Origin of the sequence: Kineosporia sp. A_224, assembly GCF_002198655.1 — a bacterium.
GTDB lineage: Bacteria > Actinomycetota > Actinomycetes > Actinomycetales > Kineosporiaceae > R-H-3.
Map to the genome: position 1 here is coordinate 1 of NZ_MWLN01000220.1, position 46,297 is coordinate 46,297.

39 protein-coding genes and 1 tRNA gene are annotated in these 46,297 nt (G+C 73.9%); 28 read left to right on the top strand and 12 right to left on the bottom strand.

The annotated features are described in order from the left end of the window. Positions 1 to 35: 35 nt before the first annotated feature. Positions 36 to 458: a VOC family protein gene (locus EDJALFJO_RS28780; RefSeq protein ID WP_088289767.1), complete on the bottom strand. Its 423-nt coding sequence runs from the start codon at positions 456 to 458 to the stop codon at positions 36 to 38. Positions 459 to 568: 110 nt separating this feature from the next. Here EDJALFJO_RS28780 and EDJALFJO_RS28785 point away from each other — a divergent pair, with 110 nt between their 5' ends. Both EDJALFJO_RS28785 and EDJALFJO_RS35210 read left to right on the top strand, forming a co-directional pair. Next, the gene (locus EDJALFJO_RS28785) at positions 569 to 1,555 is read left to right on the top strand and encodes a YafY family protein (RefSeq protein ID WP_088289797.1); all 987 of its coding nucleotides are present in this window, start codon (positions 569 to 571) and stop codon (positions 1,553 to 1,555) included. A 121-nt stretch (positions 1,556 to 1,676) separates the two neighbouring features. Further along, complete coding sequence (locus EDJALFJO_RS35210) at positions 1,677 to 2,372, top strand: hypothetical protein (RefSeq protein WP_198950738.1); 696 nt, start codon at positions 1,677 to 1,679, stop codon at positions 2,370 to 2,372. A gap of 91 nt (positions 2,373 to 2,463) precedes the next feature. On the opposite strand, the gene EDJALFJO_RS28795 is transcribed toward EDJALFJO_RS35210, so the two are convergent. Further along, positions 2,464 to 3,162 carry a TetR/AcrR family transcriptional regulator gene (locus EDJALFJO_RS28795; protein ID WP_198950739.1) on the bottom strand — a complete coding sequence of 233 codons (699 nt, stop codon included), beginning with the start codon at positions 3,160 to 3,162 and terminating at the stop codon, positions 2,464 to 2,466. 125 nt (positions 3,163 to 3,287) lie between these two features. On the opposite strand from EDJALFJO_RS28795, the gene EDJALFJO_RS28800 reads away from it, so the two are divergent. The 3 genes from EDJALFJO_RS28800 (at position 3,288) to EDJALFJO_RS28810 (ending at position 5,620) form a co-directional block, all read left to right on the top strand. After that, entirely contained in the window at positions 3,288 to 3,989 is a 702-nt protein-coding gene (locus EDJALFJO_RS28800; protein WP_158220603.1) for a DUF4386 domain-containing protein, read from the top strand. Positions 3,990 to 4,019: 30 nt separating this feature from the next. After that, a complete protein-coding gene (locus EDJALFJO_RS28805; protein ID WP_088289769.1) occupies positions 4,020 to 4,826 on the top strand; it encodes a GNAT family N-acetyltransferase in 807 nt (268 codons plus the stop codon). Between the two features lie 101 nt (positions 4,827 to 4,927). Further along, on the top strand, positions 4,928 to 5,620 hold the full coding sequence (locus tag EDJALFJO_RS28810) for a hypothetical protein (RefSeq protein ID WP_088289770.1): 693 nt from the start codon (positions 4,928 to 4,930) through the stop codon (positions 5,618 to 5,620). 63 nt (positions 5,621 to 5,683) lie between these two features. On the opposite strand, the gene EDJALFJO_RS28815 is transcribed toward EDJALFJO_RS28810, so the two are convergent. Next, a tRNA-Leu gene (locus EDJALFJO_RS28815) sits at positions 5,684 to 5,767 on the bottom strand. A gap of 221 nt (positions 5,768 to 5,988) precedes the next feature. Between EDJALFJO_RS28815 and EDJALFJO_RS28820 the strand changes: the two genes are divergently transcribed. Beyond that, on the top strand, positions 5,989 to 7,326 hold the full coding sequence (locus EDJALFJO_RS28820; protein WP_088289771.1) for a M20/M25/M40 family metallo-hydrolase: 1,338 nt from the start codon (positions 5,989 to 5,991) through the stop codon (positions 7,324 to 7,326). Between the two features lie 30 nt (positions 7,327 to 7,356). Here EDJALFJO_RS28820 and EDJALFJO_RS28825 read toward each other — a convergent pair whose 3' ends face one another. Then, positions 7,357 to 8,658 (bottom strand): aspartate aminotransferase family protein, encoded by a 1,302-nt coding sequence (locus EDJALFJO_RS28825; protein ID WP_088289772.1) that lies wholly within the window; start codon positions 8,656 to 8,658, stop codon positions 7,357 to 7,359. 101 nt (positions 8,659 to 8,759) lie between these two features. Here EDJALFJO_RS28825 and EDJALFJO_RS28830 point away from each other — a divergent pair, with 101 nt between their 5' ends. Then, the gene (locus tag EDJALFJO_RS28830; RefSeq protein ID WP_088289773.1) at positions 8,760 to 9,146 is read left to right on the top strand and encodes a nuclear transport factor 2 family protein; all 387 of its coding nucleotides are present in this window, start codon (positions 8,760 to 8,762) and stop codon (positions 9,144 to 9,146) included. Here EDJALFJO_RS28830 and EDJALFJO_RS28835 read toward each other — a convergent pair. From EDJALFJO_RS28835 to EDJALFJO_RS28845, 3 genes are all read right to left on the bottom strand, one after another. Next, positions 9,140 to 10,618: an amino acid permease gene (locus EDJALFJO_RS28835; RefSeq protein ID WP_088289774.1), complete on the bottom strand. Its 1,479-nt coding sequence runs from the start codon at positions 10,616 to 10,618 to the stop codon at positions 9,140 to 9,142. The two genes, EDJALFJO_RS28830 and EDJALFJO_RS28835, sit on opposite strands and share 7 nt — an antisense overlap. Positions 10,619 to 10,697: 79 nt before the next feature. Next, on the bottom strand, positions 10,698 to 11,453 hold the full coding sequence (locus EDJALFJO_RS28840; protein ID WP_233150102.1) for an AAA family ATPase: 756 nt from the start codon (positions 11,451 to 11,453) through the stop codon (positions 10,698 to 10,700). A 5-nt stretch (positions 11,454 to 11,458) separates the two neighbouring features. Then, complete coding sequence (locus EDJALFJO_RS28845; protein WP_088289799.1) at positions 11,459 to 11,701, bottom strand: DUF5703 family protein; 243 nt, start codon at positions 11,699 to 11,701, stop codon at positions 11,459 to 11,461. 36 nt (positions 11,702 to 11,737) lie between these two features. On the opposite strand from EDJALFJO_RS28845, the gene EDJALFJO_RS28850 reads away from it, so the two are divergent. Together EDJALFJO_RS28850 and EDJALFJO_RS33805 are read left to right on the top strand one after the other, a co-directional pair. Then, positions 11,738 to 11,983 (top strand): primosomal protein (locus EDJALFJO_RS28850; protein WP_233150103.1); only part of this gene is annotated, 246 nt, incomplete at its 3' end. Between the two features lie 441 nt (positions 11,984 to 12,424). Continuing rightward, on the top strand, positions 12,425 to 12,895 hold the full coding sequence (locus EDJALFJO_RS33805) for a hypothetical protein (RefSeq protein WP_143448849.1): 471 nt from the start codon (positions 12,425 to 12,427) through the stop codon (positions 12,893 to 12,895). A 21-nt stretch (positions 12,896 to 12,916) separates the two neighbouring features. Here the strand turns inward: EDJALFJO_RS33805 and EDJALFJO_RS28860 are convergent, their stop codons facing one another. Further along, positions 12,917 to 13,900: an aldo/keto reductase gene (locus EDJALFJO_RS28860; protein WP_088289776.1), complete on the bottom strand. Its 984-nt coding sequence runs from the start codon at positions 13,898 to 13,900 to the stop codon at positions 12,917 to 12,919. Between the two features lie 120 nt (positions 13,901 to 14,020). Between EDJALFJO_RS28860 and EDJALFJO_RS28865 the strand changes: the two genes are divergently transcribed. From EDJALFJO_RS28865 to EDJALFJO_RS28905, 9 genes are all read left to right on the top strand, one after another. Continuing rightward, positions 14,021 to 15,085, top strand: a complete 1,065-nt coding sequence (locus EDJALFJO_RS28865; protein WP_088289777.1) for an LLM class F420-dependent oxidoreductase — start codon at positions 14,021 to 14,023, stop codon at positions 15,083 to 15,085. Positions 15,086 to 15,090: 5 nt separating this feature from the next. Beyond that, positions 15,091 to 15,918: an undecaprenyl-diphosphate phosphatase gene (locus EDJALFJO_RS28870; protein WP_088289800.1), complete on the top strand. Its 828-nt coding sequence runs from the start codon at positions 15,091 to 15,093 to the stop codon at positions 15,916 to 15,918. Positions 15,919 to 15,973: 55 nt separating this feature from the next. Beyond that, positions 15,974 to 16,747: a histidine phosphatase family protein gene (locus EDJALFJO_RS28875; RefSeq protein WP_088289778.1), complete on the top strand. Its 774-nt coding sequence runs from the start codon at positions 15,974 to 15,976 to the stop codon at positions 16,745 to 16,747. 11 nt (positions 16,748 to 16,758) lie between these two features. Further along, the gene (locus tag EDJALFJO_RS28880) at positions 16,759 to 17,355 is read left to right on the top strand and encodes a DUF3090 domain-containing protein (RefSeq protein ID WP_088289779.1); all 597 of its coding nucleotides are present in this window, start codon (positions 16,759 to 16,761) and stop codon (positions 17,353 to 17,355) included. Between the two features lie 2 nt (positions 17,356 to 17,357). Next, positions 17,358 to 18,236 carry an SCO1664 family protein gene (locus EDJALFJO_RS28885; protein ID WP_198950741.1) on the top strand — a complete coding sequence of 293 codons (879 nt, stop codon included), beginning with the start codon at positions 17,358 to 17,360 and terminating at the stop codon, positions 18,234 to 18,236. Between the two features lie 52 nt (positions 18,237 to 18,288). Then, a complete protein-coding gene (gene mshC, locus EDJALFJO_RS28890; protein ID WP_088289780.1) occupies positions 18,289 to 19,572 on the top strand; it encodes a cysteine--1-D-myo-inosityl 2-amino-2-deoxy-alpha-D-glucopyranoside ligase in 1,284 nt (427 codons plus the stop codon). A 121-nt stretch (positions 19,573 to 19,693) separates the two neighbouring features. Beyond that, entirely contained in the window at positions 19,694 to 21,388 is a 1,695-nt protein-coding gene (locus EDJALFJO_RS28895; RefSeq protein ID WP_158220604.1) for a BTAD domain-containing putative transcriptional regulator, read from the top strand. A gap of 46 nt (positions 21,389 to 21,434) precedes the next feature. Beyond that, a complete protein-coding gene (locus tag EDJALFJO_RS28900; protein ID WP_158220605.1) occupies positions 21,435 to 23,135 on the top strand; it encodes a BTAD domain-containing putative transcriptional regulator in 1,701 nt (566 codons plus the stop codon). A gap of 20 nt (positions 23,136 to 23,155) precedes the next feature. Beyond that, positions 23,156 to 25,690: a BTAD domain-containing putative transcriptional regulator gene (locus EDJALFJO_RS28905; RefSeq protein ID WP_143448851.1), complete on the top strand. Its 2,535-nt coding sequence runs from the start codon at positions 23,156 to 23,158 to the stop codon at positions 25,688 to 25,690. 26 nt (positions 25,691 to 25,716) lie between these two features. Here EDJALFJO_RS28905 and EDJALFJO_RS28910 read toward each other — a convergent pair whose 3' ends face one another. Beyond that, positions 25,717 to 26,583, bottom strand: coding sequence for a PAC2 family protein (locus EDJALFJO_RS28910; protein WP_088289784.1), 867 nt, complete (start codon positions 26,581 to 26,583; stop codon positions 25,717 to 25,719). A 179-nt stretch (positions 26,584 to 26,762) separates the two neighbouring features. Between EDJALFJO_RS28910 and metH the strand changes: the two genes are divergently transcribed. The 7 genes from metH to EDJALFJO_RS28945 all read left to right on the top strand — a co-directional run bounded on the left by metH (position 26,763) and on the right by EDJALFJO_RS28945 (position 37,152). Further along, the gene (gene metH, locus EDJALFJO_RS28915) at positions 26,763 to 30,305 is read left to right on the top strand and encodes a methionine synthase (protein ID WP_088289785.1); all 3,543 of its coding nucleotides are present in this window, start codon (positions 26,763 to 26,765) and stop codon (positions 30,303 to 30,305) included. 72 nt (positions 30,306 to 30,377) lie between these two features. Beyond that, the gene (locus EDJALFJO_RS28920) at positions 30,378 to 31,064 is read left to right on the top strand and encodes an HAD family phosphatase (RefSeq protein WP_088289786.1); all 687 of its coding nucleotides are present in this window, start codon (positions 30,378 to 30,380) and stop codon (positions 31,062 to 31,064) included. A gap of 181 nt (positions 31,065 to 31,245) precedes the next feature. Further along, a complete protein-coding gene (locus tag EDJALFJO_RS28925; RefSeq protein WP_088289802.1) occupies positions 31,246 to 32,946 on the top strand; it encodes an ABC transporter substrate-binding protein in 1,701 nt (566 codons plus the stop codon). Between the two features lie 96 nt (positions 32,947 to 33,042). Beyond that, complete coding sequence (locus tag EDJALFJO_RS28930) at positions 33,043 to 34,053, top strand: ABC transporter permease (protein WP_088289787.1); 1,011 nt, start codon at positions 33,043 to 33,045, stop codon at positions 34,051 to 34,053. Further along, the gene (locus tag EDJALFJO_RS28935; protein ID WP_088289788.1) at positions 34,050 to 34,982 is read left to right on the top strand and encodes an ABC transporter permease; all 933 of its coding nucleotides are present in this window, start codon (positions 34,050 to 34,052) and stop codon (positions 34,980 to 34,982) included. Before EDJALFJO_RS28930 ends, EDJALFJO_RS28935 begins: the two co-directional genes overlap by 4 nt. A 5-nt stretch (positions 34,983 to 34,987) precedes the next feature. Then, a complete protein-coding gene (locus EDJALFJO_RS28940) occupies positions 34,988 to 36,064 on the top strand; it encodes an ABC transporter ATP-binding protein (protein WP_088289789.1) in 1,077 nt (358 codons plus the stop codon). Continuing rightward, positions 36,061 to 37,152: an ABC transporter ATP-binding protein gene (locus EDJALFJO_RS28945; RefSeq protein WP_088289790.1), complete on the top strand. Its 1,092-nt coding sequence runs from the start codon at positions 36,061 to 36,063 to the stop codon at positions 37,150 to 37,152. Before EDJALFJO_RS28940 ends, EDJALFJO_RS28945 begins: the two co-directional genes overlap by 4 nt. A 96-nt stretch (positions 37,153 to 37,248) precedes the next feature. Here EDJALFJO_RS28945 and EDJALFJO_RS28950 read toward each other — a convergent pair whose 3' ends face one another. The 3 genes from EDJALFJO_RS28950 to EDJALFJO_RS28960 all read right to left on the bottom strand — a co-directional run bounded on the left by EDJALFJO_RS28950 (position 37,249) and on the right by EDJALFJO_RS28960 (position 41,660). Then, entirely contained in the window at positions 37,249 to 39,783 is a 2,535-nt protein-coding gene (locus EDJALFJO_RS28950) for an ABC transporter permease (RefSeq protein ID WP_088289791.1), read from the bottom strand. Between the two features lie 2 nt (positions 39,784 to 39,785). Continuing rightward, positions 39,786 to 40,607 (bottom strand): ABC transporter ATP-binding protein, encoded by an 822-nt coding sequence (locus EDJALFJO_RS28955; RefSeq protein ID WP_088289792.1) that lies wholly within the window; start codon positions 40,605 to 40,607, stop codon positions 39,786 to 39,788. Between the two features lie 201 nt (positions 40,608 to 40,808). Further along, positions 40,809 to 41,660 (bottom strand): PD-(D/E)XK nuclease family protein, encoded by an 852-nt coding sequence (locus tag EDJALFJO_RS28960; RefSeq protein WP_088289793.1) that lies wholly within the window; start codon positions 41,658 to 41,660, stop codon positions 40,809 to 40,811. Between the two features lie 70 nt (positions 41,661 to 41,730). Between EDJALFJO_RS28960 and EDJALFJO_RS28965 the strand changes: the two genes are divergently transcribed. From EDJALFJO_RS28965 to arc, 3 genes are all read left to right on the top strand, one after another. Further along, complete coding sequence (locus EDJALFJO_RS28965) at positions 41,731 to 42,897, top strand: site-2 protease family protein (protein WP_088289794.1); 1,167 nt, start codon at positions 41,731 to 41,733, stop codon at positions 42,895 to 42,897. A gap of 29 nt (positions 42,898 to 42,926) precedes the next feature. Then, positions 42,927 to 43,982 (top strand): tRNA (adenine-N1)-methyltransferase, encoded by a 1,056-nt coding sequence (locus EDJALFJO_RS28970; protein ID WP_088289795.1) that lies wholly within the window; start codon positions 42,927 to 42,929, stop codon positions 43,980 to 43,982. Between the two features lie 285 nt (positions 43,983 to 44,267). Then, positions 44,268 to 45,980 (top strand): proteasome ATPase, encoded by a 1,713-nt coding sequence (gene arc / locus EDJALFJO_RS28975; protein WP_088289796.1) that lies wholly within the window; start codon positions 44,268 to 44,270, stop codon positions 45,978 to 45,980. Positions 45,981 to 46,297 lie beyond the last annotated feature (317 nt).

Below are 46,297 nucleotides of genomic sequence, written 5' to 3' on the forward strand. Positions count from 1 at the left end.
CGGGTCATACGCGCTAGTAACTCCGGGGTGGTGGGTCAGGTGGGGTTGGGGGCGGGGACGTCGAGCACCCAGGTGACGCCGAAGCGGTCGGTGAGCATCCCGTAGAGCAGCGCCCAGCCGGCCGGCGCCAGCGGCGCCTTCACCGTCGCGCCCTCGCAGAGGCCGTCCCAGTAGCGGCGGATCTCGTCCTCGTCCTGACCGCGGACGGAGACGAACACCGGGTCGACGCCGGCGTCGTGGTCCCGTGAGGCGGGCACGTCGTACGCCATGACGAGGAAACCGTCGTCGGAGCGGACCTCGCCCCACATGACCTGGTCGGCCTCGTCGGGGCGCTGGACGGCGTGCCCGTCGGCGTAGGTGACGGCGAGCAGGTGGCCGCCGAAGACCGACCGGTAGAACTCCAGCGCGTCCCGGGCCCGGCCGCGGAAGTTCAGGTGGACGGCGGTGGTGACACTCATGATCGGTCCCTCGTCTCGTGGTGCGTCGACCGCCCGGACGAGCGGTTCCGCAGGACCATCCCAGGGGAAGCGGTCAGGTTCTGGCCTCTTCCCGCGGCATGATGAACGGCATGAGCGGGACGTCGCAGCGGCTGCTGGCACTGCTGTCGCTGCTGCAGACGCGCCGCGACTGGCCCGGGCAGGTCCTCGCCGAGCGTCTCGAGGTCAGCCCCAGGACGGTGCGGCGCGACGTCGACCGGCTGCGCGACCTCGGGTACCCGATCACCGCGACCAAGGGCCCGGACGGCGGCTACCGGCTGGACGCCGGTGCCCACCTGCCCCCGCTGCTCTTCGACGACGAGCAGGCGGTCGCGCTGGCCATCGCCCTGCGGACGGCGGCGGGCGCGGGGGCAGGTGTCGGCGAGGCGGCGGCCCGGGCCCTGGTCACCGTGCGCCAGGTGATGCCCGCCCGGCTCCGGCTGCGCATCGACGCGCTGGAGGTCACCGCCGTCGGCACCGGCGACGGCCGGACGGCGGACGCCGACCCGGCCGTCCTCGTGGCCCTGACCGACGCCGTCCGGGCCCGGCGGGTCCTGCGTCTGGACCACGCCCGCGCAGGCGCCCCGCCCGCCGCCGACGGTGCGCCCCCGATACCGCCGCGCACGGTCGAGCCGCACCACGTCGTGAGCCGCCACGGCCGCTGGTACCTGCTCGCCTGGGACCTCGACCGGGCCGACTGGCGCACCTTCAGGGCCGACCGGGTCACGCCGCGGACCCCGGCCGGCGCCCGCTTCGAGCCCCGGCCGGTCCCGGGCGGCGACGTCGCAGCCTTCGTGACGGCGCTGTTCAAGGGGTCCCGCACGGGCGAGGACGCGTGGCCGTGCCGCGGGCGGGTCGTCCTGGACGCTCCGCCGTCCGCCGTCGCGCCGTACGTCGGCGACGCGACGGTGGAAGCGCTCGGCCCCGACCGCACCCTGCTCACGGCCGGGTCGTGGTCCTGGGCGGGCCTCGCCGCGTCGGTGGCCCGCTTCGACGTGGACTTCGAGGTCCTCGACCCGCCGGAGCTCCGGGACGCCGTGGCCGTCCTGGCCCGCCGGTTCGCGGCCGCCGCGGGCTGACCGCAGCCGCATCCGGCACCTACGTCCCGCACAGCCCGGCCACAGGCTCACCGTCGACGGTGAGGTCACGAACCTGAGCCGGTGCACCGAGGCACCGGCCGTCGAACGGAGGACCACAGTCGTGACTCTCACCAAGGTCGGCCGGGCCGCGGCGATCACCGCCACGGCGGGCGCCCTCGTCATCGGCGGCGCCGCCCTGGCCGCCAACGCAGCGACCGGGACCCCGTCGCCCGGCACCAGCACCGCAGCCCCCGGCGCCGAGGGCGGCAAGGGCGGCCCGATGGGCGGCCACAACCACACCGCGGTGACCGGCGACGAGCTGACCAAGGTCACCGCGGCCGTCAAGGCCAAGGACTCCGCCGTCACCGTGACGTCGGTCCAGAAGGACGAGGACGGCTCCTACGACGTCTTCGGCACCAAGGCCGGCAACCGGATCGCCTTCGAGGTGAGCAAGGACCTCAAGACCGTCACCGAGCGCCAAGGCGGCCCCGGCGGACGCGGCGGCAAGGGCGGCCCGATGGGCGGCCACAACCACACCCCGGTCACGGGCGACGAGCTCACCAAGGTCACCGCGGCCGTCAAGGCCAAGGACTCCGCCGTCACCGTGACGTCCGTCCTGAAGGACGAGGACGGCTCGTACGACGCCTTCGGCACCAAGGCCGGCAACCGGATCGGCCTCGAGGTGAGCAAGGACCTCAAGACCGTCACCGAGCGGACCCGTCCGGAGGGCGGCCGCGGCCCGGGTGCCCCGGACGGCCAGGCACCGGCCGGCGGCACGCAGGGCTCGACCGCCGCGCCGAGCAGCGCCGGCGCCTGACGCAGCACCCCGCTGGCGCGCAGGACGGGCCGGACCCGAAAGGTCCGGCCCGTCCTGCTGCCGGCCGGCGGCCGGAACCACGGGTACCCGGTCAGCCGGCGGCGTCCTCGGCACGCCGGCGCCGTTCGAGCCCGTCGAGCAGCAGGTCCAGGGCGAAGCCGAACTCCTCGTCGTCGTCGCAGCCGCCGAGCCCACCCTCGTGCGAGACGACGGCCGCGAGCTCGACGACATAGGGGTACGCCGTCGCCCAGCCGGCGTACCGGGCGGCCAGGGCCGCCGGGTCGCCCGGGACGGCGGGGGAGTCGTCGAAGAGGTCCTGGCTGAACCCGAGCACCCGGCTGCCGAGCACGTGAAGCGCGTGGTGGGCGAGCCGGACCGAGCAGCCGCCGCGGCGCAGTGCTCCGAGCACGCGGTCGATGTGTCGCAGGACGGCGGGTGAGGGGGTCTCCTGCTGACGGAGCACGTCGACCGCCCACGGGTGACCGAGCACGGTGCGGCGGGCGGCGAGCACGAGGGCGCGCAGCTCCTCCGTCCACGGGACGTCGCCCACCGGCGCGGTCGCGATCCCGGCCACCACCGACTCGACCATGCCGCCGAGCAGCGCGTCCTTGTCCTCCACGTGGTGGTAGACGGACATCGGGTTGACGCCGAGCTCCTCTCCGAGCCGGCGCATGCTCAGCCCCTCGAGACCGTCACGGTCGGCCAGGGCGATCGCCGCGGCGAGGATGGCGTCGCGGTTCAGCCGCGCCGTCGACCGGACGGCACGGTCGCTGTTCGGACGCCGAGGCACGGGCCGATCGTACGGGTCGGCGCATCTCGGGGGTACCCAGACATACGCTGTATGCGTACAGTGTATGTCTGGCGTCCGGGTCTCCGGTGCGCCCCGCCCCGCCCCGCCAGGAAGGAAGGATCCCCGTGGACCGCACCCGGAAGACCTCCGTCACGACAGGTGTGCTGCTCGTCGTCGCCACCGCTGCGGCCCTCGCGGCCGCGCAGGTGGTTCCCGGCCTCACCGGGACCGGCGAGGTCGCCGCGCTCGCCGACCACCCGCACCGGCTCGCCGCCGCGGCGACGCTCTACCTCGTGGCCGCCGGCACGAGCGCCGGCATCGCCGTCGCGCTCTACCCGGTGCTGCGGGGCGCCGGGCCGGCCGCCGCGCTCGGGGCGGTCGTCTTCAGGACCGTCGAGGCGGTCCTCTACACGGTCGCCGTCGTGGCCCTCATGGCACTGCTGCCGCTGGCCCGTCGGGTCGCCACCGCCCCCGAGGCCACGAGCGCGGCGCTGAGCGGCCTCGCCGACGTGCTCGTGGACGTCCGGGACCTCGCCACGCTCGCGGGCGTCTTCGCGTTCGGCACGGGCGCGCTGCTCTACTACGCCCTGCTCCACCGGGCGCGGCTGCTGCCCCGCTGGCTGTCGGGGTGGGGCCTGGCCGGCGCCGCGCTGATCCTCGTCGCCTGCCTGCTCTCGCTGTTCAGCGGGCGCCCCGTCACGGGCTACACGCTGCTCGTCCTGCCGGTCGCCGCGCAGGAGATGGTCCTCGCCGTCCGGCTGCTCGTCACGGGTTTCGACCGACCGGCCGAGGTCGCGGCCGGGGCCACGCCGGCCGCCCGGGGCTGAAGCGAGGTGCGGACCTCTACAGTTCCCCGCGTGAGCGGCGCAGCGACCGACCCTGACGAGACCCGCGACTGCTGGCACGCCCTGGCAGCCACGTCGGCGGTCTACTACGGCGACGTCGGCGACGCGGTTTCCGGTCGCGGGGAGCGCTGGTTCGCGGCCGTCTCCGGTCTGGCCCACTGCGAGCTCAACGTCTGCGGGCTGCTCCCCGGTGCGGACGCGGACGACGTGCACGCGGTTCTGCGCCACCTGCCGGGCGACCTGCCGTGCATCGTGTTCGTGTCCGAGCACGCGGCGCCCGCGGCCCGGACGCTGCTCGTGCAGCACGGCTTCGACCTCGGGGCCGAGGTCGAGCCGCTCATGGCCCTGCCCCGGCCGCCGCAGCCGCGCCCCGGACCGTTCACCGTCGATCCCCTCGACGAGGCCGAGGTGATCGCGCACGCGGTGCCGCTCATGGCCGAGGCGCACCACGTGCCCGTCGACCTCGTCGACCGCAACGTCCGCGCCGCGCTCGCGTCGGGCGCCGCGCAGGCGTGGATGGCCCGCGACGACGACGAGCCGCTGAGCGTCGTGTGGATCGTCAGGGCCGGTGACGCCCTGGCGGTCAAGGAGATGATGACGCCCCCGCGCCACCAGCGCCGCGGGGCCGGCGCCGCCGTCCTCACGACCGCGCTGGCGCGCTCCTGGGACGACGGCGTCCGGCGGGCCGTGCTGCTCTCCAGCGTCAACGGCACCCGGCTCTACGGTGCGACCGGCTTCGCCGTGGTCGACCGCTCGACGACCACCTTCCGCGGCGCGGAGCCCGGTCTGCTCGAGGCGCTCGGCCAGTCGGCGACCTGACCCGGGCGCGCGGCGGGGGCAGCCCTGCCCCTGGCCAGGTGGAACGCGGACACGGTGTTCCGCGTGCTAGGGGCGACCACCCCGACCGCTTGGAGAAGGCCATGACCTCGTCACCGACGACCCGACGGCTCACCGTCGCCGCGTGCGCCCTCGTGGCGGCCGCCGCCCTCACCGCGTGCGGCGGCGGCAGCGGCGCGCTGCCGGCCACCACGAGCGCACCCGCTGCTACGACCGCACCGGCAGCCGCAAAGCCGGCGGCCGACGCCGGCGCTCCGTCCCCGACCGACGCGACGGCCGCACCGGGCCGCAGCAAGCGCGCCTCCGTCGCGGCCGACCCGCAGTTGGTCAAGGTGCGTCGCGAGGCCGCGAAGATCGACCTCGACGCGCCGGGCACCCGCATCGAGCGCGTCGACTCCACGGACGCCGGGCCGCCCGGCTTCCTCGTCACGACGTGGATGGGCTCTGCCGCGGTGACCATCGAACTGTTCCGCGCCACGGAGGACATGCCCACCGCGTGCGCCGAGGGCGACCCGGGCTGCGTCGTCGAGGCGCAGGCGACCTCACCCAACTCGCTCTACTACAAGGCACGGCCGCACAGGAGGGGCGACGTCCTCTACTCGCTCGTCGACGTCCGGCTCTCGTACATGTCGCAGACCGGCGGCGCCTGGGCGGCCCGGGTCGAGGCCACCGGCCCGGACGACGACGCTTTCCCCGCTCAGGACGAACTGAGCACGACCGCCGTCTCGCTCGCGATGGTGCTCGTCGACCCCAAGGACGTCGGGGGCGACCACTGACGGCTGCACGGACACGCGAGAAGCCCCTGCCTGGTCCTCCAGGCAGGGGCTTCTCCGTTGCTGTGTCCGAGGGGGGACTTGAACCCCCATGCCCGTTAGGGCACTAGCACCTCAAGCTAGCGCGTCTGCCAATTCCGCCACCCGGACGAGTGGTCCCCGACACCCGTGGGTGCCGCGGCGGAGACAAAGTTAGCACGTCCCCGAGGGCACTCCGCACGCACATACCCGCGCCTGACGGGGCGCCTGTGACCCGGCTCCCGAGACACCCGCGCGGCGTCCGGAAACCTCCGGAACATCCGGAAACACCGGACGGGTAGCGTGGCCGCGGGCCCGCGCGTGGCCCGCCCGACGCCGTCCGAGGAGGTCCCGTGAGCGAGCAGAGCAGCGCCGTCCCCGAGCACGGGGTCGTCCCGGCGGCCGAGGACGAGGTCGTCGACATCTGCCGCGACCTCATCCGGATCGACACGTCGAACTACGGCGACGGGTCCGGCCCGGGGGAGCGCAAGGCCGCCGAGCACGTGGCCGCGCTGCTCGAGGAGGTCGGGCTCACGACCGAGATCGTCGAGTCCGCACCGGGGCGCGCCAGCGTCGTCACCCGCATCACCGGGGCGGACCCGACCCGGCCCGCGCTCGTCGTCCACGGGCACACCGACGTCGTCCCGGCCCGCGCCGAGGACTGGCGGGTCGACCCGTTCGCCGCCGAGGTCGAGGACGGCTGCGTCTGGGGCCGCGGCGCCGTCGACATGAAGGACATGGACGCGATGATCCTCGCGTCCGTCCGCGAGCTGGTCCGCTCCGGCCGCAGACCGCCGCGCGACCTCGTCGTCGCGTTCTTCGCCGACGAGGAGGCGGGCGGCACCTACGGCGCCCGGTACCTCGTCGACCACCGCCCGGACCTCTTCGAGGGCGCGACCGAGGCGGTCAGCGAGGTCGGCGGCTTCTCGACGACGATCGCCGGCCGGCGCGCCTACCTGCTCCAGACCGCGGAGAAGGGCCTGCTCTGGCTGCGCCTCGTCGCGCACGGCCGGGCCGGGCACGGCTCGCAGGTGAACACCGACAACGCGGTGACCCGGCTCTGCGAGGCGGTCGCCCGGATCGGCGCGCACCCGTGGCCGCTCGACATCACCCCGACCGTCCGGTCGTTCCTCGACGGCGTCGAGGAGATCACCGGCACCCCGCTGCCGGCCGACGACCCGGACGCGCTCGTCGCCGTCCTCGGCTCCACTGCGGCGTTCGTCGGCGCCACCCTGCGGAACACGTCGAACCCGACGCTGCTCGAGGCCGGGTACAAGCACAACGTCATCCCCGGTTCGGCGTCCGCGCTCGTCGACTGCCGGTTCATCCCCGGCCGCGAGGAGCAGCTGCTGGCGACCGTCCGCGAGCTGGCCGGCAGCGGCGTCGACGTGGAGACGGTGCACCGCGCGGTCTCCCTCGACACCCCGTTCAGCGGCGCCCTCGTCGACGCCATGGTCGGCGCGCTCGAGGCCGAGGACCCGGGCTGCGCCGTCCTGCCGTACTGCCTGTCCGGCGGCACCGACAACAAGTCGCTGAGCGACCTCGGCATCACCGGGTACGGCTTCGCGCCGCTGCGGCTGCCGCCCGAGCTCGACTTCGCCGGCATGTTCCACGGCGTCGACGAACGGGTCCCGCTCGACGCGCTGCGGTTCGGCGTCCGGGTGCTGCGCCGGTTCCTCGAGACGGCCTGACGTTCTCAGAACGGGTTGCCGGACGGCGGGTCAGGCCGGCTGCTCCCACAGCGGGGCCCGCTCGGCGAGCAGCCGGGCCACCGTGGCGAGGACGTCGTCGACGTGCGCGTCGGTGACCCGCAGGCTCAGCGCGACGAACCCGCGGCGGGCCAGGTACCAGCCGCGCTCGAGCAGGTCGAGGAAGAACAGCTCGGCGAGCCGGTCGTCCGCGGCGCCCGCGTCGGCGACGGTGCGCACCGGTCCGGCGGTGGCGTGGACCCCGACGATCGAGCCGCACCCGGTCGCGCAGAACGGGGCCCCGGCGGCCCGGAAGACCTGCTCCAGCCCGGTCCGGAGCCGGTCGCCGCGGTCGTTGAGCGCCTGCTGGACGGCGGGGGTCAGCACCCGGGTCAGCCCGGCCAGGCCGGCCGCCATCGACAGCACGTTGTTGTTGAAGGTGCCCGCGTGCGGCAGCGCGTGCCCGCTCGACGGGTCGAAGAGCGCCATGACGTCGGCCCGGCCGCCGAAGGCCCCGAACGACATGCCGCCGCCGACGTACTTGCCGAGCGTCGTCAGGTCGGGCCGGATGCCGAGCAGCGCCTGCAGGCCGCCCGGCGACAGCCGTGACGTCATCACCTCGTCGAAGACGAGCAGCGCGCCGTGCTCGTCGGCGAGGTCCCGCAGCCGCTGCAGGAACACCGGGTCGCCGGGGATGCAGCCGCCGGACCCGAGCATCGGCTCGACGAGGACGGCAGCGAGCCGGTCGCCGTGCTCGGCGAACAGCCGCTCGACGTCCTCGACGTCGTTGTAGGTGCCCAGGACGACCGGGTAGGGCGCGTTGACGGGGGACGGGCCGTGGGCGAAGGACAGCAGCCCGCCGTGGTAGGCGCCGTCGAAGACGAGCAGCGCCTCGCGCCCGGTGGCGGCCCGGGCGGCGGCGACCGCCATGAGGTTCGCCTCCGTGCCGGAGTTCGTGAACCGCACGCGGTCCATCGAGGCGAAGCGCCGGCACACCTCCGCGGCGAGCCCGGCCTCGTGGGTGTTGTGCGCCCCGAAGCTGATCCCGTCGGCGAGGGTCGCGGTGACCGTCTCGCGGATCACCGGGTCCGAGTGGCCGAACAGCCCCGCGGTGTACTCGCCGAGGAGGTCGACGTAGACGTGGCCGTCGACGTCCTCGAGGTAGCAGTCCCAGGCCCGGGCGGCGCGGAAGGGGAACGGGTCGAACCACAGCACGGTCCGGGTGTTCCCGCCGGGCAGCCAGCGGGCCGCCTCGGCCTGGGCGGCGGCACTGCGCGGCCGCGCCGCGACGTACCGGGCCCGCGCCTCGTCCAGGGCCTGGTCGAGAGCATCCATCGCGTCTCCTCGGGTCGCTCACCGGCGTGAGGCGGAGGCTATCCGTCCGTCCCCGGACGCGACAGGGCCGGGCTGTCGGACCCGACGGGCACGATCACCCCATGAGCGTGCAGATCTCCGCGGACGACGTCCGCCGCTTCTTCACCCTGCTCGAGGCGCGCGCCTGGCACGACCTACGCGCCCTCGTCGCCGACGACATGGTCTACGAGGTCCCGCAGACCCGGGAGCGGATCCGTGGCGCCGCCGCGTGGCTGCAGTTCTGCGTCGACTTCCCCGGGGAGTGGCACCTCGCCGTCGACCGGGTGGTCCTCGACCCGGTCGAGCGGGAGGCCGCGGTCGTCGTCGCCGCATCGCTGGACGGCACCCCGCTGCCGAACCTGGCCTTCCTGCGGTTCGACGACGCGGGCCTGGTGACCCGGCTCGAGGACTGGTGGCCCGAGCCGTACGCGCCGCCGTCGCGCGGGACGGCGGCCGTCGAGCGCTACTGACGGCCGTCGGGGTCGGTCGCGAGCCGCGACCTCCTGGCGCCGTAGAGGAAGTAGACGACGATGCCGATCGCCATCCAGATCCCGAACCGTTCCCAGGTCAGCGCCGGGAGGTTGAGCATGAGGTAGACCGAGGCGAGCACCGCCAGGATCGGCACGAGTGGCACGAGCGGCGTCCGGAAGGCGCGGGGCAGGTCAGGGCGGGTCCGGCGCAGCACGACGACGCCGACCGACACGAGGACGAACGCGAAGAGCGTGCCGATGTTCACGAGCTCGGCGAGCTCTCCGAGCGGCACGAGCGCCGAGATCACCGCGACGACGACACCGGTGACCACGGAGACCCGCACCGGCGTACCCGTGCGCGGGCTCACCCGGGAGAACACCGGTGGCAGCAGCCGGTCCCGGCTCATCGCGAAGAAGACCCGGGACTGGCCGAGCATGAGGATCATCATGACCGTCGTCAGGCCTGCGAGGGCACCGACCGAGATGACGGTCGCGAAGCCAGGCCGCCCCACGGAGCGGAACGCCTCGGCCAGCGGCGCGGCGACCGACACCTGGTCGTACTTGACCATCCCGACGACGACGAGCGACACGGCGACGTAGAGCACGGTGCAGATCGCGAGCGACCCGAGGATGCCGCGCGGCATGTCCCGCTGCGGGTTCCTCGTCTCCTCGGCGGCCGTCGCGACGATGTCGAAACCGATGAACGCGAAGAACACCAGAGCGGCCCCGGTGAAGATGCCGGCGACCCCGAAGGCGCCGGGCGCGAACCCGAGGTCCTGCAGCAGCGAGGGCGCCGCCTCGGCGCCCTCCGCCGTCCGGGAACCCGAGGGCGGGACGAAGGGCGAGTAGTTCGAGGCCTTGACGAAGAACAGCCCGGCGATGATGACGAACAGCACGATCGCCACCTTGACCGCCACGATGACGGTGTTGAGCCGCGCCGACACCTTGATGCCCAGGCAGATCACCCCGGTGAGCACGAGGACTACGGCGGCGGCGACGAGGTTCGGCGACGAGAGCGTCGGCTCCTCGCTGTACAGCCCCTTCGGGATCGTCACACCGATGGTCCTCATGACGTCCGCGAAGTACTGCGACCACCCGACAGCCACTGTGCTCGCCCCGAGCGCCAGCTCGAGGATGAGGTCCCACCCGATGACCCACGCGACGAGCTCACCGAGCGTCGCGTAGGAGAACGTGTAGGCGGAGCCGGCGACCGGCACCGTCGACGCGAACTCGGCGTAGCAGAGCGCGGCGAGGGCGCACGTGACGCCCGCCACGACGAAGGAGATCGCCACGGCGGGCCCGGCCTGCACGCCGGCGGCCTTCCCGGTGAGGACGAAGATGCCCGTCCCGATGACGACCCCGACCCCGAACACGGTGAGGTCGAGCGCGGACAGCTCCCGCCGGAGCCGGTGCCCCGGCTCGTCGGTCTCCGCGACCGACCGCTCGACCGACTTCGTACGCAGCACGTTCATCCGGACCCCCGGCGCCTCGACCGATGATCCCGGCCACTACCCCGGCGCGGCCGTCTCACACCCGGGGAACCGCGGGACCTCAGTCGTCGGCGAGGACGTGGCGGAGGTAGCGCTGCGGGGCCTCGAGGAAGCGTCGGTAGTGCTCGACGAGCGCGAGGTCCTCCCAGGCCACCTCGTGGTAGCCGTCCTCGTCGAGCTGGAGGATCGTCGCGCCCGGGACGGCCGCGACGACGGGGGAGTGCGTCGCGAGGACGACCTGGGACCGGCCGGACGCGGCGAGGTCGGCGAGCAGGCCGACGAGACCGAGGCAGGCGCTGAACGACAGCGCCGACTCCGGCTCGTCGAGGACGTAGAGGCCGGGGGAGCGGAACTTGCGGGCCAGGATCTCGGCGAACGACTCGCCGTGGCTCATCTCGTGCAGGTCGTCGTCCGGGTTGTCGCCGAGGGTCTCGAGGTTCTCCAGGTACGTGTAGAGCCCGTGCATCGTCTCGGCCCGCAGGAAGAACCCCCACTTCGAGGCCGTGAGACCGCGCGAGACCCGCAGCGCCTCGTGGAGCGCGGACTCGCTCCTACGACTGGAGTGCATCGCGTTCGTCGAGCCGCCCTCGGGGTTGAGGCCGTAGGCCGCCGCGACCGCCTCGACCAGGGTCGACTTCCCCGAGCCGTTCTCCCCCACGAGCACCGTGACCGGGCCCAGGTCCAGGCCCTCGGTGAGCAGCTGGTCCACGGCGGGGACCGACCGCGGCCAGGTGCCGCGGGGCAGGTCCACGCCGTCCGCCGCCTCGACCCGGCGCACCGGCAGGGCGTGCCGGGACGGCTCCCGACGCCGCGCCACGCCGGTCAGGCCGTCCGGACCACGCGGATGATCTTCCGCCGGAGCCAGATCCGGCGCGCCCCACCCATGTACAGCCGGACGCGGGCCAGCTCCCAGTGCCCGTACTCGGCATGCTCGGCGATCACGCGGCGTGCCTCGGCACGCGACATGCCCCGCGGGATGGTCAGCAACCGGTACTCGTAGTCACCGGCGCCCGCGGGCAGGTCGCCGGGTGGCGGGGGCACCGGGACCGGCAGAGATTCGCTCATCACTCCAATGTCACCACGAACCGCTACGGTCGTGCCATGACGACCGACCCTCGCGCTGCGCTCGACCGCCTCGTCGCGGCACTCGAGGCTCATCTCACGGCGGCGAGCCGGCGCTCCGGCGAGGCCGACCCGGCCGTCGTCGCGGCCTACCAGACGCTCGCGGACGCGTTCGAGACCTACGACGACGCGCTCTACAGCAACTTCGACGAGGTCACCCCGTTCGTCCTCTACGACGAGGCGGACGAGGACGACGAGGACGACGACGAGGACGACGACCTCGACNCGAGGACGACGACGAGGACGACGACGACCTCGAGGACATCGACGTCATCGACAACACCGGGTCGGTCGACCTCGCCGAGATCGACGCGGCGGCCGCCCGGGGCGACGGCTAGAAGCCAGGGGCGGCGGATGTCGCGACCGGGGGTGCGGCGACCAGGTGCGGGCGGCCGGGCTGTGCGTGCCGTCGCGCTGCTCGTGCTTGCGCTGACCGGCGTCACGGCGTGCGGGGACGGCGTACCGTCCGACGGTGCGCCGCCTTCCGGCAGCCCGACGGCTCCTGCGGCGTCCGGTACCCCGACGGCCGCTACCTCCACGACCAGGCCTCCGGCGGCCGAGGACGACACACCCTCCGCGCAGACGGTCACCCTGCCGCCGGCCCCGACCGACGCGGACGTCACACGGTCGCCGACCGCGGGCCCGGGCGTGCGGTGCGGGGACTTCATGCACGTCGGACCGCAGGGGTACGCACCGCGCTTCCACGAGAAGGCGACCGCGGTCCCGGTGATCCTCACCGAGACGCGGCGTCCGGAGCAGTGGGCGCAGGTCCGGTCGCTGCTCGAAGCGGTCTCGCAGGCCGCCGGAGGTCCGTCGCCGGTCCGCTTCGACTACTACGAGGGCCGCACCTACCAGGGCAACCAGCCCCGTGACTTCCTTCTCGAGGACACCGACGGCTACGTCCGTTGGGTCCTGCTCTTCGCGGACAGCCGGACCTTCACGGACCCCGACCACAGCCTGGCCATCCTGTTCCGCAACGGCGAGGGGCCCCTCGACTACCGGGTCCTCCCGGCCTCGGTCCCCGAGGTGATCCGGCGGTACGACCTGAGCCACTCCGACAACCACGGGCGCACGACCATGCCGTCGGCGTGCGACTTCGCGGCGCGTGCCGGCGACGACCTCGTCTACGGGAACTGAGCCCGCGCCCTCCGGACGACCTCAGAACCGCTCGGGGTACCCGATCTGCGGCGCCGAGACCTCGGCGAGCGCGAGCCGGATCTCCGGCGGCAGCTCGACGGCCTCGCTCGCGAGCGAGGCCCGCAGCTGGGACGCCGTCCGCGCCCCGACGAGCGCCGAGGCGACACCGGGGGTGTCCCGGACCCAGGCGAGCGCGACCTCCGTCGCGGAGCACCCGAGCCCGTCCGCGGCGGTGGCGACCGCGTCGACGACCCGGCGGGACGCGCCGTCCAGGTACACCCCGACGAACCCCGACAGGTGCGGCGACGCGGCGCGCGAGTCCGCGGGCGTCCCGGTGCGGTACTTGCCGGTGAGCACCCCGCGCCCGAGCGGGGACCACGCGAGCACCCCGAGCCCGAGCGCCTCGGCCGCCGGCAGCACCTCGCGCTCGACCCCGCGCTGCACGAGCGAGAACTCCACCTCGGCGGCGACCGCACCGGCCCCGCCGAGACCGCCGGCCCCGGCTGCCTCGAGGAGCGTCGCGGCCCGGGCGGTCTGCCAGCCGCAGTAGTTCGCGAACCCGACGTAACGGGCCCGGCCGGTCCGCAGGGCGTGCTCGAGGGCCGACATCGTCTCCTCGAGCGGCACGTCCTCGTGCCACGCCTGGGCGAGCCACAGGTCGACGTGGTCGGTACGCAGCCGGCGCAGCGAACCGTCGAGCGCGGCGAGCATCGTCCGCCGCGACGTGTCGACCTCCTGCACACCGTGCCGCCGGACGACGCCTGCCTTCGTGCACACGATGACGTCCTCGCGGGGCACGAGCGTGCCCAGCAGGGACCCCAGGACCGTCTCGGACGCGCCGTCGCCGTAGGACGCCGCCGTGTCGACGAGGGTCCCGCCCGCGTCCGCGAACTCCCTCAGCTGGTCGGCGGCCTCGTGCTCGTCGGTGTCGCGCCCCCAGGTCAGCGTCCCGAGCCCGAGCCGGCTGACCAGGAGGCCGCTGCGTCCGACTGCTCGCTGCTCCACGATGGTCAACGTAGAGCAATCATCCGCGCCGCTCCGGTATCTCGGGGGACACGACGGTGGCACCGCACAATGCCGGGGAGGCGCCTCGGCGGCAGGTGACCCGCCGGTAGGGTCGGACGCATGCGCCTCGGAATCAACCTCGGCTACTGGGGTATGGGCAACGACGCCGACAACCTCGCGCTCGCCCGCGAGGCCGACCGCCTCGGCTACGCCGTCGCCTGGGTCGCCGAGGCGTACGGCTCTGACGCCGCGACGATCCTGTCGTGGATCGCCGCGCAGACCGAGCGCATCGACATCGGCTCGGCGGTCTTCCAGATCCCGGCGCGCACCCCGGCGATGACCGCGATGACCGCGGGCACCCTCGACACCCTGTCCGGCGGCCGGTTCCGGCTCGGGCTCGGCGTGAGCGGCCCGCAGGTCTCCGAGGGCTGGCACGGCGTCCGGTTCGACGCCCCGCTCGGGCGCACCCGGGAGTACGTCGACATCGTCCGGATGGCGCTGCGCCGCGACAAGGTCGAGTACGCGGGCCAGCACTACACGCTTCCGCTGCCCGACGGCCCCGGCAAGGCGCTGCGGCTGACGATCCACCCGGTCCGCGAGCAGATCCCGGTCTACCTCGCCGCCGTCGGCCCGAAGAACCTCGAGCTCACCGGTGAGCTCGCCGAGGGCTGGCTCGCCATCTTCTTCTCGCCCGAGCACGCCGAGGTCTCCCTCGAGCCGCTGCGGGCCGGCCGGGTCAAGGCCGGCAAGGGCACCCCGGAGAACCCGCTCGCCGGCTTCGACGTCGTCCCGACCGTCCCGGTCGCGATCACGGACGACGTGTCGTCGGCGGCCGACCGCCTGCGCGGCTACGCGGCGCTCTACACCGGCGGCATGGGCAGCCGCGACAAGAACTTCTACAACGCGCTCATGCGCCGGATGGGCTTCGAGGACGCGGCCGTGAAGGTCCAGGACCTCTACCTCGCCAAGCAGCACCGGGACGCCGCCGCCGCCGTCCCGGAGGAGTTCATCGACGCCACGAGCCTGCTCGGGCCCAAGGAGCGCGTCCGCGACCGGATGGTCGCGTTCGCCGAGGCCGGCGTGACGACCCTGACGATCAGCCCCGCAGCCCTGAACCTGGAGGACCGCGTGTCCATGCTCCGTGACGTCGCCGAGGCGCTCGAGGCCGCCGGGCTCGCCGAGTGAGCACCCTGAGCTACTTCGACTCCGTCGTCCTCGGCGTCGTCGAGGGGCTGACCGAGTTCCTCCCCGTCTCGAGCACCGGCCACCTGACGATCGCCAGCAAGGCCCTCGGGCTGAAGATCGACGACCCGGCGATCACCGCGTACACGGCGATCATCCAGATGGGCGCGATCTTCGCGACGTTCCTCTACTTCCGCAAGGACATCTGGCTGCTCGCCAAGGAGGGCACGACCGGCTGGATGTCGAGCGACTGGCGGCGGCGGCAGGACTTCAAGTTCGCCTGGTACGTCGTCGCCGGCTCGATCCCGATCGGCATCGTCGGGTTCCTCTCCAAGGACCTCATCACCGGCCCGCTGCGCAGCCTGTGGGTCGTCGCCGCCGCGCTCATCCTCTGGAGCGGCGTCATGTACGTCGCCGAGAAGCGCGGCCGGCAGAGCCTGGACCAGCAGGACCTCACCCTGAAGATCGTGCTGACGATCGGCCTCGTGCAGTGCCTCGCGCTGATCCCCGGTGTCTCCCGCTCGGGGGCGACGATCTCGGCCGGTCTGCTCCAGGACGTGAACCGGGTCACGGCGACCCGGCTGTCCTTCTTCCTCGCGATCCCCGCGCTCACCGCCGCCGGGCTCTACGAGCTCAAGGACGTCGACACCGCCGTCGTCGGCTGGGGCCAGATCGCGGTCGGCACGCTCGTGTCCTTCGCCGTGGCCTACGCGTCGATCGCGTGGCTGCTGCGGTTCGTCGCCAAGCACCCCATCACGGTCTTCGTGGGTTACCGGGTCGCGGCCGGCGCGGCGCTCCTCGTGCTGCTCGCGGCGGGTGTCGTCAGCGCCACCTGAGCAGGTGCCCCGGCCGCGCCGCGCCGTCCGGAGCGGCACCCCTTAGAGTCGGCTCGTGCCCACCGTCCTGCTCGTCCGCCACGGCCGCACGACCGCCAACGCGAGCGGCGTGCTCGCCGGCTGGACCCCCGGGGTGGGCCTCGACGACACCGGCCGCGCGCAGGCGCAGGCCCTCGCCGCCCGGATGGCGGTACTGCCGATCGCGTCGGTCGTCACGAGCCCGTTGCAGCGCTGCGTCGAGACCTCCGCGGCCCTCGTCGCCGTCGCGGGGCCGGACGCCGCCGCGCGGCCCGAGCCGGTCGTCGACGAGCGTCTCGGTGAGTGCCGCTACGGCGACTGGACCGGCAAGGAGCTCAAGGTCCTCGCGAAGGAGCCGCTCTGGGCCGTCGTCCAGGCGCACCCGTCGGCGGTGACGTTCCCCGGCCCCGAGGGCGAGTCGATGCTCACCATGCAGCACCGCGCCGTCGAGGCGGTCCGGGCGCACGACGCGCGGGTCGCCGCCGAGCACGGGCCGGACGCCGTCTGGGTCGCCGTCTCGCACGGGGACGTCATCAAGGCCGTCGTCGCCGACGCGCTCGGCATGCACCTGGACGCCTTCCAGCGGATCCAGGTCGACCCGTGCTCGGTGAGCGCCGTCCGCTACACCCCGCTGCGGCCGTTCTCGCTGCGGGTCAACGACACCGGCGGGGACCTGTCAGGGCTGCGACCGCCGCCCGCCAAGAAGCGCCGGGCCGCCCGCAAGGGCAGCCGGACGACGGCCGCCGACCTCGCGGCGGCCTCCGACGCGGCCGTCGGCGGCGGCAGCGGCAACCGCACCGGCAACGGCTAGGGTCTGTGGATATGTCTCGACAGGTCTTCGACTACGACCCGCCGGACCGCTTCGTGGCGGGCACGGTCGGTGAGCCGGGCCAGCGCACCTTCTTCCTCCAGGCGCGCGCCGGCACCCGGCTCACGAGCGTCGCGCTCGAGAAGACCCAGGTGAGCGTCCTCGCCGAGCGCGTCGACGAGTTGCTCGACGAGGTCCTGCGGCGCAGCGGCGGGCAGGCGCCGGTCCCGGCGCTCACCCCGACGGTCGCCGAGGACACCGCCGCGCTCGACACCCCCATCGAGGAGGAGTTCCGGGTCGGCACGATGAGCCTGGCCTGGGACGGCGAGACGAGCCGGGTCGTCATCGAGGCGTTCTCCGAGGGCGCCACCCCCGAGCTCGAGGACACCGACGACGAGGACGACGAGGAGCCCGTCGGGCTGCTCGCGGACGACGAGCCCGCGGCGTCCGGGATGGTCCTGCGGGTGCGGCTCACCGGTGCCCAGGCTCGTGCCTTCGCCAAGCGCGCCCTCGCCGTCGTCGCGGCCGGCCGCCCGCCGTGCCCGTTCTGCGAGGGCCCGCTCGACCCGCAGGGGCACATCTGCCCGCGGGCCAACGGCTACCGGCGCTGACCGTGCCCGCAGAGCCGGCCGACCAGGCGCCCGCCGAGCCGTCCGCGGCCGTGGACGAGGCGACCCGGGTCGAGATCCTCTCCCGCGGGGAGCTCGAGATCCGTGGCCGGCTCGTCGACGCGAGCAACGCGACACTGCTCGCGAGCGTGACGCTCGACGGCGTCACCGCAGCATGCGTGTACAAGCCGGTCGCGGGGGAGCGGCCGCTGTGGGACTTCCCGTCGCGCACCCTGGCCCGCCGCGAGGTCGCGGCCTACGTGCTGTCCGCGGGGGCCGGGCTCGACGTCGTCCCGGTGACCGTCCTGCGGGAGGGGCCGTACGGCACCGGCAGCGTGCAGTGGTGGGTCGACGAGGGCCAGGTCGACGAGGACGGGGACCCGGTCTCCGGGGAGCCCGGGGCCGGGCTCGTCGACGTCGTCCCGCCGCAGGAGCTGCCCGCCGGGTGGCGGCGGATCCTCGACGCCGAGGGCATCGACGGCCGCCCGGTCGTCCTCGCCCACGCCGACGACCCGACCCTGCGCCGGATGGCCCTGTTCGACGCGGTGGCGAACAACGCCGACCGCAAGGGCGGCCACGTCGTCCGGGACGCCGAGGGCGGCGTCTTCGGCGTCGACCACGGCCTCACCTTCAACCTCGACGACAAGCTCCGGACCGTGCTCTGGGGCTGGGCCGGCGAACGGCTGCCGGGGCAGGACCGCGAGCTGCTCGCCGTCCTCGTCCGGGACCTCGAGGGCGGCGGCCCGGTCCGCGGCGCGCTCGACGACCTGCTCGCGACGGAGGAGGTCGACCGGACCGCCGAGCGGGCCCGCGACGTCCTCTCCGCGGGGCGCTACCCGCGGCCGTCGTACGGCCGCCCGCCGATCCCGTGGCCGGCGTTCTGAGCCCGCCGCGACCGACGCGCGACCCTGCACGGTGAGCAGTTAGGCTCCGGTCGTGACTCGCTGGCCCGCGCCCCCCGTCCCGACCCTGCCCGGCCGAGGGCTCCCGGTCCGCCTCCACGACACCGCGACCGGCACCTCCGTGCGGAGCGCCGAGGGCCCCGTCGCCCGGATGTACGTCTGCGGCATCACGCCCTACGACGCGACCCACCTGGGCCACGCGTCGACGTACGTCGCCTTCGACCTGCTCAACCGGGCCTGGCGGGACGCCGGCCTCGAGGTCCGGTACGTCCAGAACGTCACCGACGTCGACGACCCGCTGCTCGAGCGCGCGAACGCGACGGGCGTCGACTGGAAGGTCCTCGCGACCGAGCAGACCGACCTGTTCGCCGAGGACATGGACGCCCTCGACGTCCTGCCGCCGGACGACTACATCGGTGCCGTCGAGGGCATCCCGCTCGTCGTCGACGCCGTCGAGAAGCTCATCGACCTCGGCTACGCCTACCGGGTCGGCGCCTCCGAGGACCACCCGGACGGCGACGTCTACTTCTCCGTCAACGCCGACCCGACGTTCGGGGCGGTGAGCCACCTCGACGAGCCACAGATGCTCGAGATCTTCGCCGAGCGCGGCGGCGACCCGGACCGGCCCGGCAAGAAGCACCCGCTCGACTGCCTGCTGTGGCGTGTGGCCCGCCCGGGCGAGCCCTCGTGGGACGGCCGCACCCTCGGCTCCGGCCGCCCCGGCTGGCACATCGAGTGCACGACGATCGCGCTGAAGCACCTGGGGATGGGCTTCGACGTCCAGGGCGGCGGCGCGGACCTGATCTTCCCGCACCACGAGATGGGCGCGGCCGAGGGCCACCTGCTCACCGGGACCCACCCGTACGCCAAGGTCTACGCGCACACCGGCATGGTCGGGCTCGACGGTCACAAGATGAGCAAGTCCCGCGGCAACCTCGTGTTCGTCTCGCGGCTGCGGGCGGACGGCGTCCCGCCGGCGGCGATCCGGCTGCAGATCCTCGCGCACCACTACCGCACCGACTGGGAGTGGACGCAGGAGTCCCTCGACGATGCGGTCGCCCGGCTCACCCGCTGGCAGACCGCCGTCCGGACGACGCTCCCCGACGGCGTGTCCGTCGGGCCCTCCCAGGAGGACACCCTGGCCGCGGTCCGCGAGCGGCTCGCCGACGACCTCGACGCCCCCGGCGCCCTGGCCGCCGTCGACGCCTGGGCGGACGCCGTCCTCGCCGTCCCCGGCACGACGGCCGCCCCCGCCGACGAGGCCGCCCACGGTCTCGTCGCCCTCACCGCCGACGCGCTCCTCGGCGTCCGGCTCTGAGTCCGGCCCGCAGGCGCTGACCGACGGTGGCGCGGCTGCGGGTCGACCTGCTCGGACCCGGTCGCGACGCCGACCTCGGATGCGCACCACCAGGCTCCGCCGCGCGGCAGAATCCCCGATCATGAGGGTGCCCGCCGGACTCGACCTGCGGCTTCTCGGCAGGTACCGGGCCCTGCGGGGAGGTCAGCCGCTGCGTTTCCGCAGCGCGTCCCAGGTGGCCCTGCTGGCCGTGCTCGCCGACCACCGGGGCCGGCCGGTGAGTACCGAGACCCTGGTCGCCGCGATGTGGCCGACGACCCGCCCGGACGCCCCGGTCGCCGCAGTCGCCTCGTCGGTCGCCCTGCTCGTCCGCGTCCTGGTGACCGCACCGCTGTGGGAGGTCGGCGCCCCGGGAACGGCTCCCGGCCCGGTGCCGGAGTGGGCCACCTACGACCTGGACGTCGTCCGGACCGCTGGCGGTTGGCAGCTCGACGCCCGCGCCGGGTCCGTCGACCTCGAGCGGTTCGAGGCGGACGCCGCCGAGGGTCTGCGGCTGCTGCGCGCCGGACTCCCGGCCGACGCGGTGGTCCGCCTCGGCGAGGCGGCGGGAACGCTCGGTCTGCCCGTGCTCGACGGCCTCCACGGCCCGTTCGACGCGCGGCGCGCCGAGGTGGAGGCCCGCCAGCTCGAGGTGGCGGCCGGATACGCCGACGCAGCACTGGCGCTGGGCCTGCACGACGACGCCGCCGAACTGCTGGAGCGTGCGACCCGGGTGTTCCCCTCGGCCCCGGGCCTGTGGGAGCGGCTCGCAGTGGCGCACGTCCGCGCCGGCCGCGGACCTGCCGCGTACCGGGTGCTCGACCAGGCGCTCCGCCTTCTCGGCCGCTCGGCCGACCCACGGTCCACGGCAGCGCTCAGCCGGCTGCGCAACGAGGTCATCGCCGGTGACCCGGCGCTGTGGTCGCCGGCCGCGGGGACGGCGATGACGCCCGCCCCCGGATCGGCGGCGGCGCCCGCGGCCGCGACGCTCCCGGGCACGCGGACCCCGCCGCGCCCGGCCGGTCCCGCCGCCGCACCCGTCTCCCGGCCCGCGACGTCGACCCGGTACCGGGTCTTCCCGCGGCTGGCCGTCCTGCAGGGCCAGGTCGAGGTGCCCCTGCGGACGCCGGAGCAACGGCGGCTGCTCGCCGTGCTGCTGCTGCGGCGCAACACCCCGGTGCCGCTCGCCGACGTCTGCGCCGGCGTCTGGGGCGACGACCCGCCGATGAAGCCGGGGCTCGCGGTCGACGTCCAGCTCGATGCGCTGCGCCGCACGTTCTCGCCGTACCCGCTGCCCGTCGGCCGGGCAGCAGGTCCCGCCTGGCAGCTGACCGTGCTGCCGGGCTCGGTGGACCTGGACGAGGCGGCGGTGCTCGTCGAGCGCGGCCGGGGCGACCACGCCGCCGGTCGCGCGGACGCCGCCGCCGACGCGTTCCGGGCGGCGCTCGACCTGCTCGACGGTCAGGCGCTCGAGGGCCTGGACGGCGAACCCTTCTCCACCGAACGGGACCGGCTCACTGCGTGGCGGGCGGGTCTGGTCTGGGAGTGCCTCGCCGCCGAGGTCGCGTGCGATCGCACCGACCGCGCGCTGCCCGACCTGCGTGACCTCGTCGCCCGGTACCCGCTCCGCGAGGACCTCTGGGAGTGGCTCGTGCTCGCCGCCGCCCGCCACGAGGGCCGCGCCGCGGGCCTGGCCGCCTACCACGAGGCCGAGCGGCACCTGCGTCGCGCGCTCGGTGCCGCGCCCGGGCCGGCGCTCCAGGCGGTGCGGGCAAGGGTGCTCGCCGGGAGAGTCTGACGAGCACCCGTTCCGGCACCGACTCACAGGCCATAGCGTGCCGACCGTGGCCTTGCTGGAGATCCGGCTCCTCGGGCGGTTCCGCGTGCTCCGCGACGGCCGCGACGTCACGCCCGGCGCCCCGGAACGTCTGCGCGTCCTCGCGGCGCTCGTCCTCGAGCGCGGCAGACCGGTGCCGGTCGGTGTCCTCGCCGACGTCGTCCGCCCGGGTGGCCACCCGCTCGACCCGGAGGCCCTCGTGCGTGGTCAGGTCCTCGCCGTGGACACGCTCCTGCACTCGACGACCAGGACGCGGTTCGCGGTGGCGGGGGACGCGACCGGGTGGACGCTCGTGCTGCCCGACCCGTGCACCGACCTCGACGCCCTCGACGAACGACTGGGGTCCGCGCAGCGGCTCGCGGCGAGCGGGCAACCCGCCGAGGCGCTGCGTGAGCTCGAGCAGGCACTCGACCCCGCCGACGCCGAACCTCTGGAGGACCTGCCCGGCCCGTTCTTCGCGCGCCACCGAGCGCGGCTGGAGCAGCGGTTGGAGGAGGTCGGTGTCCGCCTCGCGGGCCTGCTCGCGACCGACCCGCAGGACGGGAGCGTCGACGAGCTGGCCAGGCTCTCCCGACGGTTCCCAGGCGCGGTGCCGATCTGGCAGCTCCGGGCGGAGGCGGAGCTGGCGCTCGGTCGGGCCCGTTCGGCGATCGAGGTGTGCGACGCTGCGCAGCGCGCCCTCGGGCGCCCGGTCGGGTCCCCCGAGCCTGCGGGTCTCGCGGCGGTGCGGCATCGGGCGCACGTGATCCTGGACGAGGCAGCCGCGGCCGCCGCCCGTGCCGCGAGAGCAGCCGGTCTCCCTGCCCTGCCGCGGCCCGCGCCCAAGGCGGAGATGCGGCACCCGGACCTCCTCGTCGACCTGCTCCCGGGCTGGCTCGTCCGGTCGGCGATGGGCCGCAGGCGTCCGGCGGCGTCCACCGGAGCGGACCCGCTGCCGGGTCCACGGCTCCGGTTCGAGCTGCTCCAGGGCCCGCGGGTGCTCCTCGACGACCGGACGGTGCCTTTCGTCGGCTCGGCCGCCGGCCTGCTCGCCGTCCTGCTCCTCGCCGAGGGTGCCGCCGTGCCGTCGGACATCGTCCTGGGGCGGCTCCGGCGCGACCCGTACCCGTACCACGCCGAAGAGGTCGTCGGGGAGCTGCTGGACCGGGTCATCGGCCTCGTGTGGGCGGCGAGCGGTGGAACCGTCCGGCCGGACCTCGAGCCGACCACGCGCGGCTGGGTGCTGCGCACGAGCGGGTCCCAGGTCGACCTGCCGGTGCTCCGGTCGATCGCGGAGCGTGGTCAGCAGGCGTTGGAGCGCGGCCGCCTCGTCGAGGGCACGAGCGCGCTGCGCATCGTCCTCGACCGGGTGCCGCGGGTGCCCTTCCGGCGTGTGCCGGGCACCTGGGTCGCGGAGCGCCGCGCGGAGATCACGCTGTGGCGGGCCGGACTGGCGACCACGTACCGGACGGCAGAACGGACCCTCGCCGAGCGACGGACCGCGGCGGACGTCGCCCGTCGCGCCGCACGGGCCGCGCCGCTGGACGAGACGCGTTGGGAGGCGGCGGTGCTCGAGCTGCACCGGTCGGGCCGCACGGCCGACGCCCTGGCCGCGTACGACGAGGCCGAACGCGCGCTCCACCTGGGCCTGCGGACCGGGCCGGGCCCACGGCTGCAGATGCTGCGCCGCCGGATCACCGCCGACGACCCGCAGCTCCTGCTGCCCTGAGCGCCGTACCGTTGCCGATCATGGGGACGCTGCGGATCCGGCTGTTCGGGTCCCTGCACGTCGAGCGGGACGGCCGGGACGTCACCCCGCGCCGGACCGACGAGGGCGGGCTGCTCGCCGTCCTCGCGACGCGCCCGAACGTCCTCGTCACGGCGGGCGACCTCGTGGCGGCGGTCTGGCCGGGGAGCGAGCCGCTCCGGCCGCGGCAGCGCGTCACCGCGGACCTGGGCGGGGTGACCCGGGCGCTGGCGGGCGCCGACCCGCGGCTGGCCCGTCTCGACGTGACGGACGCCGGGTGGACCCTGCACCTCGCCCCCGGGGTCACGGACCTCGACGACTTCCGCGCCACCCTCGCCCACGGGCAGGCGGACCTCGCCGCGCGGCGCGTCCTGGCGGCCGAGAGCCGGCTCGCCCGGGCGGTGCAACTGGCCGCGCGCCCGGCCCACGAGTCGTTCACCGGGCCGTGGTTCGCCGCCCGCAGGCAGGAGCTGGAGGCAGAGGTCCTCACCGCCTGCCTCGCCCTCACCGACGCCTGGCTCGCGATCGGCGCGGACGACGACCTGCCGGACCGGATCGACGGCTTCCTCCGCCGCTTCGGCTCGTCCCCGGCGCTGTGGGAGCGCCTCGTCCACGCCCAGCGGGCCCTCGGGCAGGACGCCGACATCTGGCTCACGCTCCGCCGCGCGGAGGCGGCGCTCGGGCGGCAGGCCTGGAACGACCACGGCGACGCGCTGCACCGGCTGCGGACCCGGCCCGCGGCGATGCCCGTCGCGTCCCCGCGGGTGGCAGCCCTCGGCAGGCCCGCGCCCGGCGCTTCCCGTCCGCTCTCCGGCACCCCGGCCGACGACCGCGTCGCATCGTCGCCGACACCACCGCTGCGCTTCTCGCTCTTCGGGCCGTTCCGCGCGCTGCGGCACGGCCGGGACGTCACCCCGGCCGGCGCCGTGCCCACAGCGCTCCTCGCGGCGCTGGTCCTGTCCAGGGGGCGGTCCCTGCCGGCAACGGAGCTCGCGGCCGCGATGTGGACCGGCCGGACGCCCCTCGACCCCGAGGCCGCCGTCCGGATGGAGGCCAGGGTCCTCACCTCCCAGCTGCGGGCGACCACGCCGCCGCGCGCCGTCGTCGAACGCGGTCCCGACGGGTGGCTGCTCGACCTGCCCGACCCCTGCACGGACGCCGAGGAGGTCGACGCGCTGGCCCGCACCGGTCTGCGGCTCGCGGCCGAGGGCCGCTCCGAGGCGGCCGTCGACCCGCTGCTCGACGCGTGGACGATCTACGGCGACCGCCCGCTCGACGGCCTCGACGGGCCCTGGTTCGAGCCCCGCCGCCTCGAGCTCGACGACCGCGCGGCCCGGGCCGGCCAGGTGCTCGCCGACGCGCTCGTCGACGCGACGCTGGCCAGGACGACGACGCCCGCCGACCGGATCGAGCACGCGCTCGGCCTGCTCGAGGGGCTCGTCGCCCGGTTCCCGCGGTCGCTCGACCTCCGCGAACGCCTCATGACCGGGTACCACCTCGTCGGCGACACGGCCGGTGCGCTCGCCGTCCGGGACGACGCCCGGTACGAGCTCGGAGCGCACTGGCGGGGGCGCGCCGCGGCCGCCATCGACGACCTCCACGCGACGCTCACCCGCCCCGCACGCACCGCGCCGGCCCCCGATGCCGGGCCCACCGCGCCGGTCCCGGACGCCGCGCGCCCCCTGCCGCCACCGGCCCCGGCGAGCTGGGTCGCGGCGTCCGCCCCGCGGACCGCCCCCGCGCCGCCGTCGCCGCTGCAGGTGCGGCTCGCGGTGCTCGACGGCAGCCTCGTCGCCGTCGACGGTCTCGCCGTGCGGCTGCCCGACGCGGCATGCCACCGGATGCTCACCGCACTGCTGCTGCGGCACGGGACGGCGGTCGCGGACGGCGACCTCGTCGACGCCGCCGGCGTGCGACAGGCCGCTGACCCGTCCGCGACCGTCGACGCGCTGCTCGCGGCCGTGCGGACGGCGCTGGACGGCGTCAGCCCGGGGACCACGGCCGCGCTCGCCGGCGCGCTGAGCCTGCGCACCTCGGCGACCGCCGGCTCGCCCCCCGGCCGGGCGGCCCTCGTGCGTCCCGGGGTCCTCGACCTCGAGGTCGCGCAGACCCTCGCCGCCCGCGGCACCGCCGCCCTCGCCGCGGGACGGGCCGACGCCGCGGCCACCGACCTGCGCGCGGCGCTCGAGCAGGTGCCGTCCCGGCTGCTGCCCGGCCTCGACGGCGGCTGGTTCGCCGCCGAGCGGACCCGGCTCGGCGCCTGGCGCGACCGGACCGCCCGCGCCTGCGTGGACGCCGAGCTCGCCGCGGGCCACCCGGAGGCCGCCGTCGCGGACCTGCGCGCCCTCATCCGCCGTCACCCGCTCGACGAGGGCCTCACCGAGCAGCTCATGACGGCACTGGCCGGGCTCGGACGGCACGACGACGCCCTCGCCGCCTACGCGTCGCTGGACCGGCGGCTGCGTGAGCACCTGGGGACCGGGCCCGGCCCCACGGTGCAGATGCTGCGCCGGCGGCTGCTCGACACCCCCGGCTGACACGAGCAGGGGGAGAGGAGCCGGGCTCAGGCGCCGCCGGGTGCCGCGGGGCCGTCGTCCCGGCGCCGCAGGTACCGCTCGAACTCGCGGGCGATCGCCTCGCCGGTCGCCTCGGGGAGGTCCGCGGTGTCCTTGGCCTCCTCGAGCTGGCGCACGTACTCGCCGATCTCGCCGTCCTCCTCGGCCAGCTCGTCGACGCCGTGCTCCCAGGCGCGGGCGTCCTCGGGCAGCTCGCCGAGCGGCACGGTGACGTCGAGGAGCTCCTCGACCCGGCGCAGCAGGGCGAGCGTCGCCTTCGGCGAGGGGTTCTGCCCGACGTAGTGCGGGACGGCGGCCCACAGCGACAGGCCCGGCAGGCCCTCGCGCGCCGCGCCCTCGTGGAGGACGCCGACGATGCCGGTCGGGCCCTGGTACGTCGACGGCTCCAGGGCCAGCCGCTCCATGAGAGCGGGGTCGTCGCTCGTCGTCGAGACCGGGATCGGGCGGGTGTGCGGGACGTCTGCGAGCAGCGCCCCGAGGGTGACGAGCATCGTCGCGCCGTGCGCGGCCCCGTGCCCGAGAACCTCGACGACGAAGCTCCGCCAGCGCATGGAGGGCTCGATGCCCCGGACGAGGAGGACGTCGCGGTCGGCCCCCGGCGGGCGCGCCCACGAGATCCGGGTGGTGGGCCACGTGACGTGCCGCCGGCCCTCGTCGTCGAGGTGCACGACGGGGCGGTTGACCTGGAAGTCGTGGTAATCCTCGGGGTCCAGCTCGACGAACGGCGTGGCGCCCCAGACCTCCTCGAGGTGCGCGACGGCGTTGCTCGCCGCCTCACCGGCGTCGTTCCAGCCCTCGAAGGCCGCGACCATCACCGGATCCCGCAGGACCGGGACGTCCGGGTGCTCGCTCACCGGCCTCCTCCTCCTGGCGGGGACCACCCCCGCCGTCGGTGCTGCAGGCCGCCACGCGCAGGGCGACGGCTACGCCACCCTACGGCGCACCGGGCCGCCGCAGGAAAGGCGCCACCCGGGGGCGCGCCGGGGGCAGGGCCGTGAGCGGCGCCGCCGACAGCACGTAGGATGGACGCCTCATGAGCAGCCGCTCCGACATCCTCCGCACCCGGCTCGCCCGCAGCGTCGTCGTCGCCGACGGTGCCATGGGGACGATGCTGCAGGCCGCCGACCCCTCCCTCGCCGACTTCGAGGGCCATGAGGGGTGCAACGAGGTCCTCAACGTGACCCGGCCAGACGTCGTCCGCTCCGTGCACGACGCCTACCTCGCCGTGGGCGTCGACGCCGTCGAGACGAACACCTTCGGCGCGAACCTCGGCAACCTCGGCGAGTACGGCATCGAGCACCGCATCCACGAGCTGGCCCGGGCCGGCGCCGTGATCGCCCGGGAGGCCGCCGACGCGTGGTCGACCCCCGAGCAGCCGCGGTTCGTCCTCGGCTCGGTCGGCCCGGGCACGAAGCTGCCCTCGCTCGGCCACGTCGACTACGCGACGCTGCGGGACGCCTACGCCGTCCAGGTGGCCGGCATGGTCGAGGGCGGCGTGGACGCCGTCCTCGTCGAGACTGCGCAGGACCTGCTCCAGGCCAAGGCGGCGATCGTCGGCGCCAAGCGGGCCGTCGCCGCGGCGGGGGAGGACCTGCCGGTCATCGTCCAGGTCACCGTCGAGACGACCGGCACGATGCTGCTCGGCAGCGAGATCGGCGCCGCCCTCACCGCGCTGGAGGCGCTCGGGGTCGACGCGATCGGGCTGAACTGCGCGACCGGCCCGGCCGAGATGAGCGAGCACCTGCGCCACCTCGCGAAGCACTCCCGGGTGCCCGTCTCGTGCATGCCGAACGCCGGCCTGCCCGAGGTGTCCATGGAGGGCGCGCGCTACCCGCTGTCGCCGTCCGAGCTCGCGGACGCCCACGACACGTTCACCCGTGAGTTCGGTCTGGGCCTCGTGGGCGGCTGCTGCGGGACGACGCCCGAGCACCTGCGCCACGTCGTCGAGCGGGTCCGCGGCCGTGAGGTCACGGCCCGCCGTCCGCGCCCCGAGGCCGGCGTCGCGAGCCTCTACCAGCACGTGCCGTTCCGGCAGGACACCGCGTACCTCTCGATCGGCGAACGGACGAACGCCAACGGCTCCAAGGCGTTCCGCGAGGCGATGCTCGCCGAGAAGTGGGACGAGTGCGTCGACATCGCGCGCGCCCAGACCCGCGACGGCGCGCACCTGCTCGACGTCTGCATCGACTACGTCGGCCGGGACGGCGTCGCCGACATGAAGCAGGTCGTCGGCCGGTTCGCGACGGCCTCGACCCTGCCGCTCGTCCTCGACTCGACCGAGCCCGCCGTCCTCCAGGCCGGTCTCGAGCTCGTCGGCGGCCGCGCGGTCATCAACTCGGTGAACTTCGAGGACGGCGAGGGGCCGGGCAGCCGGTTCCACCGGATCATGGAGCTCGTCCGGGAGCACGGCGCCGCCGTCGTCGCGCTGACGATCGACGAGACCGGGCAGGCCCGGACCGTGGAGCACAAGGTCGCCGTGGCGTCCCGGCTGATCGACACCCTGACCCAGCAATGGGGGATGCACGTCGAGGACATCGTCGTCGACTGCCTGACCTTCCCCATCGCGACCGGCCAGGAGGAGACCCGCGGCGACGGGGTCGCGACGATCGAGGCGATCCGCGAGGTCAAGCACCGCTACCCCGGCGTGCAGACGACGCTCGGACTCTCGAACATCTCCTTCGGCCTCAACCCGGCCGCCCGCCAGGTGCTCAACTCGGTCTTCCTCCACGAGTGCGTCAAGGTCGGCCTGGACTCGGCGATCGTCCACGCGGCGAAGATCCTGCCGATGTCCCGGATCCCCGAGGACCAGCGCAAGGTCGCCCTCGACCTCGTCTACGACCGCCGCGTCCGGGACGACGACGGCCGGGTCACGTACGACCCGGTGAGCGCGATGCTCGACACCTTCGCGGGCGTCGACACCGCCGCGCTGCGCGCGGACCGCGCCGCCGAGCTCGCCGCCCTGCCCCTGGGGGAGCGGCTCGAGCGCCGGATCATCGACGGCGAGGGCAAGGGCCTCACGCAGGACCTCGACGAGGCGATCGCCGACGGCCGCAGCGCGCTCGACATCATCAACGACCACCTGCTCGCGGGGATGCGCGTCGTCGGCGACCTCTTCGGCCGCGGCGAGATGCAGCTGCCGTTCGTCCTGCAGTCCGCCGAGACGATGAAGGCGGCCGTCGCGCACCTCGAGCCCCACATCGAGAAGACCGACGACCAGGGCAAGGGCACGATCGTGCTCGCGACGGTCAAGGGCGACGTCCACGACATCGGCAAGAACCTCGTCGACATCATCCTGAGCAACAACGGGTACGACGTCGTGAACATCGGCATCAAGCAGCCGATCTCGGAGATCCTGCGGGCCGCCGAGGACGCGAACGCCGACGTCATCGGGATGTCCGGGCTGCTCGTGAAGTCCACGGTCGTCATGCGCGAGAACCTCGAGGAGATCAACTCCCGGGGCACCGCGACGCAGTGGCCGGTCATCCTCGGCGGCGCCGCACTGACCCGGGCCTACGTCGAGAACGACCTCGCCGACCTCTACGACGGCGAGGTCCGCTACGCCCGCGACGCGTTCGAGGGGCTGCGCCTCATGGACGCCCTCGTCGCCGTCAAGCGCGGCGTCCCCGGCGCCGAGCTGCCGGCGCTGCGCCCGCGCCGGGTGCGGCAGCGTGACGTCGCGCTGCTGCCCGACACCGACGGTGCGGACGACGGCCCGAGGGTCTCGGACGTCGAGCGCGGCCTCCCGGTGCCGACGCCGCCGTTCTGGGGCGAGCGGGTCGTCAAGGGCATCCAGCTCGCCGACTACGCGAGCTACCTCGACGAGCGCGCGACGTTCGTCGGCCAGTGGGGCCTCAAGGGTGCCCGCAGCGGCCAGGGTCCCTCCTACGAGGAGCTCGTCGAGACCGAGGGCCGGCCGCGGCTGCGGATGTGGCTGGAGCGGGTGAAGACCGAGGGCCTGCTGGAGGCGGCCGTCGTCTACGGGTTCTACCCGTGCGTCTCCGAGGGCGACGACCTGGTCCTGCTGCACCACGAGGGCGACGGCACCGGCGGCGTGCCCGGCACCGACCGGATGCGCTTCACGTTCCCGCGGCAGCGCCGCGACCGCCGGCTCTGCCTCGCGGACTTCTTCCGGTCCCGCGAGGAGGCGGAGCGGCTCGGCGGACCCGACGTCATCTCCTTCCAGCTCGTGACGATGGGCCCGCGGGTGGCCGAGGCGACCGCGGAGCTGTTCGCGAAGAACGCCTACCGCGACTACCTCGAGCTGCACGGGCTGTCCGTGCAGCTCACCGAGGCGCTCGCGGAGGCGTGGCACGCCAGGGTCCGCTCGGACCTCGGCTACGGCGCGCAGGACGACGGCGACCTGTCGGCGATCCTGCGGCAGGGCTACCGCGGCTCGCGGTACTCCTTCGGCTACCCGGCCTGCCCGGACCTCGAGGACCGCGCCAAGCTCGTCGAGCTGCTCAAGCCGGAGCGGATCGGTGTCGAGCTCTCCGAGGAGCTCCAGCTGCACCCGGAGCAGTCGACCGACGCCCTCGTCGTCCACCACCCCGAGGCGAAGTACTTCAACGCCACCTGAGCCCGCGCGACCGGGCACCGCGACGACGCGGACCGGTCGCCGGGCACCACCGAAGAAAGCGACCGATACCTCGTGAGTGCTCTCCCCGAGGAGAACCTCGTCCTGCCCGCCGCCGTCCTGTGGGACCTCGACGGCACGATCGTCGACACCGAGCCGTACTGGATCGAGTGCGAGTTCGCCCTCGTCGCCGCGCACGGCGGGACGTGGAGCGAGGACCACGCGCGCGCCCTCGTCGGGATGAACCTGCCGTACAGCGGCGAGTACATCCGCGAGCACGCCGGCCTCGACCTCACCGGCGAGCAGGTCGTCGCCGCCCTCATCGAGGGTGTCGTCGAGCGGGTCCGCGAGCACGTCCCGTTCCGGCCGGGCGCGCAGGACCTGCTCGCGGCCCTCGGCGACGCCGGGGTGCCGTGCGCCCTCGTGACGATGTCCTACCGCGACCTCGCGGACTCGATCGTCGCGTGCCTGCCGGACGGCTCGTTCGCGACGACCGTCTGCGGCGACGAGGTGGACCGGGGCAAGCCGCACCCCGAGCCGTACCTGCGGGCCGCGGCGCTGCTCGGCGTCGACCCCGCCGACTGCGTCGCCATCGAGGACAGCCCGACGGGTGTCGCCTCGGCGACCGCCGCCGGTGTGCCGGTGCTCGCCGTCGAGCACACGGTGCCCGTGCTCCCGGCCCCCGGCCGGCACGTCGTGAAGACCCTCGAGGGCGTCACGCCCGAGGACCTCGCCGGCGTCGCGGCGGCGCTGCGGGGCTGAGCCCGCCGCCGCCGGTCCTCCGGGCCGTGCGGCCGCCGCCCGTCGGATCTCCTGCCCGCGTTGCACAAACGTGACGTTCTGGTGGCGCCACGCCCTTCCTGGCCGCAACAGCGGGCCTCTAGGGTCGGCCCAACGTTGTGGGCCGGGCAGACGGCCGACACTCGGACGTGAGGTGGTCAGCATGCGACCCGGGACACGATGGCAGCACCGCACCGCGGTACGGGCCCTGGCGGTCACCGCCGCGGCCGGCCTGGCCCTCTCCGCCTGCAGCGGGGGCAGCAGCACGGCCACGGGGGACGCGACGGGCGGGGCGACGGACGGCGCCTCCGACGCGACGTTCATCTTCGCGGGGTCCGCCGACCCCATCACGCTCGACGGCGCCTACGTCAGCGACGGCGAGTCGCTGCGGGCCATCCAGCAGATCTTCGAGGGGCTCGTCACGAGCAAGCCCGGCACGACGGACGTCATCCCGAACCTCGCCGAGTCGTGGACCACGTCCCCGGACGGCAAGACGTGGACCTTCAAGCTCAAGAGCGGCGTGACGTTCACCGACGGGACGGCGTTCGACGCCGCGGCCGTCTGCACGAACTTCGACCGCTGGTACAACTTCAAGGGCATCCAGCAGTCCGCGTCGATCGCCTACTACTGGACGACGGTCTTCGGCGGCTTCGCGAAGAACGAGGACGACTCCCTCCCGCCGAGCCTGTACTCCAAGTGCGAGGCGACCGACGCGACGACCGCGACGATCACGCTGACGAAGGCGTCCTCGACGTTCCTCTCGGCGCTGTCCCTGCCCTCGTTCTTCATCGCGAGCCCGAAGGCCCTCACCGAGTTCAAGGCCGACGAGGTCTCCGGGACGGCGGACGCCCCCGTCTTCAGCGGCACCTTCGGCTCCGAGCACCCGATCGGCACCGGTCCGTTCAAGCTCGCCAAGTGGGAGAAGGGCAACCAGCTCATCCTCGAGCGCAACGACACCTACTGGGGCGCCAAGGCGAAGATCAAGACCCTCGTCCTCAAGCCGATCGCGGACGGCCCGGCCCGCCGGCAGGCGCTCGAGGCCGGCGACATCGACGGCTACGACCTCGTCGACCCCTCGGACGTCCAGGCGCTCAAGGACGGCGGCTACGAGATCCTCAACCGGCCGGCGTTCAACGTCGCGTACGTCGGGTTCAACCAGGCGATCAAGCCGCTCGACAACCCGAAGGTGCGCGAGGCCGTCGCCTACGCCCTCAACCGGGAGAACGTCATCAAGACGAACTACCCCGAGGGCGCGCAGGTCGCGACGCAGTTCATGCCGCCGGAGGTCTTCGGCTACGCGAAGGACGTCCCGACGTACGCGTACGACCCGGCGAAGGCCAAGGCCCTGCTCGCCGAGGCGGGGGTCCCGAACCCGACGGTGGAGTTCTGGTACCCGACCGACGTGTCCCGGCCCTACATGCCGAACCCCGAGGCGAACTACCAGCTCTTCAAGAAGGACCTCGAGGCCGTCGGCTTCAAGGTCACGACGAAGTCGGCGCCGTGGAACCCGGACTACCTCAACCAGGTCGACGCGGGCAAGGCCGCGATCTACCTGCTCGGCTGGACCGGCGACTTCGGCGACCCGGACAACTTCATCGGGACGTTCTTCCAGTCGACCCAGCTCCAGTGGGGGTACAAGAACAAGGACCTCCAGTCCCTGCTCGACAAGGCCGAGGCGGAGACCGACCTGGCCAAGCGCACCGCGGACTACGAGCAGGCGAGCAAGGTCATCATGACCGACCTGCCCGGCGTCCCGTACGCGCACACCCAGCCGTCGCTCGCGTTCAAGGCCGGGGTCACCGGCTTCGTCCCGAGCCCGACCTCGAGCGAGCTGTTCACCGACGTCACGGTCCCGGCCAAGTGACCTGTCGCTGACCGTCCCGGTGCCCGGTCCGGTCCGGTGCCCGCCCTCGCGGCGGTCACCGGGCCGGACCTGCACCACGTGTGGTGAGGGGGCCTCGTGCTGAGGTTCGCGGTCCGGCGGCTCATGCAGCTCGTCCCGATCCTGCTCGGCCTGTCGATCCTGCTCTTCTTCTGGGTGCGGGCGCTGCCGGGCGGGCCGGCCGTCGCGCTGCTCGGCGAGCGCGCGACGCCCGAGAAGATCGCCCAGATCAACCGGCTCTACGGGCTCGACCGGCCCTGGTACGAGCAGTACCTGTCGTTCCTCGAGCGCGCGGTGCAGCTGAACTTCGGCTCGAGCATCCGCACCCAGCGGCCCGTCACCGAGGAGTTCCTCCGGCTCTTCCCGGCGACCGTCGAGCTGAGCCTGGCGGCCGGGATCTTCGCCGTGGGGCTCGGCATCCCGCTCGGGTACCTCGCGGCGCGGCGGCACACGACCCTGCTCGACAACGTGTCCGTGACCGGCTCGCTCATCGGCGTGACGGTGCCGGTGTTCTTCCTCGGCTACCTGCTGAGGTACGCCTTCGCGGTGAAGCTCGGCTGGCTGCCGGCGACCGGGCGGCAGGACAGCCGCGAGTTCCTCGACGCCGTGCACCCCACCGGGTTCTACGTGCTCGACGGGATCATCACGGGCAACCCTGCAGCCGCCTGGGACGCCGCCAAGCACCTGATCCTGCCCGGGATCGCGCTCGGCACGATCCCACTGGCGATCATCACCCGGATCACCCGGGCGTCGGTGCTCGACGTCGTCCACGAGGACTACGTCCGCACCGCCGAGGCCAAGGGCCTGCTCAAGCGGACGATCACCCGCCGGCACGTGCTGCGCAACGCGATGCTCCCGGTCATCACGGTGACCGGCCTGCAGGTCGGGCTGCTCCTGTCGGGCGCCGTCCTCACCGAGACGGTCTTCGCCTTCGACGGGGTCGGCCGGTTCCTCAACCTCGCGATCTCGAACCGGGACTTCTCCGTGATCCAGGGGTTCATCCTCATCATCGCCGTCATCGTCGTCGTGGTGAACCTGCTCGTCGACATCGCGTACGGCCTCGTCGACCCGAGGGTGAGGGCCCGATGACGGCACCGCACGAGCTCGGCGCCGCCGCCGACCCGCGGACGGCGATGGTGCTCGCCGGGGCGGAGGAGGGCGGCTCGCTCGGCCGCGACGCGTGGCGGCGGCTGCGCCGCGACCCCGCGGCCGTCGTCGGCTTCGTGCTCGTCGTGCTCTTCGTCGCCGTCGCGGTGCTCGCGCCGTGGCTCGCCCCCTACGGCCCGACCGACACCCCGGGCCAGGGCACGGTGACGCCGACGAACATCCCCGGCCCGTCCGCCGAGCACTGGATGGGGCTGGACAACCTCGGCCGCGACGAGCTGAGCCGGGTGCTCTACGGCGCCCGGCAGTCACTGATCATCGGCGTCGTCTCGCTGCTCCTCGGCGCGACGGTCGGCATCCTGCTCGGGCTGCTCGCCGGCGCGTTCGGCGGCTGGGTCGACAACATCGTCATGCGCGTCGTCGACATGATGCTCGCCGTGCCGCAGCTGCTCTTCGCGATCGCCGTCGCCGCGATGCTCGGCCAGTCGCTCACCTCCGTGATGATCGCGATCGGCGTGACGAACGTGCCGGTGTTCGCGCGCATCCTGCGCGGCTCGATGCTCGCCCAGCGGGGGAGCGACTACGCCCTCGCAGCGACCTCGCTCGGTGTCCGGCGGCGGTTCGTCGTCCTGCGGCACGTGCTGCCGAACTCGCTGTCACCGGTCATCGTCCAGGGCACTCTCGCCCTGGCGACCGCGATCATCGACGCCGCGGGCCTGTCGTTCCTCGGGCTGTCCGGCTCCGACCCGGGCGTCCCCGAGTGGGGCCGGATGCTCTCCGAGACGCAGCGGTTCCTCGCGTCCGCGTTCCACCTCGCGGTGTTCCCGGGCCTGGCGATCGTCTTCGCCGCGCTCGGGTTCACCCTCCTCGGGGAGTCCCTCCGCGAGGCCCTCGACCCGAAGTACCGGCGGTGACGCGGATGGGAACCGGCACGAGCGAGGAGCTCGACCTCGGCCAGGCCCCCGGCCGCCCCGGGCGGACGGCGTACGACGGGCCGCTGCTCGCCGTCGACGACCTCTCGGTGACGTTCACCCGCCGCGGCCGGCGCGACGTCCGCGCCGTCGACGGCGTGAGCTTCGCGATCCGGCCGGGGGAGACCGTCGGCCTCGTCGGGGAGTCCGGCTCCGGCAAGTCGGTGACGGCGCTGGCCGTCATGGGCCTGCTCCCGGGGCGCGGCGTGCGCGTCGGCGGGAGCGTCCGGCTCGAGGGTGAGGAGCTGCTCGGCGCGTCGGACGACCGGCTCCGCGACCTGCGCGGGCGCGAGATGGCGATGGTCTTCCAGGACCCGATGACGTCGCTCAACCCGGTCGTGAGCATCGGCGTCCAGGTCACCGAGGTGCTGCGCCGGCACCGTGACATGACCCGCGAGCAGGCGTCCGTGGAGGCCGCCTCCCTGCTGCGCCGGGTCGGCATCCCGGACCCGGTCCGCCGGCTCAAGGACTACCCGCACCAGCTCTCCGGGGGGATGCGGCAGCGGGCGCTCATCGCCAGCGCGCTCGCCTGCCGGCCACGGCTGCTCATCTGCGACGAGCCGACGACGGCGCTCGACGTGACGATCCAGGCGCAGATCCTCGACCTGCTCCGCCAGCTCGTCCGGGAGTCCGGGACGGCCCTGCTCATGATCACCCACGACCTCGGGGTCGTCGCCGGGCTCTGCGACACCGTGCACGTCATGTACTCGGGCCGCGTCGTCGAGTCCGCGCCGCGACGGCCGCTGTTCGGCTCGCCCCGGCACCCGTACACCGGCGGCCTGCTCGCGTCGATCCCGCGGCTCGACGCGCCCCGCGGTGCGCCGCTGCACCCGATCCAGGGCTCGCCGAACGACACGATCCCGTGGGAGACCGGCTGCGCGTTCGCGCCGCGGTGCGACCACCGGGTCGACGCGTGCACGACGTCCGCGCCCGCGCTCGAGGTGCGCGGGCACGCGTCAGTGCGCTGCTGGAACCCGCTGCCGCCGCCGGGCCGGACAGCCGCGGCGCAGGAGGAGGACGCGTGAGCGAGACCGTCGGGGAGCCCACAGCGTCCGCGCCGGCCGGGGCCGGCCCGCTGCTCAAGGTCCGGGGCCTCAAGGTGCACTTCCCGATCGTCAAGGGCGTGTTCGTGGACCGGGTCGTCGGGCACGTGCGCGCCGTGGACGGCGTCGACCTCGACGTCGCGCGCGGGAGCACGTACGGCCTCGTGGGGGAGTCCGGCTGCGGCAAGAGCACGCTGGGGCGGGCCGTGCTGCGGCTCGTCGAGCCGACCGCGGGGACCGTCGAGTTCGACGGCGTCGACGTCGCGTCGCTCAAGGGCGAGGCTCTGCGCCGCGAGCGGCGCCGCATGCAGATGGTCTTCCAGGACCCGATGTCGTCGCTGGACCCGCGGCAGAGCGTCGAGTCGGTCCTTCTCGAGCCGCTCGCCGCGCACGGGGTGACGCCGGAGGGCGGCAAGGACGCGCACGTGCGCCGGCTGCTCGACGTCGTCGGCCTGCCGGGGAGCGCGGCCGGCCGGTACCCGCACGAGTTCTCCGGCGGCCAGCGGCAGCGCATCGGGATCGCCCGCGCGATCGCGCTGAACCCCGACCTCGTCATCGCCGACGAGCCGGTCTCGGCGCTCGACGTCTCGGTGCAGGCGCAGGTCGTCAACCTGCTCGAGGACCTCCAGGAGCAGCTCGGGCTCACGTACGTCGTCATCGCGCACGATCTCGCCGTCGTCCGGCACGTGAGCGACACGATCGGTGTCATGTACCTCGGGATGCTCGTCGAGGAGGCCCCGAGCGACGACCTCTACGCGACGCCGCGGCACCCGTACACGATCTCGCTCATGTCGGCGATCCCCATCCCGGACCCGGACGTCGAGGACCGCCGCGAGCGGATCCTGCTCGCCGGCGACCTGCCGAGCCCCGCGAACCCGCCGTCCGGCTGCCGCTTCCACACCCGTTGCCCGTTCCGGCAGGAGACGCGCTGCGACGACGAGGTCCCCGCGCTGCGGACCCTCGCCCCGGGTCACCGGGTCGCCTGCCACTGGGCCGAGGAGGTCGCCGACGGCCGGATCACCCCGGCCGCGTCCGCGTTCGACGCGACCGCCGTGCCGACCGAGACCTGAGCACCGGTCGCGCTGCGCCCGGCACGGCGAGGGCGGCGGGTCACGTGCACCCGCCGCCCTCGCCGTCCCCTCGCACCTGTCAGGGCGTCGGCCCGGCTACTCCGTCGCGATCGCCTTGAGGATGTCGAGCCGGACGGCGCGGACCGTCGGCAGGACCGCGGCGAGGACGCCGACGAACGCGGACGCCGCGAGGACGACGAGGATCGTCGACCACGGGATCGCGAGCAGCTCCAGGCCCTGGTTCCTGAGCCCGCGCTGTAGCGCGACGCCGAGCCCGACCCCGAGCGCCGTGCCGAGCAGCGCCCCGAAGAGCGCCGTCGTCACCGCCTCGATGGTGATCATCCCTGACAGCTGGCGGCGGCGAAGGCCCACGGCCCGCAGCAGCCCGATCTCCCGGGTCCGCTCGAAGACCGACAGCGCCAGGGTGTTGATGATCCCGAGCACAGCGATGACGACGCTGAAGAGCAGGAGCGCGTAGAGGATGCCGAGGATGATGTTCACCCCGGCAGCCGCGGTGCTCTGGAACTCCTCGCCGTCCTCGACGCTCACGACGAGGAACTCCTTGACCTCGCCGACGAGCGCGGCCCGCAGCGCGGTCAGGTCGGCACCGGGCGCCGCCTTGACGAAGACGCCCTGGTTGAACCGCTGCGCCGCCGGCACCGCGGCCTCGAGGAGGTCCTCCCCGACGACGATATCCGTCGCGAGGATCTGCATCGGCGCGAAGACCCCGCCGACTGTGTACTCCTTCTGTGCCAACGCACCGACTGCCAGAGAGACCTTCGAGCCGGTTGTCCAGCCCTGCTCCGCCGCGGTGTCCCCGTTGACGATGATCTCGCCGCGGTCGATCGCGTCGAGCGAGCCCGACCGCATCGTGATGTCGAAGTTGTCGCCGAGCCCCTTCGCGGTCCCCGCGGAGGCGCCGAGGTCGTCGCCGTCGCTGGTCCGCACCCCGAACCCGACGGCGTCGGCGACCGACTGCACCCCCGGGAGCGCTGCGACCGCCGGCCCGACCGACGTCGGGACAGCGACGCCGCCACCCGCGGAGAGCACGAAGTCGGAGCGGATCTCCTGCGCGACGAGGTCCGCGACGCTCGCCTTCGTCGACTGCGCGACGACGCCGAGCGCCGAGATGAGTGCGAGCCCGATCATGAGCGCGCTGGCCGTGGTGGCCGTCCGCCGCGGGACCCGGAGGGCGTTCTCCCGGGCGAGCTTGCCGACGACGCCGAGCGTCGCGGCGAACGGTGCCGCGACGACCCGGATCACCGGGCGGGCGAGGACGGGTGCCGACGCGATGGCACCACCCTTCACCAGCAATGCACCCGGGCCGACGAGCTGCCAAGCGATGTCGTCCCGGGTGACCCCCGCGACGACGAGGCCCGCGCCGACGGCCATGCCCGACAGACCGAGGCCACCGCGTAGGCGCAGGCCCTTCGCGGGGATCGACATGTCGTCGCGCATTGCAGCGACGGGGGCGATCCTCGCCGCGCGGCGGGCCGGCAGGTACGCACCGATCATCGTCACCACGGTGCCGATGACGAGGCTCACAGCGACGGTGAGAGCGTCCACCGGAAGGTCCGAGGACAGGTCGATGCCGACGAAGGACCGCAGCGCGGCCTTCGCGCCGGCCGCGACGAGGACCCCGAAGCCGATGCCCACGGCCGAGCCCACCAGGCCGACGACGAACGCCTCGCCGAGGACCACCCGGCGCACCTGCGGCCGCGAGGCCCCGACCGCACGCAGGAGCGCGAGCTCACGCGTGCGCTGGGCAACGATCATCGCGAACGTGTTGTAGATGATGAACCCACCGACGAACAGTGCGATGAAGGCGAACACCAGCAGGAACGTCGTGATGAACCCGAGTGCGGTGCCCAGCGTCTCCTGGTTCTCCTTGTTGAAGTCCGTGACGGTGATCGCCTCCGCGTCGGCGGGCAGCGCCTTCGCGACGGCGGCGCGCAGCGTCGCCTCGCTCGTGCCGTCGGCCGCCTCGAGCTGGAAGTCGCCGACCCGGCCGTCGGGTGCGAAGAGGGTGCGGGCGCTCTGCGCGTCGACGAGCACGGCGGTCGCGCCGAACGTCGTCCCCGCACCGAACTTCACCTCACCGACGATCGTCACGGACTGCCGCTGGTCGCCGATGACGGCCTGGGTGGTGTCGCCGACGGCGAGCCCGCTCAGCTCGAGCGTGCGTTTCTCGACGGCCACCTCGCCGGCCTTCGTCGGCCCGCGGCCGTCGAGCAAGGTGAAGGACTGGCCCTGCGGGTCCCAGTAGAAACCGAGACCCGGCGCACCGCCGCTGCGGACCGCCGTCCCGTCCTTGCCGGCGATGAGCGCGGTGCCCTGCAGGTCGGGGACGACCCGCTTGACCCCGGGCACGGCCGCGAGCTGCTTCTCGAGGTCGAGCGGGAGTGCCGCCCGGCCGGACGACGCCTGCCCGGCGGCACCCGTCTCGGTACCTCGGACGACGACGTCGACGCCCTTGGACGCCTGGTTGAACAACCCGTCGAGGGTCGCCCGGATACTGTCGCTGAGCACGAAGGTGCCCGCGACGAAGCCGGTGCCGACCATGACGGCGAACGCGGTGAGCAGGAAGCGGAGGAAGTGCCCGCGGACGCTCTTGAGCGTGATGCGCAGCATCGTCAGCCCTGCCGTCCGGCCGGCTCGAAGCCGCGCATCCGGGCGAGGACCGAGTCCGCCGTCGGCGCGGTGATCTCGTCGACGATGCGCCCGTCCGAGAGGAAGAGCACGCGGTCGGCGTACGCCGCGGAGACCGGGTCGTGCGTGACCATGACGATGCTCTGGCCGAACTCGTCGACCGAGCGGCGCAGGAAGCCGAGGATCTCGGCGCTGGACCGGGAGTCGAGGTTGCCCGTCGGCTCGTCGGCGAAGACGATCGCGGGCCGGCTCACGAGCGCCCGCGCGCACGCGACGCGCTGCTGCTGGCCGCCGGAGAGCTGGTTCGGCCGGTGCGTGAGCCGGTCGCGCAGGTTGACGGTGTCGATGATCGTGTCGAACCACGCCTGGTCGAGCTTCGTGCCCGCGATGTCGAGGGGGAGCGTGATGTTCTCCCGCGCCGTGAGCGTCGGGACGAGGTTGAACGACTGGAAGACGAAGCCGAGCCGGTCCCGGCGCAGCGTCGTCAGGGCCTTGTCCTTCAACCCGTTCACCGTGACGCCGTCGATGACGACGGTCCCGGAGGTCGGGGTGTCGAGGGCGGCCATGCAGTGCATGAGCGTCGACTTGCCCGACCCGGACGGCCCCATGATCGCGGTCATCCGCCCGCGCTCGAACTCGACGCTCACACCGTCGAGCGCGTGCACGGCCGCCTCACCGCTGCCGTACACCTTCGTCAGGTCGACGGCCTGCGCGACGGCGCCGGCCGGTCCTGCTGTGACGTGACCATCGGTCACGATGTCCTCCTCGATCGGTTCGCCCCGGACGGGCCCTCGTGGCCCGGGCATGGTCGTGATCCTCGAGCCTGCCGTGGCGGCAGGGTCAAGGCAGTAGGGCCACCTGCACTCTGTGACGACGGGTCAGCCCCCGGCCCCGGTTCCGATCCTTGCAGCCGGATGCGTCGGGCAGATCAACCAGCAGGTGGACACGCAGTGTCGTCGGAACGGTCGTCGCTCAGCCGTCCGTCGGACCCGGCGTCGTCCTTTCGGCTACTCCTCGTCGAGGCCGGGGACGGCGAGGGCCGAGGCCCGCTCGCCGAGCACGATCTCCACGGCGCCGTCCGGCAGCGGCGGGGGAGTGCCGCCCCAGGCCGGGCAGAGCGCCTTGTGGTCGCACCAGTCGCACAGCCTGCTCGGCGACGCCCGCCAGTCGCCGGTCTCGGCGGCGTGCGCGATCGCCGCCCAGAGCGCCTTGACCTTGCGCTCGGTCGCGAGCAGGTCGGCCTCGTCGGGCGTGTACCGGAGGATCTCGCCGTTGCCGAGGTAGACGAGCTGCAGCACCGACGGGACCGTGCCGCGCAGCCGCCACAGGACGAGCGCGTAGAACTTCATCTGGAACAGCGCCTTGGCCTCGAAGCTCTCCCGCGGCGCGCGGCCCGTCTTGTAGTCGACGACGCGGAGCCGGCCGTCCGGCGCGACGTCGAGCCGGTCGACGTAGCCGCGCAGCACGAGCCCGTCGTCGAGGACGGTCTCGACGTACAGCTCGCGCTCGGCGGGCTCGAGGCGGGTCGGGTCCTCCAGCTCGAACCACTTCTCCAGGAGCGACTCGGCACTGGCGAGCCACGTCGTCACGGCCTCACCGTCGCCCTCGAAGAGCGCCGCGAGCTCGGGGGCCTCCTCCTGGACCCGGGCCCACTGCGACGGGAGGAGCCCGCGCGCGGCCTCGAGCGTGCGGTCATCGCGGGGCAGGTCGAAGAGCCGTTCGAGGACGGCGTGCACGACCGTGCCCCGGACGGCCGCCGGGCTCGGCGCCTCGGGGAGCCGGTCGACGACGCGGAAGCGGTAGCGCAGCGGGCACTGCATGAAGTCCCCGGCGCGCGAGGGGGAGAGTGCAGTGGCCATGGGGAGGACTCTAGGGAACGTCACCGACAGCGCGGCCGTTGATCGGGCGACGCCGACCTAGGATCGTGAGATGGCGCAGACGCAGGCCCCGCCCGAGCACGCCGGCAGCTTCCGGCTCGGCTCGGTGGCCGGGACGCCCGTGTACCTGCGGCGGTCCTGGTTCTTCATCGCCGTCGTCATCGCGTTCCTCGTCGGTCCGCAGGTCGCCTCGTACGTCGACGGCATCGCGAGCTCGGCCGCCTACCTCGTCGGCCTCGGCTTCGCCGCGCTGCTGCTGGGGTCGGTGTTCCTCCACGAGCTCGCGCACGCGGTCGCGGCGCGCGCCGTCGGCACCCCGCCGACCGACATCGTCCTGGACCTGTGGGGCGGCCACACCGCTTTCTCCGAGGAGATCCGGACGCCGGGCCGCAGCATCCTCGTCGCCGGGGTCGGGCCGCTGACGAACGGTGCCCTCGCCGTCGTCTGCGGCCTGCTCGCCACCGTGGCGACCGACGGCGGGGTCGTGCGCGGCATCCTTCTCATGCTCGCCTACACCAACGGGTTCGTCGCCGTGCTCAACGCCCTGCCCGGGCTGCCGCTGGACGGCGGCCGGGTGCTCGAGGGGATCGTCTGGGCGGTCAGCCGGTCACGGACGACGGGCACCGTCGTCGCGGGCCGGATCGGGCAGGCCGTCGCGGTCCTCGTCGTCCTCTGGTTCGTCGTCCGCCCGCTCACCCAGGGCTACCAGCCGGGCGTCATCACCGTGCTGTGGTCGGCAGCGATCGGCTGGATGCTCTGGCGCGGCGCCACCGGGTCGATCCGCTACGCCCGGTTCCGCCGGGCGGCGCAGGACGTCGTCGCCGGCCGGCTCATGCGGCCCGCGGTCACCGTCTCGGGCGCCGCGAGCGTCGCCGACGCACGGGCCGCCGTCCACGCCGTCCGCCCGTCGTCCCCGCCCGCGACCGGCGTCGTCCCGCCGGAGCCTCTCGTCGTCGTCCTCGACGGCTACGGCAACCCGGTCGGGATCGTCGACGAGGCGGCGGCTGCGGCCGTCCCGCCCGAGCGCGCGGGCCTGGTGCAGGTCTCGTCCGTCGGGCGCGGGCTGCCCCCGCTCGTGCTGTCCCCGCACCTGTCGGGGGAGGACCTGCTCGAGCGCCTGCGCGAGACGCCCGCCGCCGAGTACGCCGTCGTCGACGGCGGCCGGGTCGTCGGCGTCCTCGACTGGCGCACGGTCGCCGCGGTGGTCGGCGGCGGCTGAGCCGGACCGGGCCCCTAGACTCGCGGGCCATGACGTCGACCGGCACGCCCACGGGCGCCGAGCACCGCCGCGGCCCGTTCCGCGAGGGCGACCGGGTGCAGCTCACCGACCCCAAGGGCCGGATGCACACGATCACCCTGGCCCCCGGCAAGGAGTTCCACACCCACCGCGGGCTCTTCAAGCACGACGAGCTCATCGGGCAGCCCGAGGGCTGGGTCGTGACGAACACGGCGGGCATCGAGTACCTCGCGCTGCGCCCGCTCCTCGCCGACTACGTGCTCTCGATGCCCCGCGGCGCCGCGGTGGTCTACCCGAAGGACGCCGGCCAGATCGTCGCGATGGCCGACATCTTCCCCGGCGCGCGCGTCATCGAGGCCGGCGTCGGCTCCGGCGCGCTGTCGATGTCGCTGCTGCGGGCCGTCGGTGACACCGGGCTCCTGCACTCCTACGAGCGGCGCGCCGACTTCGCGGAGATCGCCCGGGCCAACGTCGAGACGTTCTTCGGCGGGCCGCACCCGGCCTGGCGGGTCACCGTCGGGGACCTCGTCGAGTCGATCGAGCAGGGCCACCCGGACCGGGGCGGCGACGCCGAGCCGGTCGACCGGGTCGTCCTCGACATGCTCGCGCCGTGGGAGTGCCTCGAGGCCGTGGCCCGCGCGCTCGTGCCCGGCGGCGTCCTCATCTGCTACGTCGCCACCGCCACCCAGCTCTCCCGGGTCGCCGAGGCGATGCGCGAGAGCAACCTCTTCACCGAGCCCCAGGCCTGGGAGTCGATGGTGCGCGGTTGGCACCTCGAGGGGCTCGCCGTCCGGCCGCAGCACCGCATGGTCGGCCACACCGGCTTCCTCATCACGTCCCGGCGGCTCGCCGACGGCGTCACGCCGCCGCTGCGCCGGCGCCGTCCCGCCGGGTCGACCCGGGAGGGCGGCGAGGAGGTCGAGGCCGCCTGGGGCGAGTGGACGGCGGACGAGCTCGGCGAGCGGCCGGTCTCGGAGAAGAAGATCCGCAAGGTGGTCCGGGACGTCACCGCGACGGCGGGACCGGACGGCGAGGGCCGGCCGACACTGCCCGACAGCTGGGGCTGACGGCCGGGCGCGGGTCCGGAGGGGCCCGTGCGGCGGGCGTGGCCGGTGTGAACACTCTTCGCGAACCGGACGACACGCCGCGTGTTCAGCGATTGGTGTACATCACATGACCGCCACGTGAGACGCATCACCCGTCCGAGGTGAGGAAGCACCGCACAATGGCCCGAAGTGGGAACGGGGAGCGAGACGAACGTCTCGCCTCGTCGACAACGGCCCTCGGGCGCACTTGTGGGTCCGCGGGTTAGGGTCGAACGTGTCCGCCCCATGGGGAGGGAGGTGCCCGGCATGACCGACAACGACGACGCATCGCTCCGGTCCGAGATCGCACGCCTGCAGCACGAGGTGGAGCGGCTCCGAGCGGCACGTGACGCCGCCGGCCCGGAGGAGCTCGCGAGGCTCCGGGCCCAGGTGGCCCAGCTGGCCAACCAGAACGACCGACTCGCGTCGACCCTGCGCGACGCGCGCGACCAGATCGTCGCCCTCAAGGCCGAGGTCGACCGGCTCGCCCAGCCCCCGAACACCTACGGCATCTACGTCGGCCCCGGTGACGAGGACGGCACCGCGGACGTCATGAGCAGCGGTCGCAAGATGCGTGTCTCCGTGAGCCCCTCGGTCGAGCGGGACGACATCCTCGCCGGCCAGGAGGTCATGCTCAACGAGGCCTTCAACATCGTCGCGGCGAAGGAGTTCGACCGCACCGGCGAGATCGTCATCGTCAAGGAGATCATCGACGAGGACCGCGCCCTCGTCGTGGCCCACGCCGACGAGGAGCGGGTCGTCCACCTCGCCGGCCCGCTGCGCGGCGTCAAGCTGCGTGTCGGGGACGCCCTGACGATGGACACCCGCTCGGGCTACGCGTTCGAGCGCATCCCCAAGGCCGAGGTCAACGACCTCGTCCTCGAGGAGGTGCCGGACATCGACTACACCGACATCGGTGGTCTCGGCCCGCAGATCGAGATGATCCGGGACGCCGTCGAGCTGCCGTTCCTGCACCCGGACCTCTTCCGGGAGCACGGGCTCAAACCGCCGAAGGGCGTGCTGCTGTACGGCCCGCCCGGGTGCGGCAAGACGCTCATCGCCAAGGCCGTCGCGCGGTCGCTCGCGAAGAAGATCGCCGAGCTGCGCGGGGTCAAGGAGTCGAAGAGCTACTTCCTCAACGTCAAGGGCCCCGAGCTGCTCAACAAGTACGTCGGCGAGACCGAGCGGCACATCCGGCTCATCTTCGCCCGGGCCCGGGAGAAGGCGTCCGAGGGCACGCCCGTCGTCGTCTTCTTCGACGAGATGGACTCGCTCTTCCGCACCCGCGGGTCGGGCGTCTCCAGCGACGTCGAGACGACGATCGTCCCGCAGCTGCTCAGCGAGATCGACGGCGTCGAGCGGCTCGAGAACGTCATCGTCATCGGCGCCTCGAACCGCGAGGACATGATCGACCCGGCGATCCTGCGGCCGGGCCGGCTGGACGTGAAGATCAAGATCCAGCGTCCGGACGCCGAGGCGGCCAAGGACATCTTCGGCAAGTACCTGACGCCGGACCTCCCGCTGCACGCGGACGACGTCGCCGCCAACGAGGGCTCGCCGACGGCGACCGTCTTCGCGATGATCCAGCGGGTCGTCGAGCGGATGTACTCCGAGACCGAGGAGAACCAGTTCCTCGAGGTCACGTACGCGAACGGCGACAAGGAGATCCTCTACTTCAAGGACTTCAACTCCGGCGCGATGGTGCAGAACATCGTCGACCGGGCGAAGAAGACCGCGATCAAGGACCTCCTCGAGACCGGGCAGCGGGGCATCCGCCTCGACCACCTGCTCATGGCGTGCGTGGACGAGTTCAAGGAGAACGAGGACCTGCCGAACACGACCAACCCCGACGACTGGGCGCGGATCTCCGGCAAGAAGGGCGAGCGGATCGTCTACATCCGCACGATCATCCAGGGCAAGCAGGGCACCGAGCCCGGCCGGACGATCGACACCGTCGCCAACACGGGCCAGTACCTCTAGGCCGCGCAGCAGTCCCGGCAGTCCCGGCAGTGCCGGACGGCGTCCCCCGCAGCTGCGGGGGCGCCGTTCGTGCGTCCGGGGTCGGTTCTCGGGCAGGCGGCGTCCTCTGGCGGGTCGCGCACGTGTCGCCGGCGTCCTCTGGCGGGTCGCGCACGTGTCGCCGGCGTCCTCTGGCGGCTCATGCACCGCACGCGCGTCGTCCTCTGGTGCCGTATGCACCCTTGCTCGTCCTCTGGTGTCGGACGTACCCCAAGAACGAGGCGGATTCAGGCGGTGGGTGCAACGGGTTGGTCTTGGGCGGTCAAGAGTAGGTGGTT

Excerpts from the sequence above, each read along its gene's own strand:
- EDJALFJO_RS28780 (WP_088289767.1), bottom strand. The coding sequence starts at position 458 with ATGAGTGTCACCACCGCCGTCCACCTGAACTTCCGCGGCCGGGCCCGG.
- EDJALFJO_RS28785 (WP_088289797.1), top strand. The coding sequence starts at position 569 with ATGAGCGGGACGTCGCAGCGGCTGCTGGCACTGCTGTCGCTGCTGCAG.
- EDJALFJO_RS28810 (WP_088289770.1), top strand. The coding sequence starts at position 4,928 with ATGACCTCGTCACCGACGACCCGACGGCTCACCGTCGCCGCGTGCGCC.
- EDJALFJO_RS28825 (WP_088289772.1), bottom strand. The coding sequence starts at position 8,658 with ATGGATGCTCTCGACCAGGCCCTGGACGAGGCGCGGGCCCGGTACGTC.
- EDJALFJO_RS28830 (WP_088289773.1), top strand. The coding sequence starts at position 8,760 with ATGAGCGTGCAGATCTCCGCGGACGACGTCCGCCGCTTCTTCACCCTG.
- EDJALFJO_RS28835 (WP_088289774.1), bottom strand. The coding sequence starts at position 10,618 with ATGAACGTGCTGCGTACGAAGTCGGTCGAGCGGTCGGTCGCGGAGACC.
- EDJALFJO_RS28845 (WP_088289799.1), bottom strand. The coding sequence starts at position 11,701 with ATGAGCGAATCTCTGCCGGTCCCGGTGCCCCCGCCACCCGGCGACCTG.
- EDJALFJO_RS33805 (WP_143448849.1), top strand. The coding sequence starts at position 12,425 with ATGCACGTCGGACCGCAGGGGTACGCACCGCGCTTCCACGAGAAGGCG.
- EDJALFJO_RS28865 (WP_088289777.1), top strand. The coding sequence starts at position 14,021 with ATGCGCCTCGGAATCAACCTCGGCTACTGGGGTATGGGCAACGACGCC.
- EDJALFJO_RS28880 (WP_088289779.1), top strand. The coding sequence starts at position 16,759 with ATGTCTCGACAGGTCTTCGACTACGACCCGCCGGACCGCTTCGTGGCG.
- EDJALFJO_RS28895 (WP_158220604.1), top strand. The coding sequence starts at position 19,694 with ATGAGGGTGCCCGCCGGACTCGACCTGCGGCTTCTCGGCAGGTACCGG.
- EDJALFJO_RS28905 (WP_143448851.1), top strand. The coding sequence starts at position 23,156 with ATGGGGACGCTGCGGATCCGGCTGTTCGGGTCCCTGCACGTCGAGCGG.
- metH (WP_088289785.1), top strand. The coding sequence starts at position 26,763 with ATGAGCAGCCGCTCCGACATCCTCCGCACCCGGCTCGCCCGCAGCGTC.
- EDJALFJO_RS28925 (WP_088289802.1), top strand. The coding sequence starts at position 31,246 with ATGCGACCCGGGACACGATGGCAGCACCGCACCGCGGTACGGGCCCTG.
- EDJALFJO_RS28935 (WP_088289788.1), top strand. The coding sequence starts at position 34,050 with ATGACGGCACCGCACGAGCTCGGCGCCGCCGCCGACCCGCGGACGGCG.
- EDJALFJO_RS28940 (WP_088289789.1), top strand. The coding sequence starts at position 34,988 with ATGGGAACCGGCACGAGCGAGGAGCTCGACCTCGGCCAGGCCCCCGGC.
- EDJALFJO_RS28950 (WP_088289791.1), bottom strand. The coding sequence starts at position 39,783 with ATGCTGCGCATCACGCTCAAGAGCGTCCGCGGGCACTTCCTCCGCTTC.
- EDJALFJO_RS28955 (WP_088289792.1), bottom strand. The coding sequence starts at position 40,607 with ATGCCCGGGCCACGAGGGCCCGTCCGGGGCGAACCGATCGAGGAGGAC.
- EDJALFJO_RS28960 (WP_088289793.1), bottom strand. The coding sequence starts at position 41,660 with ATGGCCACTGCACTCTCCCCCTCGCGCGCCGGGGACTTCATGCAGTGC.
- EDJALFJO_RS28965 (WP_088289794.1), top strand. The coding sequence starts at position 41,731 with ATGGCGCAGACGCAGGCCCCGCCCGAGCACGCCGGCAGCTTCCGGCTC.
- EDJALFJO_RS28970 (WP_088289795.1), top strand. The coding sequence starts at position 42,927 with ATGACGTCGACCGGCACGCCCACGGGCGCCGAGCACCGCCGCGGCCCG.
- arc (WP_088289796.1), top strand. The coding sequence starts at position 44,268 with ATGACCGACAACGACGACGCATCGCTCCGGTCCGAGATCGCACGCCTG.